Origin of the sequence: Pseudomonas sp. (assembly GCF_033723075.1) — a bacterium.
GTDB lineage: Bacteria > Pseudomonadota > Gammaproteobacteria > Pseudomonadales > Pseudomonadaceae > Aquipseudomonas.
On sequence record NZ_JAWVXU010000007.1, the window covers coordinates 114,799 to 172,469 of the forward strand.

Here is a 57,671-nt window from a genome sequence, read left to right on the forward strand (position 1 = left end):
AACCGGCAGTGCACACCTGGCCCTGGTTGTAGAAGATGCCGTCGGCCGCGCCTTTGGCTGCACGCACGATGTCCGCATCCGGCAGGATGATGTTCGGCGACTTGCCGCCCAGCTCCAGCGAGACCTTCTTCATGTTGCCGGTCGCCGCCTGGGCAATCAGGCGGCCGACCTGGGTCGAGCCGGTGAAGGCGATCTTGTCCACATCAGCATGCTGCGCCAGTGGTGCTCCAGTACGAATACCGAAACCCGTGAGCAGGTTGACCACACCCGCCGGGAAGCCGGCTGCCTCGATCAGCTGCACCAGACGCACAGCCACCAGCGGTGTCTGCTCGGCGGGCTTGAGCACTGCGGTGCAGCCGGTGGCCAGCGCCGGACCGAGTTTCCAAACGCACATGGTCAGCGGGAAGTTCCATGGCACGATCAGCGCGCACACCCCCACCGGCTCACGCAGGGTGTAATTGAGCATCGGCGCGCCGCTGGCCGGGGATACCGGCAGGGTGCTGCCCTCGATCTTGGTTGGCCAGCCAGCGAAGTAACGCACGATATTGGCAGCGCTCGCGGCCTCCCCCCTGGCGGTAGCAATCGGCTTGCCGTTCTCAAGGGTGATCAGCTGCGCCAGCTCCTCGGCATGGGCATCGATCAGTTCGCCCAGGCGAAATAACAGCAGGCTCCGACGCGCTGGCGACACATGCCGCCACGGCCCCTCGAATGCAGCACGCGCGGCGGCCACCGCTGCGTCGACATCCGCGACGTCGCCTTCGGCGACCTCGCACAGCACAGCCTCGGTAGCCGGATTCTCTACGGCAAAACGACGACCGCTCGCGGCCTCCTGCCAGCTTCCGCCAATAAAGAGTCGGCCTGGGTTAGCCAGGAATTCACGCACTGCAGGCAAAAGTTCGATATCGCTCATAATCTTGTCCTCACAGCTCCATTTCGATCAGGCAGGGACCGGCCGACGCCTTGGCATCGGCCAGCGCGCGCTGCAGTTCGGCATTGCTGCGCACCGTGCTTGCCGGTACGCCATAACCCTTGGCCAGAGCCTTCCAGTCCACCCGCGGGCGGTCCAGTTCGGTAAGGCTGAGCGCTTGCGGCCCGAACTCGGTCACGCCAAAACGACGCAGCTCGTTCTGCAGGATCGCGTAGCGGTGGTTGGCGGCGATCAGGATCACCACCGGCAACTGCTCGCGGGCGATGCTCCACAACGTCTGGATGGTGTATTGCGCACTGCCGTCGGACTGCAGACAGAACACTCGGTTACCGCGCTCGGCCAGGGCCGCGCCGAAACCGACCGGTATGCCCTGGCCGATAGCACCGCCGGTATTGGTCAGCACACGGTGGCGAGCGGCATTGGCCGATGCCGTGAAGAATGGGTAACCGCAGGTTCCCCCTTCGATCGACACGATGCAGTCCTCAGGCAGAGCCGCGGCAAGAACCCGACCGACCGACTGAGGCGTCAGCTGTTCTTGCCCTGGCGGCAACTCGACACCGATAGGGCTGGCCACGAATGCCGGTGCGTCCAGGGCATTGGCCAGGGCGACCAAGGCACCGGTTACATCGTCACCGACGTCAGCCAGCCAGAGCAGACGATCGAGCTCGGCCAGGCGAGAGGGAATGCCCTCATAGCCGAAATAGCTGATCGGCTCCGGGACGCCGGCGCAAACTACGGCGTCGTACTGGTTAAGGATTTCGATGGCCACTTCGGGGAAGTACGGCAGGCGATCCAGGTCCGGCAGACCACCGCCACGATGACTCAGGCGCGGGAAGGTCTCGGCGAACAAACGCACGCCCGGTAGACCGGCCAGGCGCCCCGCCGCTTCAAGGCCGGCGGCAGACAGGCCATCATCGCCGACGATGAACACCAAGCGCTTGCCGGCACGCAGACTACGCGCAACCGCCTCGACCTTGTCGCTGGCAAAACGGCGAACCGGTGGGCGCAAGGCAGAAAAATTCAAACCCGCAGCGACCTCACTCGCTTGTAGATCCATCGGCAAAATCAGGCTGGCGATCTGACCACGTGGTTGCCAGGCAGCCTGCAGGGCGCTCTGCAGGTCTTCGCCGATAAGTTCTGCCGAACGCGACGTACGCACCCAACCGGACACCGTTCCTGCCAATGCGGTGATGTCACTGGCCAGCGGCGGATCGTAGTTCACATGCCAGGAGGCATGGTCGCCGATAACGTTGACGATTGGTGTATTCGCCCGGCGGGCGTTGTGCAGGTTGGCAATGCCATTGGCGAAGCCCGGCCCCAGATGGGTCAGGGTCATCGCCGGGCGGCCAGCGATACGGCCATAGCCATCCGCCGCCCCGGTACACACCCCCTCGAAAAGCGACAACACCGGCTTCAGCGCGGGTTCGGCAGCCATCGCCGCCACCAGCGGGATCTCGGTGGTTCCAGGGTTGGCGAAGCAGTACTCGACGCCGCTGGCGGCGGCAGCCTTGATGAGTAATTCGGCACCATTCATTCGTAGGCCTCACAGTTGTTGCGTTTCTGTTGTGAGATTTATTTCATTTAACAGAACACAGAACAACTTTTTTTTAACAAAAGGCTCAAAATACGAGACAAATGAGATTTTTTAGGGTGAAATAACCACCTGAAAACAACTCGCCAATATTACTAAGCAATAGAGCAATAGGCCCGCAGGGACCACGCAGCAACAGGAGCGCCATGAGTAGCTTGAGCAAGACATTGGGTGTGCTGGACCTCTTCGGTCCCAAGCAACTGCAGATAGATCCGGAGACCATCGCCGCACGCATGGGCCTGTCCAGGGCCACGGTCTATCGCTATGTGAAGGATCTTTGTGAAGCCGGCTTGCTCACCCGTGTGGGGGCCGGCAGCTACGCGCTGGGGGCGCGCATCATTGAGCTGGACTGGATGATGCGACAGTACGACCCCATTCTGACCGCCGGCCGCCAATTGATGCGCACACTCTCGGCCGAAACCGGGTTGGCTGTGTTCGTCAGCGTTTTCTACGACGGACGCATCATCAACACCTACATCACCAAGCCCAACGACACCTATCACTTCGCCTTCGGCCGCGGCCAGCCGCTGCCACTGTTCCGTGGCGCCCAGTCCAAGGTGCTGGTCGCCCACCAGAAGGGCCGCCACCTGCAGAAGCTGTTTGAGGAAACGATATCCAAGGACCCCGCCAATCCGTGCAGCGCGTACAGCTGGTCAGAGTTCGCCAGGGTAGCCAAGAAGATCCGCAAGGATGGCTATTGCATCACTCACGACGAGCTGAACCTGGGGCTGACCGGCATCGCTGCACCGATCATCAGCCTCGAAGACAAGGAAGTGGTCGCCAGCCTGTCTGCCGTGGGCAGCACTGACACCTTCAAGCTGCTGCGCCAGGAAACGGTGATAGATATGACCATCGAGACCACACGGCGGATTGCCGCCAATATGCAGGTACAGCGCACAGACAGTCCGTCCTGACTACACGCCTCGCACAGCCCGGCTGATTGGCGCTGCAAAGCGGCTGACGCTGCAATGCCACCAATGCCAGGTCTATACGGAAAACCGCCCATCAAGGGCGGCTTAATACATAGCGCGAGCCGATACCGAGTTTAGAACGGCACGATAACCACCAACTGGCTGTAGACGTTGGTGCCATTACCGCCGACCTGGTTGCCACCGTTGCTGGCATCCTTCTTCGGTTGGTAGAGGCCGATCAGCGGGCTGATGATGAGGTTGTCGTTCACTACCCACTCGGCAAACACATCCAGCTCACGAGCATCCAGGTTTAACGCATCACGCTGCTGCAGGGTGTTGAAGTCAAAGTACAGCGCCCCGAGAGTCAGGTTCGGCAGAGGGTTAACCTTGAATCCCAGGTGGTGGATGGCGGTATTACTGTTGAACGGCCCAGCATAGTTACCCGCAACCTCCCCCTGGAACCAGGTGCCGTAACCCGTGCTCAGCCCGGTGAACAGAGGATCCCAGCTCTCGGAGTAGCGGGTGTAGCGATAGGTCAGGTTCGGCGACCAGGCTAGGTCGGCGAAGGTGTAGCCCGCCTCCGCGTACCAGGCCGTCTCGGAGCCGGTGTCCAGGTCCTGCCAGGCATACTCGAAGGCGAAGTTGGCATTCTCGATGCCGGCATCACCCTCACCGCGCAAACTATAAACATCAAGGTCCTCACGCAGTGTCTGGGCGGGGCTGGCCCACTCCTCGGCGACATCGATCCCATGGACCCAGGTCAGCCCCAGGGTACCCGCCTTGCCTGTGTAATCCAGGGTGCCGGCGGCCAGTTCGGTCTCGGCCTGGGCGCGGTTGTCAGACTTGAGCCAGACGGCACTGCCGTGCAGGCCCTCTTCTCCACCGATACGGACCACTGCGGTGCGGTCGAAGGCATGCCGTGCGGCTAGATAGTAGGCTCCACCACGATTCAAGGCACCGTCTGCCGGCCCCTTGCCCAAGTTCAGGCCATCGTCGTTGATGAGGAAACCCCGGCCGAGTTTGACAACCTGACGCCCGAAGGAAAGGTCCACACCATCCTGACCTAGCACCGGGAACATATCGGCAGAACGCCAGCCCAGATAGGCATCCTCGATCTTGGTGGTGCGTTCGGAGCCGTCACTGTTGCCACCGGCGTCGCCATCGCCCCAGGTGCCGGAGCTGACCCAGTTGAGTGCACCGTAGGCGGTGCCGGAACCGGCGAGCCCCTGATCACCACTTACACCGTATTTGATGAAACCTTCGCGCCAGGAAGAACCACCCGCTGTACCGTCGTAGTTCTTGCGGCTATTCATCAAGCCGTAAACGGCCAGGATGTCAGCATTCAAATGGGTATCGTCATCAGCGTACAACTCGTAAGCCTGAGCCTGGCTGGCCATGCCTACCGCGATAGCCAGGGCGAGTCCGCCACGTAAAGCTCCGGTGAATTTTCGATGATTCATGTCAAGGCTCCTATTCTGCCCTTTGGGCTTTTTATTGTTGCTGTTGTGTCAGAGCACCCACCCACGCAACACCCCAGCGCAGGCGGGTTAGGCAAGCTAGCGATAAGCGCTAATAGCAGTCTCCAAAGCGCAAACAATTAACCCGGCCTCATCAGACGTGAGGGTCAAGGGAGGAGAAAGAATGATCTTGTTGCCGACCGCGCGAACCAGAACACCCTCAAGCCGCGCCACGTCGGCGATGCGCGCCGCATGCCCGGCAGCCGGGTCCAGCGGTTGACGGGTGCGCTTGTCTGCGACCAGGTCAATGGCAATCATCAACCCCTTACCACGGACCTCACCGACAACATCAAAACGCTCACTGAGCGGTTTGAGCTGCTGGAGCAACTGCGCCCCCACCCGACCCGCATTGCCCGGCAGATCTTCAGCCTCGACGATATCGAGCACGGCCAATGCGGCGGCACAGGCAACCGGATGACCGCTGTAGGTGTAGCCATGCATGATCACATTGCTGAAGCCGGGGCCACTCTCGATGGCATCGGCTATACGTGCATTGAACACGGTGGCACCGAGCGGGATATAACCGGCTGAAATGCCCTTGGCCAAACACAGGATGTCCGGCGCCACGCCCCAGCCGCGACTGCCCAGGATGCAGCCAGTACGGCCGAAACCAGTGACCACCTCGTCGGCGATCAGCAGAATCCCATAACGGTCGCAAATCTCGCGCAAACGCGGCCAGTAGTGCTCGGGCGGCACGATCACCCCGCCAGCCCCTTGCACCGGCTCGGCAATGAATGCGGCGATGGTGTCCGGCCCCAGCAAGGCGATCTGGTCTTCCAGTTGGCGGATGCAATGCTCGGTCAGTTGCTCGGGGTCACGGCAATCCCACGGATTGCGGTACAGCCAGGGGGTATCGAGCAGATGACAGCCGGCCAGCAATGGGCCGTGGTTGTAGTGATACACACCGTTGCCGCCCACCGACGTACCGCCCACGTGCACGCCGTGATAACCGTTACGCAGCGAGAGGAAGCGGGTACGACCGGGCTGACCGGAAGCGATCCAGTATTGCCGGGCCATCTTCAGCGCGGTCTCTACCGCATCGGAGCCGCCGGAATTGAAGAGCACGCGCGACATCTGCTCATGGGCGAACATCGAGGTGAGGCGCTCGGCCAGGTCGAACACCCGTGGGTGAGCGATGCCGTCGAAGGTCTGGTAATAGGCCAGCTCATCGAGCTGCGCCGCGATGGCGGCTTTGACCGTGGGGCGGTTGTGCCCGACATTGACGTTCCATAGCCCGCCCACGCCATCGAGCATGCGGTTGCCGTCGATATCGGTGATGTAGTTGCCATCGCCACGGGCAATGATCAGGGTCTTGGCCCGATTTTCCGAGGCCGATGAACTCATTGGGTGCCAGAATTTCTTCTGCGCGGTCTTGTATTTCTCGTACATGATTTCGTTCCTCAGACAGTTTCGCGCTTGCGGACGTACAACAACTGTTGGCCGGTACACTCCAGCAGCCCCTCCAAACCGAACTCGACACCAAAGCCGGACATCTTGCTGCCGCCGAACGGTGTATTCGGCTGGATCTGCGCATGGCAGTTGACCCAGGCCACACCACTTTCCAGACGGCTGGCGAAGGCCTGCGCCTGCTCCGGATCCAGCCCCCATACCGATCCGCCCAAGCCCATTTCACTGGCATTGGCACGGCGCAGGGCATCCTCCTCATCGCGGTAGGCGATCAGTGGCAACACCGGGCCGAACTGTTCTTCGTCCACAAGGCGATGGCCGTCGCTGATACCGGTGACTATGGTCGGCGGGTAGAAGAAGCCCGGGCGATCCAGGCGTGCACCACCGCACAGCACTTGGCCACCCTGGGCACGGGCGTCATCGACCAGCTCGGCCACCAATTCGAGTTGGTCGCGGTTCTGCACCGGGCCGAAGTTCACGTCAGCCTCGAGGCCATCACCGATCACCTGACGCCCGGCGATTTCAACCAACGCATCAGCGAAGGCCTGGTACTGGGATTCGTGTACGTAAAGACGCTTCAGCGCCGCACAGGTCTGTCCCATGTTGAGAAAGGCGGCCTGGAAAATGTCCTCCGCGACGGTCTCGACCGGTGTGCCCGGGAGCACGATGGCGGCGTCGTTGCCTCCCAGTTCCAGGGTCAGGCGCTTGAGGTTGCCGGCCGCTGCCTGCATGACCCGCTGACCAGTGGCGGTCGAACCGGTAAACACGATCTTGTGAATACCCGAATGACTGGATATCGCGCCGCCTAGGCCTCGCTCGCCGGTGACTATGTTGATCACCCCACGTGGCACATGACGGGCAATGATCTCGACCAGGCGCAGGGTGCTGAGCGGTGTCAGGCTGGACGGCTTGCTGATCACGCAATTTCCTGCGCGCAGGGCTGGCATGATGTGCCAAATGGCGATCATGAATGGCCAGTTCCATGGCGTGATCGAAGCCACCACACCCAACGGCTTACGGTGCAGCTCGATGCGATGTGCCAGGGTGTCCTCGACCAGCTCCACCGGGATATCCAGGTCGGCGGCATAGCGTGTCCAGGCCACCCCACCCATCACCTCGGAAAATGCCAGCGCAAGTGGCTTGCCCTGCTCTGCCACGATCAGTCTCGCCAAGCCGTCGGCGTCCCGTTCGATATCATCGGCGATAAGCTGCAAGCACTCTCGCCGGTATGCGTGGGTACTGTGCTGCCACCCCTTGAAAGCGGCCTGGGCGGCATTCACCGCTTGATCCAGCTGATCGAGAGAGCAAGACGTGCACTGCGCGAAAGCAACCTCCGTAGCCGGGTTGATCACGTCGAAGTGACCGTCCTCGCCCACTACTCGGGCACCGTCGATGAGCATTCGATAGTCGTACATAGGAACCTTCCATTCGCACGCCGGCGGGCAATACCCACGCGGCGGCTACTTGGTTTTTTCGGGATGGATGATGAGCGCCCAGGTGGACTCAGAGCTTGTGGCTACCCAGTGCCTTGAAGCGCTCGGGGGAAGCTCTGCGCAGACGCGCTGCCAGCATTACACCGACGACCAGGGCCGCCGGAATGACCGCACAGAGCCCATAGGACAGGGTCTTGCTCGAGCCCGTCAGCACGTCGAAGTGAACCACCGCGATGGCCAGCACGAAGAGCAGCGCGAGACAGGAAAATGCCGGCATGATGGTGCTACGAATCAGGTTCAGCTTCAGCTCGGGGTGCTTTCGGAAGTAGACCAGCACGGCCGCCGAAGTCAGCGCCATGAGCAGGAGCAAACACAAGGTGGCCAGGCTGGAGAACCAGGCAAAGAGCTGCAGGATGGGATCAGCCCCCATGGCAGCAAAGATCAGAACCACCACGGCGGCGATCAGGCTCTGCAACGCCGAGCCCATGTGCGGGCTCTGATGAATCCGGTGGGTCGTGCCCAGCAGACTGTGCAGCAGGCCATCGCGACCAATGGCAAAGAAGTAGCGTGCCGCCGAATTGTGGAAGGCAAGCAAACCAGCATAGATACTGACCAGGAACAGCACCCGAATAACCTGGGTCAACTCGGGCCCAACAAAATGATCGGACATGCCGTAGATGAAGGTGGTCGGATCCTCAAGCGACTGAATGGCCGGCACGATCTTGTCGGCCCCGACACCAATCACCATCGCCCAGACCGACAGTGCGTAGAACCCGCCGATCAGCAGTACCGAGGCATAAGTGGCTATCGGAATGGCGCGTTTGGGATTCTTCGCCTCCTCGCCATAGATGGTAGTGGCCTCGAAGCCGATAAACGCGGCGAAACAGAACAGCAGACCAATCGACGGCGTGCCGCTGAAAACATGCTCCGGCTTAAAGGAGTCAAGATTGATGCCCGCATCGCCGCCGCTCGTCAGGATGGCGACATCCAGCAAGAGAATGGCCAAATATTCGGCGATCACGATGAAGGACAGCACCCGCGCAGACAAGTCGATCTTGCGGTAGCCGAGCACGGCGATACTGACCATCGCCAACAGCGAGTAGACCCACCACGGCATGTCCAAACCGAACACGCTGTTCATGGTGCCTTCGGCTACGGCACCGAACATACCGTACAGGCCGACCTGCAGGATGTTGTAGCCGACCATGGCAAGCACCCCGGACGCGCCGCCGGCCAAGCCGCCAAGCCCACGCGCCGAGAATGCATAAAAGCCACCAGCATTGGTCACATGCCGGGCCATGGTGGTGTAGCCCACCGAGAAGGACAGCAGCACCAGCAAGGCAAGCACTAGTAGCGCGGGCATGCCGGCACCATTGCCAAGCATGATGCCGATGGGGAAGCCGCCAGCGAGAACGCTCAACGGACTCGCGGCGGAGACTACGAAGAAGATGATGAAACCGACGCCTAGGGCGCCGCGCCGCAACTCTGTCGAGCTCGCGACCGGAGGGGTATATACGCTCATTTTCTTGACCTTGTTATATGAGTCAGTCAATGGAAGACCGGAGAGCGGCACCGCGCCACTCTTGCCGACCAAAGAGTTTGTTGTTGTAGAGCTACTAACGAAATCGATGCTAGGCCTACCCCGGATAGTCCGCTATCCCAAATCGGCAGCATCGAAGTTCACGCTCCAATATGTATCAGGCCCATGGCTCCCTCCCCTCGCGAACCTGCCGATTTGGGATATCGCTCCTGCGCGCGGCACACCTATCATCGACCAAGGACGCCCACTCACAAGCGGCCGCCCTACCTCGCCGTGAAGAACAACAAGAAGATCTGAGGCCAGAAAAAATGATCAGAGGAAGCATTGCCGCCCTCGTCACACCGATGTCCCATACGGGTCAGGTGGACTACGACAGCCTGGAACGGCTGGTGGCGTTCCGCTTAGGCGAAAGCACCGACGCCCTTGTCGTGGCCAGTCGGTGCGCCGCTGCGCTCAGCGGTGACGAGGACAGCGCACGCGGACTCGATGCCCGCCTGCAAGCACTTAACGCCGCCTTGTTCATCGAGCCCAACCCTGTTCCGGTCAAGTGGGCCCTGCAGCAGATGAGCCTGATCGCCAAGGGAATCCGCTGGCCCATGACCTGGCTCTCCCCACGTCATGAAGAATCTCTACGCGCCGCTCTGCAAGCCCGCCTCGCAGCCCCTGCATCCTGAGGCCGTTACGCCCTGCCACTCCGCGCCGTACCCCCACAGGAGATCACGCCCCATGCCCTTCGACCGCCTTAGTATTCAGTGGCGAATCAGCCTGCTGAGCGGATTTTGTCTGTTGGCCGTTGTTGTCGTCCTGCTTGGCGCCACCCTGTATCAGACCCACCAGAATGCCGAACTGCTCAAGCGCGAAGGCGCCCGAATGCTCGGGGAATCGGCCCAGGCACGCCTGGAAGAGAGTGCAGCAGCCCAGGGCCTGCGCGTCGAACGCTTCTTCGACGAAGCAAGGCTATATGGCGAGGGGTTCGCCAATCAGGTGCTGCAACTGCGCGAACAGTCCAGCGAAGGACTGATTTCCGCCGAGCAACTGCGCCACAAGATCGTGACCAAGACCCAGAATGCACTACGCGAGAAACCGCAGATGCTCGGCATCTATGTGGTACTGCTGCCGGATGCCCTGGACGGCCAGGACTCACGCTTCGTCAACCAGCCTGGCGCGGCGGGCAACGAGACCGGACGCTTTGCCCTCTATTGGTCGCAAAGCGAACCGGGACAGCTGGCTCAGGCGGTACTGACCGAAGCGAATATCACCAGCAACCATGCCCCACCCGACAGAGAGCCAGAAAACGCCTGGTACGTCTGCCCGATGGAGAACGCTGCCCCCTGTGTGGTCGAGCCTTATGCAGTCGAGGTGGAAGGCCACAATACGTTGATGAGCAGCATCTCCCTGCCCTTAATCGAAGACGGCAAAATCCTCGGGGTAATAGGCATCGACATCAGCCTGACGAGTCTGCAGAAGCTGACTGAAACCCTTGGCGCCGACCTGTATCAGGGACAAGGCGAGATCAGCATTGTTTCTGCCAGCGGGCTGCTCGCCGGGCATAGCGCCAGTCCCGACGAGCTGGGAAAACCCTTTGCAACCGCTGACGACTCCGCCAGCGAACTCGAAGTGCTTCAGCCCCTGTACCCCTCTACCGAGGGCAGACCCTGGGAATTGCGCATCCGAGTTCCGCACAGCGTGCTCCAGGCGCCGGCACTGGATCTACAGGCGCAACTGGACCAGAGGAATAGCCAGGCCACCTGGCAGAACCTCAGCCTGGGCATCTTCGCCAGCACTCTCGGCTTGTTGCTGATCCGACTCACCGCGGTCGGTATCACTCGCCCGCTACTCAGGGTGGCAGAGGTGCTGGACGCGATCGTCGATGGTGATGGCGACCTCACCCAGCGCATCCCCAACGTCCGCAACGATGAACTCGGCAGGCTCGCCAACGGCTTCAATCGCTTTCTCGAAAAACTGCAACCCATAGTCGGAGAAATCCAGAAGGCCACGCTTCATACCCGCGACACCGCCGACCGCGGCGCCATGATCGCCAAGGAAATCGATGCAGGCATGCATCGGCAACATCGGGAAGTGGATCAAGCCGCCACGGCACTCCAGCAGATCAGCGCCAACGCACAGGCAGTGGCACAAAGCTCATCGCGAGCCGCCGAATCGGCAACGGCAGCCGAACAGGCCAGCCAGAGGGGCCTCGGCGTGTTCGATAAAACCACGGAGTGCATCGCACGGCTGGACCATGGCGTGGAGTTAAACCTGAAGGATATTCAGGCGCTTGCAGAGAGCAGCAAGCAGATCGGTCAGGTGCTCGATGTGATCTGCGCCATCGCGGAACAGACCAACCTGCTGGCCCTCAATGCGGCCATCGAAGCAGCCCGGGCAGGCGAGCAAGGCCGCGGTTTTGCGGTGGTCGCGGATGAAGTCCGGCACCTGGCCAGCCACACACAGAACTCAGTCGGGAAAATCCGCGAGGTCGTGGAAACGCTTCAGCGCCTCACCCACAACGTAGTGGAAAGCATGCAGCTAAGCCGAAACCAGGCGCGGCAAAGCGTCGAACTGGTCGCCGAGACGCACACCGCCTTGCGCACCATCGGTGACGCGGTAGCAGTGATTGATCAGATGAACCGGCAGATCGCCAGCGCCGCAGAGGAACAATGCGCGGTGGTGGAGGAAATCACTCGACGCGTAAGCGGGATTCGCAATATCAGCGAAGCGCTGACAACCCGGATAGAAGAGTCATCGCAAATGGGCCAATCGCTGAATGACATGGCCAGCCATCAGCAGCGCCTGGTGGAGCACTTCCGGACCTGAAGTGCAAACCCCGTAGCGGCCCCGGCATATTAAGGAATCGTCCCATGAAGTATCTGCTCTGCATCCTCGCCCTGCTCACCTGCGGCGGATCCCAGGCCGAGGATGTGCTGCGTTTCTACAGTTGGAAGGACTATTTTGATCCGGGGGTACTCGAGGACTTTCAGAGGGCGAGCGGCATCCGCGTGGATTACCACGCCTTCACCACCAGCGACGAACTGATCCTGGCGATGAAAAACGGTGACGCCTACGACGTAGTCGTTCCCTCGCACTTCATGCTCAGGCAGCTGATTGCCGAGGGGAAACTGGCGCCGATCGACACTCGCCGCCTGTCCAACCATGCGAGCCTGGACCCGTGGCTGCTCTCTACGCTCGCGGGTATCCCGTCGGCCAACCAGCATGCTGTTCCCTACCTGTGGGGATCGATCGGCATGGTCGTCAATTCGCAACTGGCTCAAACCGCCTACGGCGAGGCCCTTCCCAACAGCTGGGGCCTGTTGTTCGACGCCAGCAAGGCAGCACGCCTGGCAAGTTGCGGCCTGAGCATGCCGGACGCGCCCGAGGAGTCGACCTCGCTGCTGCTCAATTACCAAGGTCGTCGCCTGTCCAGCGCCAGCAGCCGACAAATAGGCCGCAGCTTGCAGGCGCTTGAGGTACTAGCCCCGCGACTACGGGCCCTCGACAACTGGGAGCACATTGACGAACTGGCCGAAGGAAGGTTGTGCCTGGCCATGAGCTGGAGCGGACATGCCATGCACGCCATGGAAAGAAACCCGATGCTGACCTATCGGATTCCACAAGAAGGAGCGGCGATCTACATCGACACCCTGGCGATACCGAGCAACGCACCGAATCCAGAGCGCGCCTACGGCTTCATCGACTTCCTGATCGCACCGGAAAACGCCATCCGCAACGCGCGCGTGACCAAGTTCTACGCTCCGCTGGCAAGCTCTTCGGCCGAGATGCTGAGCTTCGCCAAGGACAACCCCATGCAGGTCCTGAGTACCGAGCAACGGCGCCGGAGCTACCTGCTGGAAAGCCTGAAACCTGAACAAAAGCAGGCACTCGATCAGTCCTGGGAACAATTCAAGGCCGCTCGCCGCTGAACCTCGTCACAACAGCTTCCTCACGTCCCTCGAACCGACACTCGAGGGACAGCATTCATCTTTCGGAGAACCTGATGCAACTTACCGACCTGAACCTGCTGCGCGATCAGGCCTACATCGATGGCCAGTGGATCGAAGCCGACGACAATGCCCGTTTCGCTGTGACCAATCCAGCCAATGGCGAACTGATCGCCCATGTCGTCTCGCTCGGCAAGGACGAGACCGCCCGCGCCATCGATGCCGCCGAGGCGGCCTGGCCGGCCTGGCGCGGCAAGACCGCCAAGGAGCGTAGCGCCATCCTGCGCAACTGGTTCGAGCTGATCATGGCCAACCAGGAAGACCTGGCCCGCCTGCTCAGCTGGGAACAGGGCAAACCGCTGGCCGAGAGCCGCGGCGAGATCGCCTACGGCGCCAGCTTTATCGAGTGGTTCGCCGAGGAGGCCAAGCGCACCTACGGCGACGTGATCCCCCACGACAAGCAGGGCCGCCGCCTGGTGGTGATCAAGCAGCCGATCGGCGTGGTCGCGGCCATCACCCCGTGGAACTTCCCCAACGCCATGATCACCCGCAAGGTCGGCCCGGCCCTGGCCGCCGGTTGCACCGTAGTGCTCAAGCCGGCCTCGGAAACGCCCTTGTCTGCCCTGGCATTGGCCGTACTCGGCGAGCGCGCGGGCATCCCCGCCGGAGTATTCAACGTGGTGCCGGGCAACAACTCGCGCGCCATCGGCGGCGAACTGACCGGCAACCCCAAGGTACGCAAGCTGTCCTTCACCGGCTCCACCGGCATCGGCAAGCTACTGATGGCGCAGTGCGCCGAGAGCATCAAGAAGGTCAGCCTGGAACTGGGCGGCAACGCCCCCTTCATTGTCTTCGACGACGCCGACCTGGACGCCGCGGTGCAAGGCGCAATCGGCTCGAAATTCCGCAACAGCGGACAGACTTGCGTCTGCACCAATCGCTTCCTGGTGCAGAACGGCGTCTACGACGAATTCACGCGCCGCCTGGTCGCTGCCGTCGAAGCGCTCAAGGTAGCCCCGGCCACTGAAGATGGCGCGCAACAGGGTCCGCTGATCAATGCCAAGGCCGTGGAGAAGATCCAGCAACACATCGCCGATGCGCTGAACAAAGGCGCGCGCTTGCTCAGCGGCGGCAAACCCCATGCGCTCGGCGGCAGCTTCTTCGAGCCAACCGTGCTGGGCGATGTTCGCGCCGATATGCTGGTGGCCCGCGACGAGACCTTCGGCCCGCTGGCGCCGATCTTTCGCTTCGAGACTGAAGCCCAAGCCATCGCCATGGCCAACGACACCGAATTCGGCCTTGCCTCCTATCTCTACACGCAGAATCTCGGCCGCGCCTGGCGCGTCAGCGAGGCGCTGGAATACGGCATGGTCGGCGTCAACGAGGGCCTGATCTCCACCGAGGTGGCCCCCTTCGGCGGCATCAAGCAATCCGGTCTCGGCCGGGAAGGCTCGCACTACGGCATCGACGACTACATCGAGCAAAAGTACATGTGCCTGAGTATCGTCTGAAATGAGCGGAACAGAAAATCCACGTATTTTGCCAAAATAAGGAAGTTTTCTTCAGTGATTCCCTAAGCACACTACTGGGTGCCGGCAGGCCTTCTTTGCACAGACTCAAGTGGGAAATTCGACGCTGCCGGCCAAACATGTCAGTTGGCGAGTTGTCACCTCAAAAAGGTAAGCGCAAGCCAGCCTGTTTGCTTGGCGCACCAAACTCAAAGCAGGAGCCGCGGTAGTGCCCTGAGACAAGAAAACGCCAATAACTGGCCAGCTGAAGCCAAGAAAAAACTGCTGCGGTTCTCGTGCCGTGCTTAACCCTACTGAATGCGCGAGTACAGATCAATGACGCAACAGTTTGCGCAGCGGGATCCCATCTTTCAGCACAGGCGACTTGATGACGATGTAACTGAAGTACTTGGAAATGCCAATGTTCTTGTCCAACAGGCCTTCCATCACCGCCTGATAATGCTGGATGCTGCTAGTCATAAAGCGCACCAGGTAATCGTAGCCGCCGCTGATCAAGTGGCACTCGAGCACCTCATCGACCAAGCGGATATTGGACTCGAATTTGGCGAAGTCTTCGCGTTTGTGGTCGTGGAGGGTGATCTCGGTGAATACCGTCACCGAGTCGGTGATCTTGGCCAGATTGAGATGGGCCTTATAGCCGGAAATATACCCGGCCGATTCGAGCCGCTTGACCCGCTGCAGGCAGGGACTGGCCGATAGGCCGACCGCATCGGCCAGTTTGACGTTGGTGATGCGACCGTCTTTTTGCAGCTCGACCAAGATATTGATGTCGATTCGGTCCAGCTTGACTAAACCTTCCATGCGTACCTCTCGATCGCTATTCGTAGGCAGTCTTTTAGCAAACTCAGCGCCGCAAAGACAGCTGATGCTGAGCAACCAGATCGGCCATGCTGTTGATGCAATAGTCCGCCGGACACTGCTGAGTATAGTGGCCATGGCCACGATTTATCAGGCACAACCCCGCCGATGCGGGTGACTCGGCGGGGTACCTCGACACCTGCAGAATATCCTCGGCCTTGAGCTCGTTAGCGAGCAACCAGGCGCGGTCCTCCAATGGCTTGCTGGCAGGGGAAAGCAAATCCTCGGGCATGATTCCCAAGCGCTCGCAGAGCGCCTCACGATCCTCGGCATCACGGTCCCCATGCACCAGCAGCCGATAGAACTTGCGCAGATACAGCATGGCGCCGGGCGCGTCTTCGAACAGCGACCAGTTGCGTACCGAACGGGCGAACGTCATCCCCTCCTCCCAACTGACCTTGAGCCCCAAGCGCTCGGCCAACTGACGATGGGCGAAGCACAGTAAGCCGCTGAAACCCAGCTCGGAGAAACGCGGATAGAGCGCACGCACCGCCTCATTGAATTCGCTCAGTACCTCTTCCCGCCCCAGCATGCCGGGGCGGTTTTCCAGCAACGGCTGCAAGGCCGTCCAGACGCCGGTATCCCGATCGACCAGGACTTCATCACAGTCGATCAGCAGCGCTCGATAATCAGTCAGGTCCATGGTGTGTAGCCTCCTCTGATGCACTTCATCGATCCATGCTCCAAAACCTCCTCGGTCGGAGCGAACAGTGCGCGCCGACCGAGGACTTAGCTCAACTCAACACACGTGCCAGGGCTGCCTCGAGAATTTCCAGGGCTTCGTCGATCTGCGTGTCGTCGGTGACCAGAGGCGCGAGGAAACGCAGCACGTTGCGGTACACACCACATTTGATCACCAGCAGACCGCCGTTGCGGGCCTCATCGATCAGCTGCTGATTCAGCTCTGGATCCGGGCTGCGGTTCGCGTCGTCCTTGACCAACTCGATCGCCAGCATAAGGCCGGTGCCGCGTACATCACCGATCTGCTGCGGGTGGCGCGCTTGCAGGCGCATCAGGCCCTGGCGCAGACGTTCGCCCAGCTTGTCGCCGCGCGCCAGCAACTGTTCCTGCTCGTAGGTGTCGATCACCGCCAACGCCGCCGCGCACGCTAGCGCGTTACCGCCGTAGGTACCGCCGAGGCCGCCGGGGGCTGGTGAGTCCATGATTTCCGCACGGCCGACCACGCCCGAAATCGGCATGCCGGCGGCCAGGCTCTTGGCCACGGTAACCAGATCCGGCTGAATCCCGGCATGCTGGAAACCGAACCAGGTGCCGGTGCGGCCGAAGCCAGTCTGCACTTCATCGAGAATCAGCACGATGCCATGGCGCGTGGTCAACTCGCGTAGCGCCTGAAGGAATTCCGCCGGTGCCGAGAGGAAACCGCCGTCGCCCTGTACCGGCTCGATGATGATCGCGGCGACGCGATCTGGCGAGACCTGGGTGGCAAACAACTCGTTGAGGGCCTGCAGCGCCATCTCGCTGGTGAAACCACGATAGGCATTCGGATACGGCGTGTGGAACACCTCGGGCGCCATGCCGAAGTTCTGCTTATAGGGCTGGCTCATGCCGGTCAGGGTCGTACCGAGCAAGGTACGGCCATGGAAACCGCCACGAAAGGAGATGACCGCCGGGCGCTTAGTATGGGCGCGGGCAATCTTCACCGCATTCTCCACAGCCTCTGCACCCGAGGTGAACAGTGCCGCCTTATGCGCAATGCCACTGGAGCCAGCGACCAACTCGCACAAGCGTTGTACCAGATCGAGATAGGGCTGATAGGCCACCACCTGGAAGCAGGCGTGGGTGACCTTCTGCATCTGCGCCTGTACCGCCGCGACCACCTTCGGATGATTGTGACCGATGTTCATCACACCGATACCGCCGACGAAGTCCAGGTAACGTCTGCCGTCGACATCCCACAGTTCGGCGCCCTGGGCCCGATCGGCGACCAGCGGATGGGCAGTGACCAAGCCACGTGGCACGAACTGATCACGCTGCTGGAGCAGATAAGGGGTTTCTTCGACTTTGCTGTTCATGGCATCTCCCATAAGTGAGCCCGGCAACCGGGAGGCGGCTGCGATGTGCTTCAGGTTAAGCCTTCGACACAACGCTCTACGCCGAACTTGGCCCCTGAGAAATTCGGATCGACTGTTTTCACCCCGGCAAACGGCAGAATCCTTCAAGCCATGGAATCTGCCGGGATCCACCCTATACAACCCGGCGCCATCCCTTTGCCCCGGCCCTTTCGACAGATCCTGCTCTGCCATTCGGGCATGCTGGCTATCTTCGTTTATAGGAGGAAATGCCCATGGCCCTGCTCTACAAAGCCGACCCGGTGCGCGGCGAACAGTGGCAAGCACTGTTCGCCAAACAGGCCCCGGATATCGAATGGCGCGCCTGGCCAGACATCGGCGATCCGCGGGAGATTCGCTACCTGGCGGCCTGGCAGGCGCCGGACGATCTCGAGACGCTGCTGCCAAACCTGCAGGTGCTATTCGCCCTGTCGGCAGGCGTCGACCAGCTCGACCTCGGCCGCTTGCCGACGAGCTTGCCGGTGGTCCGTTTGCTCGACCCGGGCATCACCCAGGGCATGTGCGAATACGCCAGTTTCGCCGTGCTCGGCCTGCACCGGGACATGCTGCGCTACCGTCAGCAGCAGGCCGACCGGCACTGGCAAGCACACCGCCTGGTTCCCGCACAGCAACGCCGGGTCGGGGTCATGGGCCTCGGCCTACAGGCCCAGCAGATACTCGCCAGCTTGCAGCCCTATGGCTTTGCCCTGTCGGGCTGGGCGCGCAGCCAACACCGCATACCCGGGGTCGATTGTTTTGCCGGCGCCGAGCAACTGCCGGCTTTCCTCGGCCAGTGCGACATCCTGCTGTGCGTCCTGCCGCTGACCGAGCAGACCCAAGGGATTCTCGACCGTCAGCTGTTTCAGCAGCTGCCCCGCGGCGCCGCCCTGGTCAATATGGGTCGTGGCGGCCACCTGGTGGAAGAGGACCTGCTCAGCGCCCTGGCCAGCGGCCAGCTCAGCGCCGCGGTGCTCGACGTGCTGCAACAAGAACCTGCCGCGCCGGACCATCCTTTCTGGCACCACCCGCAGATTCTGCTGACGCCGCATATCGCCGCGATGACCCAACCGGAAAGCGCATTTGGTGTGCTGCTGGAAAATATCCGCCGGCATCAACGCGGCGAAGCCATGCTCGGTCAGATCGATCACAAGCAGGGTTACTAGCCGGCTCTTCGCATTCGGCGTGTAGGGGGCGCCGTGCGCAACCACTGACAAGCGGGTGCCTGGTGCGCGCAGCGCACCCTACGAGCTGAGACAGCCTGCTATATCCCCTCGGTCTGGGAGACCAAGGGATTCATCAGATCGTAGCGCTTTGCCAGGCGGACGATGCTACCTTCACGCTCCAGATCGGCCAGGATGGCGTCGAGGCGTTTCATAAAGTCCTTCTTGTAAGGATAAGCAGCCGCGTTGACCCGGGTATAACCGAGATGCCCCTCCTCACCGGAGAGCCAGGGCCCTTCGACTACCCAATCGAGACTACTGCCCCTGAAGACGCCGTCGCGCTGCATCCGCTCCAGTTCCCAGAGGACGGAGCGGCGATCATTGATATAGGCATCCAATCTCCCCCTATAAAGCATGGCCAGGCTGGTGCGGTTGTCCTTGACATAGAGCTGGTGCAGCTCGCCTCTGGCCAGCATGAGCTGGTAGTTCTGGTCGACGATATTGATAAAGCCCCTGTTCTGGCCAATACGCAGGCCGCCATATGCGTGCGGAAATCGCTCGTCCGGGAGTGTTCGAGCTAACTCGGCGCGCATGAAGACCACCAGCTTCTCCTGCAAAATTGGCCGCGAGTAGTCCATCCATGGCCGCTCGCCGGGCCGGAAATACGGCGGATAGAGAGCGAAGGCTCGGCCCTTGGCCAACTCTGCCAGCCCGCGAGCCCAGGGCACGGGGCGAATATGCACGCGATACTCCGGCATGCGGGCAAAAGCTGCGCGCAGGATATCGTGGTAAAGGCCCCTGGCTTGATCTCCCTCGGCATAGCTGTATGGCGGGTAGCCGGCGTCGCAGAGGATGGTCACTTCGATAGGCGGGCTAGCCCAGCTCATGACAGGCAAGGCGCAAGCCAATAACCCGACCAGAAATATACGCATACGCAACCGTCCTGCATGACGCGGTTAAAATCGACTGCCAGCAGACTCGGCTCGGGGCAGCATCAAGCCCTTGGCCGATCGAGGCGCAAAAAAAAGCCCGCAGTGTGAGCGGGCTAAAAGGGTGACACACCAACAACTCAGGTAGGCGCTCAGAGCGCTGCGGCGATCGCCTTGCCGACATCCTGGGTCGAGCCCTGACCGCCGAGGTCGGGCGTTATCGGCCCTTCGGCGATGATCTGCTCGATGGCCTTGAGAATGCCGTTGTGAGCGGCGCGGTAGCGTTCATCGCCATTGCCGAGGAAATCCAGCATCAGGGCACCGGACCAGATCATCGCGATCGGGTTGGCGATATTGCGCCCGTAGATATCCGGGGCCGAACCGTGCACCGGCTCGAACAGCGACGGGAAGCGCCGCTCCGGGTCCAGGTTGGCAGAAGGGGCGATGCCGATGGTGCCGGCGCAGGCCGGGCCCAGATCGGAAAGGATGTCGCCGAACAGGTTCGACGCCACCACCACATCGAAGCGGTCCGGCTGCAACACGAAGCGCGCACAGAGAATATCGATGTGCTGCTTGTCCCAGGTGATCTCCGGGTACTGCTCGGCCATCAGCGCGGTGCGCTCGTCCCAGTACGGCATGCTAATCGAGATGCCGTTGGACTTGGTCGCCGCAGTCAGACGCTTGCGCGGGCGGGTCTGTGCCAGGTCGAAGGCGTACTTGAGAATCCGGTCCACGCCACGACGGGTAAACACCGATTCCTGCAATACGAACTCATGCTCGCTGCCTTCGAACATCTTGCCGCCCACCGAGGAGTATTCGCCCTCGGTATTTTCGCGGATCACCACGAAATCGATATCGCCAGGTTCGCGTCCGGCCAGCGGGCAGGGCACGCCGGGGAACAAGCGCACCGGGCGGATATTCACGTACTGATCGAAGTCTCGGCGGAACTTGAGCAGCGAGCCCCACAGGGAAATATGATCCGGCACCTTGTCCGGCCAGCCGACGGCGCCGAAGTAGATGGCATCGAAGCCTTTCAGCTGCTCGAACCAATCGGCGGGCATCATCTGCCCGTGTTCCAGGTAGTAATCGCAGTGCGCCCAATCGAGCACTTCGATGCTCAGGTCCAGATCCCACTTGCGCGCTGCCTGCTCCAGCACCCGCAGCCCTTCGGGCATTATTTCCTTGCCGATGCCGTCGCCGGCGATCGCGGCGATTCTGAATGTCTTGCTCATGTCGTTACCTTGTCGGATTCGCGTCAATCAAGCCTGTTCTAAAACCGTCGCCCTACAGCCCGCCGATATGGAAGGCCTTGACTTCCAGGTACTCGTCCAGGCCGTACTTGGAGCCCTCGCGGCCCAGGCCGGACTGTTTCATACCGCCGAACGGCGCGACCTCCATGGAGATGAGCCCGGTATTGAGGCCGACCATGCCGAACTCCAATGCCTCGGCGAAACGCCAAGAGCGGCGCAGATCCTGGGTGAAGAAGTATGCGGCCAAGCCATAGGGTGTGGCATTGGCCAGGGCCAGAGCTTCGGCCTCGTCGGTAAAGCGCATCAGCGGTGCCACCGGGCCGAAGGTTTCCTCGTTGGCCAACAGCATGCCGGCATGCGCCTCGCCGAGCACCGTCGGCTGAACGAACTGGCTGTCCCCTTCAGGGATGCCGCCACAGAGCAAACGCCCACCGTTACTCAAGGCATCGTCGATATGCCGGGCGACCTTGCTCACCGCCGCCGCATTGATCAGCGGGCCGATGGTCACGCCCTCCTCCAGGCCATTACCGATCTTGAGCTTGCCCACCTCTTCCACCAGGCGCTGAGAGAAGCGCTCGTAGATACCGTCCTGCACCAGGATCCGATTGGCGCAGACGCAGGTCTGTCCGGCGTTGCGGAACTTGCTCTGCATGACCCCGGCCACTGCCTGTTCCAAGTCGGCGTCGTCGAACACGATGAAGGGCGCATTGCCGCCCAACTCGAGGCTGAGGCGCTTGATCTGATCGGCGCTCTGGCGCATCAGCAAGCTGCCCACAGCGGTCGAGCCGGTGAAGGAAATCTTGCGCACCGTCGGGTTGTCGGTCAGTTCCTCGCCGATCCCAGCTGGCATGCCGGTGACTACGTTGAACACCCCGGCAGGAATCCCGACCCGCTCGGCCAGCACGGCCAGTGCCAACGCCGACAGCGGCGTCAGGTCCGAAGGCTTGACGATCACCGGGCAGCCGGCCGCCAGGGCCGGCGCGCACTTGCGGGTGATCATCGCATTGGGGAAGTTCCACGGGGTGATAGCGGCGCAAACCCCGACCGGTTGCTTCAGGGTCAGCAGGCGGCGGTCGCCACTGGGCGCCGGAATGGTTTCGCCGTAAATCCGTCGGGCCTCCTCGGCGAACCATTTGACGAAGCTGGCGCCGTAGCGGATTTCACCCTTGGCTTCGTTGAGTGGCTTGCCCTGCTCGCAGGTCATGATCAAGGCCAGGTCGTCGAGGTTATCGAGCATGGCCTGATACCAACGCTCCAGCAGCGCCGCACGTTCTGCCGCAGGCCGCGCTCGCCAGGCCGGCCAGGCGCGTTCGGCGGCGTCGATGGCGCGACGGGTTTCGCCGCCTTGCAGAGCCGGAACCCGGGCCAGGCACTCGCCGTTAGCCGGGTCGACGACATCCAGAGTGGCTGCGTTATCGGCAGCGATCCATTGCCCATCGATGTAGGCGAGTTCTGCCAGCAGGCTGGGGTCTTTCAAACGATTCTTGAGCATGGTCGAGTCCTGTTCCGAGACAGCTTCCAGTCTATGCAGAGGCTACAGACGAGGATGCTGAAAGCGCTCGCCCAGCAGCGTTGGATGCTGAATATCGCCCGGCGACGGCAGGCTCTACTGGGTGTGTGAATTGTTGGCGGGAGTGCAGCTCCGGGAGGGGCTTCTGGTGGCGCGACACGGATAGGATGCAGCTTCCGTAGGTTGGGTTAGCGGCGCTGCACTGGGCGCACAAACACCACCGCTACCGAACGCCGCGTAACCCAACAAGACTTCTGCGCCGTGTCGTTCCGGCATGCGATCTGTTGGGTTATGCGGCGGCCGACGACGATGTCGCTGCTTGAACCGCAATAATCGCCGCTAACCCAACCTACGGGGCTGCGTCCAAGGTCAATCGCGGCTAAAGCCCCCACATCAATACTGCGCTCAGACGTTGAAGTGCTTGATCATCCCACTCAGCTCGCTGGCCAGGCCGGCGAGTTCCAGGCTGGAGGTACGGGTCTGATTGGCCCCGGCCGTGGTCTGGATGGACACATCGCGGATATTCAGCAAATTACTGTCCACCTCGCGGGCTACGTAGGATTGCTCTTCGGTGGCGCTGGCAATGCTCAGGTTGCGTTCGTTGATCTGGCCGATCGCCTCGACGATGGCAGTCAATGCAGTGCCCGCCGCACGCGCCAGTTCCAGGGTGTCCTGGGTTTTCTCATTGCTGCTATGCATGGAACGCAGAGCGCCCTGGCTGCCTTGCTGCACCGAGCCGATGATGGTCTCGATCTGCTTGGTCGACTCCTGGGTTCTTTGCGCCAAGGCCCGCACCTCGTCCGCCACCACGGCGAAGCCGCGGCCGCTTTCGCCCGCCCGGGCGGCCTCGATCGCGGCGTTCAAGGCCAACAGATTGGTCTGCTCGGCAATCCCGCGAATCACATCCAGCACCGAGCCGATACCACCTATCTGGCCCGCCAGGGCTTGCAGGGCATCGGCGGTATGCGCCATGTCGCCGGTCAGCGACTCGATCGCGCCTACGGTGCGGGTGACGCTGCCCTGGCCCTGACGGGCACAACGGTCGGCAGCCTGGGACACCTCCGAGGCCGAGGCGGCATTGCGCGCCACCTCTTCGATCGCAGTGGTCAGTTCGGTGACGGCAGTCACGGCCTGATCGAGTTCCCCGCTCTGTCGCTGCAAACCGCGGCTGGTGTCCTCGGTCACCGTGCTCAAGGCCTGGGAAGTCGAGTTGAGCTGCTCGGCGGAATTCACCACATGGGTGACGGTGCCGCGCAGGTCCGCTTGCATGCGCTGCAGTGCCTGCAGCAGACGCGCCGCTTCATCCATACCGGCGGTATCGAGCGCCTGCGTCAGGTCGCCCTTGGCGATGCGCTCGGCCGCAGCCATGGCCATGGACAACTGTTTCAGCAAGCGCAGGACGATCAGCGTCGCCAGCGTGCCGCCGACCAGCAGCAGCGCCAGCAGGCCGGCGGACATCAGCAGCAGATGCTGCCGGTGCCGGTCACGACGCTCGCCCAGCCGCTCCTCGAGCAGCGCCGATGCCGAGTCGCCAAGCGCATGCATGGCGCCGATCGGCCGATCATAAGCGGCCAGGTAGTCCGCAACCGGGTACGCCACCTTCAAGCCGGCACCGCCGCCGGAAAAATCCATCTCGATGACCGCGACCAGTTGTTGATCGGTCAATGCCAGGGCCTGCCGGATCTGCTGGCGCAGCGCCGCCAGCGGTTCCTCCAGCATGGCGGCGATCGCCGGGTCGGCGGCAGCGACCTTGGCAAAGGCCCGGTCCATCCTGTCGAAGCTGGCGAGCGCCTGGGCGGTCAACCCCATCAAGGCCCCCTGTTGCTCCGGCAGAATTCGCCCCTGCACCAGATACAGGGCACCGAAGCCGCTCAATTGGCCGAACAGCTCGGCGGTGTGCGGCATCTCGATCAGCGCCGCGTTCATCAGCGAATAGGTTTCCAGAAGCGGATCCAGGGACAGTTCGAAATGATCGAGCAAGGCGTCCTCGATCAGCAGGCTGGACGCAATCAGTTGCGTATGCCGCTGCATGCTCGGCCTGGCCTTGATGGAGCCCTGGTCGATCTCTTCGGACAGGGCGTGCCATTGCTCGCGCACCTGCTGCCAAGAGCTCAATAGATCCGCGTCGACCTCGGCCGCGCGCAGTGTCTGCTCGCTCGCCTCGAAGCTACGCTGCAACTCGGCCTGTTTGGCCAGGCGGGCCTGCTGCAGACTGCTGTCACCGCCGAGAATGGTGGTGGCCATACCGCGATGCTGCTGGGTCAGCGCGACCAGGTGCAACAGCGCCTGCACCGGCGCGATACCATGCAATTCGCGCTCGGCCTGACGTCCACTGCTCAGCGCACCCAGCACATAGAGGATGGTCGGCACGACGATCAGGGTGAGGGCCAATACACCGAGCAAGACGAACTTGCCGGAGAAGGAAAGACGTTCGAGGGCTTTCATGGAAGGACTCCCAGCGTGTTGTCAGGACGCGCGAGGAGGCTCGGTAGTCCCGCTTTTGGTTATTGTTTTCGACTAAGGCAGCGGCCTTCGCAGACTCACTCGCCCCTTTCTCGGGCGAGAAATCATCAGTGGGTTTATGACGGAAGGTGCGGACGCGAGCCGGCCCTGCCATATCCGAGAGAGGCGGATTCGGCAGGGCCGGACGAGAGGCTGGGGTAACAGGCAGGCCATCGAGAACGCGCGCCCTGCGACGCGGCTGGGTCCCCGGAGCTAAAACCTTGCCTTTGGCGACTTCCTCGACGCATAGCCGATGATCGTTGTCTATCGAGATCCACTGGAGCCTGCCTTTTCTAGCTACGGTTGCACCGTGTATGAGTGAGTATGACTATTTTTGCTCGTGCGGATTTACCGAAACTTGGTGCTCGGACAGCAGGAAACTTTGTAAACGACGTCCTTATTGGCACATCAGGCTGCGCCTGTTACGCACAGTTCTCCCGCCCCGGTAGCTGCGTATTCGCGCAGTCGAGGTCTTTGACAGTCGTAGGACTTCGGGGGAGTGCGTGGAACAGACGCTCTTCCTCATCGATGCAGCGCACTGCGTGGGATTCCGGACGCGTTTACCGCCTGCGGTGGCGGAAGAAAAACTTAACCCACTGTCCGGGATAGGTTGAGCATTACAATCTTGAAGCGGGGAGCATGATAAAGAGTCAGGCTCGAACTTCCTGGCAATCGATATTGTCGATGAAAAGTCGATGAAAAACAGGGGGGCACCGCTCGCAGATGACTCGTCCCCTGAGGCATGTGCAGCCTGACGGCGGGGATATCCCGCCGCCTGGTTTACCCAATTGCGCACCACCTCCAGGCGGTGCGGCTCGCCTCGCGTAGAACACCTCGAGTGCAGCGAAACATGCCCTGCCAGGCGCCCTCAGGGTACCGAATAACGATGACGAGCCACTATCCCGTCACTTCCGGTTCAACCGCTTCTCGATCAGCTCGTCGACTACGCTCGGATCTGCCAGGGTCGAGGTGTCGCCGAGGCTGCCGTAGTCGTCTTCGGCGATCTTGCGTAGGATGCGGCGCATGATCTTGCCGGAGCGGGTCTTCGGCATGCCCGGGGCGAACTGGATCAGGTCCGGCGAAGCGATCGGGCCGATTTCGCCGCGTACCCAGTTGCGCAGTGCCTTTCGCAGCTCGTCGGATTGCTCGAAGCCTGCCTGCAGGGTGACATAGACGTAGATGCCCTGCCCCTTGATGTGATGCGGATAGCCCACCACCGCTGCTTCCGCGACCACCGGGTGCGCCACCAGTGCCGATTCGATCTCGGCGGTCCCCATGCGGTGGCCGGATACGTTAATGACATCATCGACCCGGCCGGTGATCCAATAGAAGCCGTCCTCGTCGCGGCGCGCTCCGTCGCCGGTGGTGTAGTAGCCCTTGAAGGTCGAGAAGTAGGCCTGCACGAAGCGTTCGTGGTCGCCCCAGATAGAGCGGCTCTGGCCGGGCCAGGAGTCCTTGAGCACCAGGTTGCCGCCGACGGCCCCCTCGAGTTCTTTGCCTTCGTTATCCACCAGTGCCGGCTGGATACCAAAAAACGGGCGAGTCGCCGAGCCTGGCTTGGCACCGGTCGCGCCCGGCAGTGGCACGATCATGATGCCGCCGGTTTCGGTCTGCCACCAGGTGTCGACGATCGGGCAGCGGCCCTGGCCAACGACGCGGTGATACCATTCCCAGGCTTCCGGGTTGATCGGTTCGCCGACCGAGCCCAGCAGCTTGAGGCTGGAAAGGTCGGAATCGCCCAGCACGTCTTCGCCCTGCTGCATCAGCGCGCGAACGGCGGTCGGGGCGGTGTAGAACTGGGTGACCTTGTGCTTCTCGATCACACGGCCAAAACGGCTGTTGTCCGGATAGCTCGGCACGCCCTCGAACATCAGGGTGGTGGCGCCGTTAGCCAGCGGGCCGTAGACGATGTAGCTGTGGCCGGTGACCCAGCCGACGTCCGCGGTGCACCAGTAGATATCGCCTTCGTGGTAGTCGAAGACGTACTCATGGGTCATCGACGCATAGACCAGGTAACCGCCGGTGGTGTGTTTGAGGCCCTTGGGCGCGCCGGTGGAGCCGGAGGTGTAGAGGATGAACAGCGGCGCTTCCGCCTCCATCTCGGCGGCCGGGCAGTCGGTGGACGCGGCGGCAACCGCCTCCTCGTACCAGAAGTCGCGACCAGACTCCCAGGCCACGTCCTTGTCGACGCGCTTGACGACGATCACCGTCTCGGCGCAGGCCGCGGCACCCGGGTGCTTCAGCGCCTTGTCGACGTTCTCCTTCAGCGGCACCACCTTGCCGCCGCGCAGCGAGTAGTTGGAGGTAATCACCAGCTTGGAGTTGGCGCCCTCGATACGCGCCGCCAGCGCTTCCGGCGAGAAGCCGCCGAAGACGATGGAGTGCACGGCACCGATACGGGCACAGGCCAGCATTGCCACCGCCGCTTCCGGAATCATCGGCAGGTAGAGGGTGACCACGTCGCCCTTCTCGACGCCCTGCGCCTTAAGGGCGTTGGCGAAGCGGCAGACGCGCTCGTACAGGTCGCGGTAGGTGATCGTCTCCGATTCGCAGGGATCGTCGCCTTCCCAAATGATGGCGACCTGGTCGCCGCGTGTCTCCAGGTGGCGGTCCAGGCAGTTGTAGGACGCGTTGAGGGTGCCGTCCTCGAACCAGCGGATATCGACGTTATGGCGATCGAAGGAGGTATGCTTAACCTTGGTGTAGGGGGTGAACCAATCCAGGCGCTTGCCGTGCTCCCCCCAGAAGGTATCCGGCTCCTTGACCGATTGCTCGTACATCGTCTGGTACTTGCCATTGTCGATATGCGCCTTGGCGGCGAATTCCGGATCGACCGGATAAATTTTCACTTCACTCATCAATAATTTCCATGAATTACTTGCACTTGTTTCAACCGCCCGTTACCACAGGCGGCTATCGGCTGCTGCTAAAGAGTTCACTGACCCGAGGTTTGCATACAACGTGCGCTGTACTGACGTCGCGCCATCTCACAGAGGCGCTTGAAGTGCCTCGCCAGGCAGGACACCGAAGCAGCGCAATTGGCCGAGCAGCTCGACGCTTTGCGGCAGAGCAGTGCGGCGGCGGTCAGTTGCGAATGCCGTTGCATGCTCTGCCTAGCTTCGATGGCGCCCTGGCCTGTTTCATGCCTCCCCCGGGCGAGAAATCGTCGGTGGTTTGATGACGCTAGGTAGGACGCGAGACGGCCCTCCCCCTATTCGGAAGATCGAATTAAGGAAGGCCGGACGAGAACGCGGCTGTTACAGCTTCAACGAACCGAGCAGCCCATCGAGAAAGCGCTCCCCGGCATCCATCTGGCTCAGCTCGACGAACTCGTCGGGCTTGTGCGCCTGGTCGATGGAGCCCGGCCCGCAGACCACCACCGGTACATTCAGGCGCTGGTTGAACAAGCCGCCCTCGGTGCCGAAGGACACCTTGCCGATGCCGGTACCCGCCGGGGCGAAGTTCTTCAACAAGCGCACGGCTTCCACGCTGGGGTGGGTATCGAGGCCGGGGTAGACGTTCAGGGTCTCGATCTCGATGGCGGCGACGCTGGACAAGCGCTTGGCCTCGCGCATGATCGTCTCGGCCTGTTCGCGCATCTGCTCGAGGAACTGATCGAGGTCGTCGGCGGGCAGATTGCGCACTTCGAAGTCCAGGCTGCACAGGTTCGGCACTATGTTTAGGGCCTTGCCGCCTTCGATCCGCCCGACATGCACGGTGCTATAGGGAACGTCGTAATCCGCATCCTGCGCACCTTGCTGTTGCAGGTGCCGCTGCCCCTCGCGCAGCGCGGCGATAAAGTCGCAGGCCACGTGAATGGCATTGACCGACCGCGGCGCCAGGGAGGAGTGGGCCTCCTGGCCCCGGCAGTGGGCACGGTAGGAACCCTTGCCCTTGTGCCCGAGGACGAACTGCATCTCGGTCGGTTCGCCGACGATGCAGAGGAACGGGCGCACCGGCGCCAGGTGCAGCACATCGAGCAGACGGCGCACGCCGACGCAACCGATTTCCTCGTCATGCGACAGCGCCAGCTGCAACGGGCGGCTCAACGAGGCGTCGGCGGCATTGAGCATCGCGTCGATCGCCAGGGCGATAAAGCCTTTCATGTCGCAGCTGCCGCGGCCATATAGTCGCCCGTCCCGCAGCGTCGCTTGGAACGCCGGCACCGTCCAGGCCTGGCCGGCGGCGGGCACCACGTCGGTGTGCCCGGACAGCAGGATCCCCGGCACCTCGCGCGGGCCGGTGCTGGCGAACAGGTTGGCCTTGCGCCCGCTCTCGTCCTTGACGATCAAGGATTCGATGCCCTTGCTCAGCAGCAGCTCGCGGACATATTCGATGAGCGCCAGGTTGGAGTCGGCGGAAACCGTTTCGAAGGCGATCAGGCGCTTGAGAATCTCTAGTACACGGGGTTTCACGACGCCTTGCTCCGCTGCAGGGATGAAGTGGCGAACCGGCGGATATGAAAGGGTTCGATGGCGGTGCTGGTACTGCCGGTACTTATCAGTTCGGCCATCACGTCCCCTACTCCCGGACCCAGCTGGAAACCATGGCCGCTGAAGCCGAAGGCGTAATACAGGCCATCGACCGTACCGCTGGGGCCCATCACTGGCAGGGAATCCGGCAGGTAGCTCTCGATGCCGCTCCAGGTGCGGATGATGTTCAGGTTGGCCATATGCGGCACCAGCCGGCGCATCTGCTGCAGCTGCATGAAGATGCTTGGCGGATCGAAATGGGCGCGGCGGTTGAGCATGTCCGGCTTGCTGTGCTTACCACCGCCGATGATGATGTTGCCGCGCGGGATCTGGCGGAAATACAGCCCTTCCTCGGGGATCTTGGTGTACACGCCGATCACAGTCTTCAGCACATAGGGCACCGGCTCGGTGACCGACATCTGCGGGCCCTTGGAGATCAGCGGTACTGGCTCGCCGAACTGTGCGGAGAGTTTCTCGCCCCAGGCGCCGGCCGTGATCAGCAGCTGCTCGGCGCGGTACTCGCGGCCGTCGCTGGTGCTCACCCGGAACTGCCCGCCGACCTTCTGTACGCTAGTCACCTCGCAGCGCTCCTCGACGATCGCCCCGGCGCGCCGCGCGGCGCGGGCGAAGGCCGGTGCGGCGAGGCGCGGGTTGGCATGGCCGTCGTGCGGCGCATAGGAGCCGCCCTTGACCTCCGGGCCGAAGAACGGGAAGCGCTGGTGCAGCTCGCGGCCGTTGAAGATGCGCAGGTCCAGCTCGCGCGCCTCGGGCGCCGCGGCGTAGGCCTCCAGCTCGGCGATCTCGTCCTCGCGGTAGCACACGCGCATATGGCCGGTGGCGATGAACTCCATATCGTCGTCGATCAGTTGCGGCAGGCGCTTCCACAGCGCGAAGGAGCGGTTGGCCAGCGCCAGCTGGCCGAGGATACGGCCCTGGCGGCGCACGTTACCGAAGTTCACCCCGCTGGCATACTGGCCGATCATGTCCCGCTCGAGGAGCACCACCGAACGCCCGCGCTGACGCAGGAAGAATGCCGAAGCCGCGCCCATCAGGCCGCCGCCAATGATCAGTACATCGGTCCGCTCAATGCTCACGGTGCCATCTCCTCGGCCTGCTTAAGTTCCTCGGTCAACATCGACAGCGGCTTGACCGGTGCCTGGCCGCGTTGGCGGCCGACCCGTTCGACAGCGACGCCAGCCGCCGCGGCGATCACCTCGGCGCCGGCCTGGGAGCAGTAGCGACCCTGGCAGCGGCCCATGCCGACCCGGCTGAAGGCCTTGGCGCGATTGACCTCGCAGGCGCCCTTCTCGCGCACCACGGAGCGCAGCTCGCCGGCCGTGATCATTTCGCAGCGGCAGACGATCGCCTCGTCCGCTAAGGCCTTGGCCTGCGCCGCCGGCCAGGGAAAGGCCTGGCACAGGCCGTGACTGAATTCATCCATCACCGCCAGGACGCGACGCTGCAAGGCAAGCGCTTCGCCGTGCACCGGTTGTTGCAGATCCTGTAACAGGGCCAGCGCTACCAGGCGTCCGGCATGCTCCGCCGCATCGGCTCCACGGATCCGTGCGCCATCGCCGGCGGCGTACACACCGCGGACCGAAGTGCGCCCTTCTCCATCGGTATCCAGCACCCACTGCTGCGACACCTCTTGGAACCGCAAACGACAACCGGCCAAGTCGGCCAGCTGGGTTTCCGGGCGCAGGTGATAGCCCAGCGCGACTGCATCGCAATCGAACTGCAGGTTGTCACCGTGGCTGGTGCGCACACGCACCGCGCTGACGCCGCTGGCCGCATCGCCCAGCACCTGCTGGGGCTCGACCCCCAGGTGCACCGGGATTCGCGCCAGGTAGAGCTGCGCCAGCAGTTTCATCCCGGTGAACAGCAGCCTGGGGCGGGCAAGTAGTTTGGGCAACGCCGCAATGCGCCTGCGCAACGGCGAGGTGTCGAGCACCGCGGCCACCGTGGCGCCGGCCTTGAGGTACTGGCTGGCGACCAGATACAGCAGCGGCCCGCTGCCCAGGAACACCACCCGGCGACCGATCGACACCGCCTGCGCCTTCAGCGCTATCTGCGCCCCGCCCAGGCTGTAACAGCCAGCCAGTTGCCAACCCTCGACCGGCATCAGCCGATCGGTGGCGCCGGTGCAGAGGATCAGCGCGTCGTAGTCCAGGGTCGAATGCTTGCCCTGGCTGACGCAGCATAGCTGGCCCGGCGTCAGGCTCCACACCAGGGTGTCGGGCCGGTAATCGATCTGCTCGCGCAGGCGGTCGAAACTCTGGTGCAGCGCCCTGGCCTTGTCCGCCTCGCTGCCGTACAGGGTGGCGTAGTCGCGGGTGAAACCCTCGGGCTGGCGACGATAGATCTGGCCGCCATCACGGCGGTTCTCATCCAGCAGAATCGGCCTGATTCCCGCCGCCACCAGGGTCTCGGCGCAGCGGGTGCCCGCTGGACCGGCACCGACTATCACCACCCGTAAACCGTCCTTCTGCAGTTTCTTCAACCGCGCAGTGGCCATATCGCCTCCGGTTGCTTGGTAACGATATCCAGCCCCTCGCAGACTTCGTTGGCACAAGCGCGCAGACGCTCGCCGCTACGGGTCCAGACCCAGCAGTCCTGACAGGCGCCCATCAGACAGAATCCTGCACGGCGGCCTGGATCGAATTCCGATTGGCGCAGCGCCGACACCCGGGTCAATAACGCAACCATCAGTGTGTCGCCCTGCAATGCCTCGATGGGCTCGCCATCGACCAGCAGCCTGACCGTTGGCCGCTCACGCTCAGCCAAGCGTACGAAACGCGCGTTCATGCGCAGCTACCCACTAGTTTTATGCTGTTCACACCGCCCTGCGCCTTGAGCAGATCGGCACCCGTGTGATGACACAGAACCTCACTACCGCCGGCGATATTGTGGCGCGGTGGCGCGCTGCGATTGCACACCCCTTCGATACGCACCGGGCAACGATCGAGGAACGGACAGAGATGCGCGCCGCTGGCCGGCTCGCCGATCGACGGCAGCCCGCCTTTAGCGGCCCCACAGTTTTCCAGCCAGCCCTGGCGCAGCTCCGGCACCGAATTGGTCAACAGGTTGGTGTAGGGATGGAACGGCGCCTGGACGAACGCCTGCTGATCGCCGGCCTCGACCTTGTGCCCGCTGTACATCACCACTATGTCGTCGCACAGCGCACGTACGGTGGATATGTCATGGCTGATGAACAGGTAGGAAACCCCCAGTTCGCGGCGCAGGTCGCGCAACAGCTCGAGAATCGCCGCGCCCACCACCGTATCCAGCGCTGAGGTCACTTCGTCACAGAGGATCAGATCCGGCTCCGCCGCCAGCGCCCGCGCCAGGTTGACGCGCTGCTTCTGACCACCGGACAACTCGCCGGGCCGGCGTTGCGCAAGGCTGGCCGGCAACTGCACCAACTCCAGCAACTCGGCCACCCGACGCTGCTGCTGCGCACCCTTCATGCCGTGATAGAAACGCAGCGGGCGGCCGAGGATCTGTTCGATGCTGTGCTTTGGGTTCAGCGCCGTATCGGCGTTCTGGAAGACGAACTGAACGCGCCGGAACTGCTCGCGGGTACGCCCGGCCAGCGTCCTGCTGAGCGGCTGGCCGTCCAGCAGGATACGTCCGGCCGATGTTGGTGCCAGGCCGGCGATGGCCTGCGCCAGGGTGGTTTTTCCCGACCCCGACTCGCCGATCACGCCGACTGCCGCGCCGCGCCGGATCTTCAGATCGACATCCTGCAGCACCTTCTTGGTGCCGTAGCAAATCTCCAGACCGTGGATGTCGAGCAGCACATCCTCTTCCGCCGCAGCTGCCTCTTGATCGCCCGCGCCCTGCCGCGCCGCCGGCCTTATCGCGGCCAGCAGGCTGCGGGTATAGGGATGTTCCGGCGCTGCCAGGATCTGTTCGGTAGGGTTGTTTTCCTGGATCTGGCCGTCGCGCAGCACGACGATGCGGTCGGCCATCTGCGCCACCACCGCCAGGTCGTGGGAGACGTAAATCGCCGTGGTGCCACGTTCACGGACCACCTTTTTGAAAGCCCGCAGCACTTCGATCTGGGTCGTGACATCCAACGCCGTGGTCGGCTCATCCAGAATCACCAGTGCCGGATCGGTGATCAGCGCCATCGCCGCCATCAGCCGCTGCAACTGCCCACCCGAGACCTGGTGCGGATAGCGCGCGCCGATACGTTCAGGCTCCGGCAGCGCCAGCTCGCGGAACAGTTCGACAGCCTTGGTCTGCGCCTGCTTGCGCGACAGAACGCCGTGGATCAGTGCGCTTTCGATCACCTGTTCCATGATGCTCTTGGACGGATTGAATGCCGCGGCCGCGCTCTGCGCGATATACGCCACGGTGCGCCCGCGCAGCTTTGCCAGCTCGGCATCCGACAGTTTCAGCACGTCGACATCGCCGACCCGTACCGAGCCACCGACGATACGGCAACCCGAGCGGGCATACCCCATCAGCGACAGCGCTATGGTGCTCTTGCCGGAACCGGACTCGCCGATCAGCGCCAGTACTTCGCCTTTGTTCAGGCTGAAATCGGCGCCGTGCACGATCGGCACATCGATACCCTCTTCGTTACGGGCGGCTACGCGCAGGCCGCTTACCTTGACGATTTCGTTCATCTCACTTCTCCGTCTCGCGCTTGGATCGCCCGCCGAAGCTGTCGATGAGCAGGTTGACCCCCATGGTCAGGGTGGCGATGGCGACCGCCGGTGCCAGCACGGCCGGGGCACCCGCCCAAAGGCCCTCGATGTTTTCTCGCACCAGCGAGCCCCAGTCGGCGTCCGGCGGCTGCACGCCCAGTCCAAGGAAACTCATCGCGCTGAGCAGCAGCACCACGTAGACGAAGCGCAGGCCAAAATCGGTAAGCACCGGGCGCAGCATGTTCGGCAGCACTTCGATGAAGATGATGTAGGGCATGGCTTCGCCGCGGGTACGCGCAACCCGGACGAAGTCCATGGTCATGACGTTCACCGCGACCGCACGCGCGATGCGGAATGAGCCCGGCATATAGGCGAATGCGGCCATCAGCAACAACAGCGGCACCGAGGAGCCAAACGACGCCACCATGAGCAGGGCAAAAATCTTGTTCGGGATCGCGATCAGCGCATCCTGGGTACGGCTTATGAGTGCATCGATCCAGCCACCGGAAGCGGCCGCCACCAGCGCCAGAACCACGCCAGCCGTGCAGGCAAGCGCTGTTGCCACCAACGCCACGCCGATGGTGTAGGGCGCGCCGTGCAATAAGCGGCTGAGGATATCCCGCCCCAGGTAGTCCGTACCCAAGGGAAACTGCAGGCTGAGCGGGCCGAAGTAACCGTCGCTGACCATGGCGTTGGCATCGTAGGGCGCGAATAACGGCCCGGCGAAGGCCATCACAGCCCAGAAGGTTACGATCAGCAGACCGATGACACCGCTGAAAGACAGCGAGAGCCGGCGCCGGCCTGTTCGCACCGGCTCGTTCGGTCCATCCTGCTTCAGCACGTTATCCTTGCCGCTCCCGAGGCTCGTTTTAGGTGAAATACTGTTCAGTTTCATTTGCGCAGCCTCGGGTTGGATAGAATTGCACAGAGGTCAGCCAGCAGCACCAGCACCAGAAAACCCAGGCTAAACAACATCACGCACGCCTGTATCAGCGGCATGTCACGAGTGACCACACCGTTTACCATCAGTGTCGCGACGCCCGGATAGTTGAAGATCGACTCGACTATGACTACGCCGCCCAGCAGGTACGACAGGCTCAGCGCCACGGCGTTGGCGATCGGCCCGATCGCATTGGGCAGCGCATGACGAAGCACCACCCGTATCGGTCGTGCCCCCTTGAGTATCGCCATTTCGACATAGGAGGCGCTGAGCTGATCGATCACCGCGGCCCGCGTCATGCGCGCCATCTGCGCCGTCAGTACGCAGCACAGCGTCAGCACCGGCAACGCGTAGACGCGAATCAGTTCGCCGAGCGAATCGACCTCAACGGTGCGCGACAGCGCCGACAGCCAACCCAGATTGACCGCGAAGATCAGTACCGCAATGGTGGCAATCAGGAACTCCGGCACGGAGACGGCGAACACCGCCAGCATGTTGCTGTAACGGTCAAAGATTGAGCCGCGGTACATCGCTGACAGAATACCTATGGTCAGCGCCAGCGGCACCGAGACCAGCGTGGTGACCGCTGCCAGGCGCAGGGTATTGGGCAGCCGACTGGCGATCATGTCGTCGACCGGCATGCCGTTGACCAGGGAAATGCCGGGATTGCCGGTGATCAGCCCGCCCAGCCAGTTCAAATAACGCAGGTGCACGGGTAGATCCAGGCCCAACTGCGCGCGCAGCGCCGCCAGCGCTTCCGGAGTTGCTTCTTGGCCTAGCTGTTCCTGGACCGCGTCACCCGGTAGCAGGCTGGTGAGGAAAAACACCACGAGCGACACAATAAGCAGCGTAAGCACGCCTACAGCCAACCGACCCACAACCAGGCGTGCAATAGTGCTGTTCATAACTAAACCCTTTTCTTTATGACGCCGCCTGCAATGCCCGGCAGACGGCGCCTTGGTTATCGAACTATCGTTGCACCAATCGCTCAGGCATCCAGCCAGACGTGCTCGGCGAACATGTAGCCCATCAAACCACCGAGCGGATGAGGGGTAAGACCTTTCAACTTGGCATTGTGGCCATCGAGGCTGCTGTTGAACTGCGGGATACCGATACCGCAGTGTTCATGCACCAGCACCTGCATATCGGCATACATCTGCTTACGTTTGGCGTCGTCGGTCTCACCGCGCGCGGCAACCAGCAACTGGTCGAACTGTTCGTTCTTCCAGCCCGATTCGTTCATGCCCGCGTCGGATTTGAAGAACAGGCTGAACATCAAGTCGGCGGTCGGACGCGCACCGATCGCGCCGAAGCCCAGCGGATGCTTCATCCAGTGATTGGACCAGTAGCCATCCGCCGGCACCCGTTTGATATCGAGCTTGAGTCCGATCTGCTGCCCCGAGAGCTGCAGCAACTGAGCGATGTCCAGCGAGCCGGTAGCTGCTTCGGACGCTACGATAGGCAGGGAACGTCCAGCCATGCCGGACTTCTGCAGGTGGAACTTGGCCTTCTCCGGGTCGTACTCACGCTGTGGCAGACCGGCGAAATAGTAACGACTGCCAGGGGCGATCGGCTGGTCGTTGGCGATCTTGCCGTAGCCACGGAAGGCAGCCCGGTTGATCTGTTTGCGATCGAGCAGATGCTTCATCGCCAGGACGAAATCCGGGTTCTGCACCGGACCCAGATCATCGCGCATCACCAGGTTGGTGTAGCCACCGGTCGGGGTCTCCATCAACGCTACGTTGGCACTGTCCTGGATGCGCGAAACCGAACGCGGATTGACCGGGTTGATCAGGTCCACGTCACCGGCGAGCAGGGCACTGATGCGAGCGCTCTCGTCCGGAATGGAGAAGAACTCGATTTCGTCGAGGTAGGGCAGGCCCGGCTTCCAATAGCTGGCGTTGCGCGCGGCAATCGAGCGCACACCCGGCTGGAATTCCGCACACTTGAACGGCCCGGTGCCGTTGGCGATGGCGAAATCGGTAGTGCCGTCACGCACGATAAGGAAGTGCGTAGTAGCAAGGACGGCTGGCAGGTCGGCGTTCGGGCTGGCCAAGCGGATCTGCAGCTCGTGCGGCCCAGTGGCCTTCACCTCATCGAGCTGCTGCGCGATGGTCAGCACCTTGGAGCCAACCTCCGGCACCTTGTGACGGGTCAGCGAATAGACAACGTCGGCCGAGGTGAATGGCTTGCCATCGTGGAACACGACGTCCTTGCGCAGCTTGATGGTCCAAGAGATCGCATCAGCTGTATCGAACGACTCCGCCAGGGCCATGCGCGGCGCCAGTTGCTCGTCCAGCGTGGTCAAGCCGTTATAAAACATGTTGTGGCGACAGTAGTCGGTGTAGTTCGCGCCCTTCGCCGGATCCAGCGTATCGGCGGTGGAGCTGGTCGCACTGGCAACCTTGATGCGGCCGCCCCGCTTGCCTTTACCCGTGCTTGCGGAGGTTGCGGCGAACACTTGGCCGGCCGAGCCGAACAGGCTGCCCGCACCCGCGACGGCCACCCCGGCTAACCCCAACATGCGCAGTGCATCACGGCGCGACATACCCCGGTTGAGCCCCTCGAAAACCCGCAGGCTTTCTTCGCCTGTGATCAGCTGGGAGTCGACTTTGTTTTTATTGTCAGTCATATCGTTTCTTCCTTTCGAAATTGATAAGGCTCGGGTGCCCGCGCATTGGCGAAGCGTTCTTGCAACGTGAAGCAACTGCATACATTTAGTGTAGGTAGTCCTGCAGCCGGTAATACGCACCCACCATCGGCAGGAACCAGGGCTTACCGAAGTGCCCGGGAATCGCCGGCCAGCTCAATTCCCGCCAGGGGTTGGCTTCGACTTTGCCGTCCATGACCTCGGCCATGACCTGGCCCATGTGCACCGACATCTGCACGCCATGGCCGCTGTAACCCATGGAGTGGTACACCCCGCCATGCTGGCCGGCGCGCGGCAAGCGGTCGGAGGTCATGTCCACCAAGCCGCCCCAGCAGTAATCGACCTTGACATGGGCCAACTGCGGGAACATCTGCACCATCGCCGCCTGCAGCACCTTGCCGCTCTTGGCGTCCGAATTCGCGCCAGACATGGCGAAGCGCGCACGGCCGCCGAACAGCAGGCGATTGTCCGGGGTCAGCCGGAAGTAATTACCGATAATGCGGCTGGTGACGTAGGAACGACGGGCCGGCAGCAAGCGCTCGACCAAGGCCTGGGGAAGCACCTCGGTGGCGATGATGAAACTGCCCACCGGCACGATCCGTCGCCGGTACCAACCCATGTCACCGTGCTGACAAGCACCGGTTGCCAGCAGAATCTGCCTGGCCTGCAGCGAGCCCTTGGCGGTGTTGATCCGATAACCGCCGGCATTGGCTTGCCAATCGCTGACCGGGGTGTGCTGGTAGATCAGCGCGCCGTGCCGAGCGGCCGCGTGGGCCAAGCCGACACCGAAACGGCCGATATGCATCTGCACGCCGTTGCGCTGCAACAGGCCGCCATGGAATTGGGCCGAGTCGACTTCGGCGCGGGTTTCTTCTGCGGACAACAGCTCGACGTCGGCGTCGACCTCCCGGCGAATCAATTCGCAGGTCCGCGCCAACCCCTCGTAGTGCAGGGGCTTGGCCGCCAGCTTGAGCTTGCCGTTGCGCTTGAAGTCACAGGCGATCTGCTCCTGCTCCACCAGCGCGACCACCGTCTGCACCGCACTCTCGTAGGCCCGATAATAGGCCCGCGCCCGCTCCGCACCCAGGCTGGCGCTGAGGGCGGCGTAGTCCTGGGCAACGCCGGTGCTGCAATGCCCACCGTTGCGCCCGGAGGCTTCGCCGATCACCTGCCCGCCTTCCAGCACCACCACCTTGGCCCCCTTCATGGCCAATGCGCGGGCCGCCGACAAACCGGTAAGACCGCCGCCGACAATGGCGACATCCACCCGCTCCGGCAGCGCACCGTTTTGCGCGCCGGTAAACGCCGGTGCGGTATCGAGCCAGTAGGATTCACTGTGCATATCCAACCCCTTAATGCCGTGAAGAGCGACCGTTGCCGATCAGAGACCGACCAAGCCGGCCAAGCCGCCGATGTCGGAGATCTGCCGGTAGCTGTAGCAGGTGTTGCCTGGCTGTTCGTGGCCACGAGCGACGAAGGCCTTGTTCTTGATCTTCATGTCGTCGGCCGGCATCAGGTCGTAACGGAAGCTCGAAGACACATGGAGGATGTCTTCAGGACCGCAGCCGAGGTTGTCGAGCATGAATTCGAAGGCTTGCAGACGCGGCTTGTAGGCCTGCGCTTGTTGAGCGGTGAAGACCTTATGAAAAGGCGCGCCGAGCTTGTCGACGTTGGACATGATCTGCTCGTCCATCGCGTTGGAGAAAATCACCAGGGGGATCTTGTCGGCGATCTTCGACAGACCGGCCGGCACGTCGGCATGCGGCCCCCAGGTCGGCACGGCGTCATAGTAGAGCTGGCCTTCGCCACGGTACTCGACGCCCCAGCGCTTGCAGACGCGCGCCAAAGCAGTCTTGAGGATCTCGTCGTAAGGCTTCCAGTCGCCCATCACTTGATCCAGTCGATAGGCCGAGAAATCCTTGACGAACTGATCCATCTGCTCAGGGGCAATGCGATCGGCGAACAGTTCGCGCGTCAACGGTCCCATCTGAAAGTTGGTCAGCGTGCCGTAGCAGTCGAAGGTGATGTACTTGGGTCGAAGAAAGCTCATTAGGACAGTCCTGAAAGTTCGTTGATGAACATGGTGTCGCCTGCATGGCCCCTACTCTCAGGAGCGACGATGCGTCGCATCACCACGGCTTTATTACAGCACCATGAAACCAGCAGATGACGTCAAAAGCGCGCGCCACCCGGTACAAACCACCGTTTTACGGGTCGGCCTCAGCAGAGGCTGCGGATCGCTCCAAAACCGGGCGAATCCCCTATTCATGCACCTTAGCGGGCTATCGAAACGCCCGCCCGACCACCCCACTCGCCTGGCGCCGCAGAACCTACGCCGGCCCCAACGAAAACGGGCGCGCCCTGAGGACGCGCCCGCTCATGCTGCCGCGAGGCTTGAAGCCGGCGGCACCGGCCAGTGTTTTCAACCGGTGATATCGATCAGCACACTCTTGTGACGCAAGTTGGCCTCGAAGGCTTCGCTGCCCAGATCCTTACCGATACCCGAGCGCTTATAGCCCCCGGTCGGCAGGATGTGATCGTTGCTACGCCCGTAGCGGTTGACCCACACCGTGCCGACTTCCAGGCCGCGAATCAGGCGCAGCGCGCGGTTGAGGTCGGCGGTGTGCACCCCGGCAGCCAGGCCATAGGTAGGGTGCTCGGCAAGGCGTAGAGCCTGCTCTTCATCCTCGAAGGTCTGCACTGTCAGCACCGGGCCGAAGATCTCCTCGAGCACCGCAGGGTTGCGACTGTCCGGCGCGCTCAGCAGTGTCGGCTGATAGTAGGCGCCGCCAAGCCCCTCGATCGGGCCACCGCCTTCCAGCACTTCGGCGCCAGCCTGGCGCGAACGCTGGACGATGCCGTCGATCCGCTCGGCCTGCTGACGGGAGATGATCGGCGACAGGCTGGTCTGCGCCGACCAGGTATGGCCGGGGCGCAGCTCGCGGAAGTAGCCCTGCAGGCATTCGACGAAGGGCTCGAGAATCGAACGTTCGATAATCAGCCGCGACCCGGACACGCAGACCTGCCCGGCATTGCCGGTGATACCCATGGCGACGCTGCGGGCGGTTTTCTGCAGGTCCGGGACGTCGGCGAACACCAACTGCGGGCTCTTGCCGCCGAGCTCGAGGGTCACCGGCTTCGGCCCGAACTGGGCGCAGGTGGACATGATGCTCGCGCCGGTGGCGGTGGAGCCGGTGAAGGTCAGCTTGCTGATCCGCGGATGACGGCACAGGGCGTCGCCAGTGAGCCGGCCGTCGCCCTGCACCACATTGAAGATGCCCGCCGGGATCCCCGCCTGCACCGCCAGTTCGGCGTAGCGCAGGATGGAGAACGGGGTCAGCTCCGAGGGTTTGAGCACCACCGCGTTGCCGGCCGCCAGGGCCGGCGCGACCTTCCAGTTGGCCATGCTCAGCGGAAAGTTCCACGGTGCGATGGCGCCGACCACCCCGTAGGGTTCGGCGATCTGCATGCCCAGGCGGTCATGCTGGGTCGCCGCCACCTGGCCGCCGTGCTTGTCGGCGAGCTCGGCGAAGAAGCGCAGAACCTCGGCCACGTAGGGGATGTCCCAGGCCAGCACGTCTCTATGCGGACGGGTCGAGCCGATCGCTTCGAGCGGCGCAAGGGTCGCCGCGTCCGCCTCGATCAAGTCGGCCCAACGGCGCATGGCGCGGGTGCGCTCGCGCGGCGGGCGGGTCGCCCAGTCACTCTGGCGAAATGCCTGCCAGGCGTTCTCCACCGCTTCGTCGACCAGCGCCACATCGGCGATCGGCAGTTGGGCGTAGTACTGGCCATCCGAGGGTCGCACCACTTCCAGCCCCGGCAGGGCATCGCGGTATCTCCCGCCGATAAAATGGGCACTGCGCACCTTGACGATGCTAGGGTCGAAGCTGTTCATAAAGGACTCCAGAAAGGGGCGTGGCACCGGCTCGGTGCATTGCGTAGCCAGGCCTCTATCCTAGGAAATATCCCCCGATATTTGCTGCGGACTTACCGCCTCGCTCAAGCATTAGCTACGGTCTTTCGGGCTTTCCCTTATGTAATCGACTGAAGTACTCCAGACTTCTGGTCACCGCCTCTAGCAGCGGCGATATGGCCAGAGACTTCTGCCCCCCCGGAAAGATTTACTCGACAACTGCGTAGATCTCGGCCAGATCGCACAGGTCCCAGTTGCCGCCGGTCAGTACCACGCAGACCTTCTCATCCGGCCTGACCTTGACCACGCCCGCCAGCAGTGCGCCGATGCCGATCGCGGCGGCGGGCTCGGCGATCAGTTTCGCGTCCTTGGCCAGGGCGCGCATGCCTTGGATGATGTGCTCGTCCTCGACCAGGACGATCTCGTCGACGTAGCGCTCGATGATCGGATAGGGATTCTGCCCCGGCACACTTATCCTCAAGCCGTCGGCAATGGTGTTCTTCAAGGGCAGCGTGGTGCGCTGCTTGTTCAACCGGCTGTGATAGTACTTGGGCGTCAACGCCGGCTCCGCACCGACAACTCGCACCGATGGCCGGATTTCCTTGATAGCGGTGGCGATGCCGGAAATCAGGCCGCCGCCGCCCATGGGGATGATGACCGTATCGACATCCGGCAGGTCTTCGAGGATCTCGCAACCGATAGTGCCCTGACCGGCCATCACCAGCGGGTCCTCGAAGGCATGGACGGGCACATACCCGTTTTCCTCGGCGATTTCATACACCCTTTTCCAGCGGGCAGCGGTGTCGCCATCGAAGAGAATCACCTCCGCCCCGAGGGCTTGCGTATTGGCGATCTTGATCTTCGGGGTGGTCACCGGAAGCACCAGAATGGCTTTCACGCCGAGCATGCGGGCGGCGTAGGCGAGCCCCTGGGCGTGATTACCGGAAGAGGTGGCTATGATGCCGTTGGCAATCTCTTCCCTGGGCAGCGAGAGCGTCTTGTTCAGCGCGCCACGAATCTTGAACGCCCCGGTGATTTGCAGGGTTTCAGGCTTCAGATAGAGCTGACAACCGGCGGCTTTCTCTAGCTTCTCCGCGCGCAGTAGCGGTGTATGTTTGATATGGGGTTTCAGCCGCTCTTGGGCTTCTCGAATGTCCTGAATGGTCGGATGGTCGCGCATGTAATTTCCTTTCTCCGTACTGCCGAAAAATCAGAACTCAAAGGAACGAAAATAAGGTTCCGACGTTGTTTTCCAGCGCATTGCGATAGATTTTTTCGGCAGTGGTGTTGTCCTGTATGGCCATGCCGGTGGAGTCGAAGATGGTGATTTCTTCATCGTTCTCCCGACCGGGCTTGGTGCCGAGCAGTACCTCGCCGATCTCGCCGTGGATATCGTCCAGGCCGATGATCTTCTCGTTCAGTGGATGCCAGGTTTCCCCTTTATCGATGCACTGCGAGATCGAGTCGTTGACGATCTTGGCGTGCCTGAATATTTCCGGATCAAGCTCCTGCTTGCCTTTCATATCCGTGCCGATGGCGACGATGTGGGTGCCGGGTTTCACCCAGCTCGCTTCCACCAGCGGGCCTTTGCCACGGGTGGTGGTGATCAGGATGTCGGCCTGCTCGACCGCCTCTTTCTTCGAATCGGCGAGGACCACGGGAATACCGAACTCGCCTTCGATATCCATCTTGAAGCGGGCGAGCGTCTCCGGGTTTCGACTCCAGGCATGGATCTCTTCGATCTGCATCACCAGGCTGACGGCGCGAATCTGCATCCGCGCCTGGTTGCCGGTACCTATGCAGGTGATCTTCTTGGCGTCCTTTCTCGCCAGCGCCTTGACCGAGACTGCTCCCGACGCTCCCGTGCGGAGACCGGTGAGCAGACTGCCGTCCATGACGCAGATCAGCGCGCAGCTCCTGGCATCGAACAGCAGAACGCTACCCATGCCGTTGGGCACGCCATGTGCGCTCGGGTTATCGAGGAAGCCTCCGGAAGAGGCTTTCATCGAGATGATTTCATTGGTCTTGCAGTAACCGACCTTGAAGTCGATTTCTCCGCGCGGCGCGGGAAGGTGTATCCCAATATAGTCAGGCTGAACCACCTGCCCACTGCTGAAAGCCTTGTATGCCTCTTCCACCGTACCTATGACTTCCTTCATGGATATCAATCTGCCGACTTCTTCTTTAGTAAGCAGCAGTGTTTTCATCTACACGACCTCACTGTTCTCTGATCAGGGCATCTGTGGTTAGCCAGGATTTACCCAAGCATCGTCAAGGCGGGATTGCTCGCCATGTTCGGCGCGAGCCCCACGGGAATGCATTGCCGGCTTGCTGCGATTAGTATGCCGCCGAGCGCTCAGCAGAAAATTCCGGATACCCTGGGAATACGCAACTTCCGACTATTTTCATCGCCATCGGCGAAAGCAAACGCTCCGGCCCTGCAACCAGGATCGAGCTGAGTACTCATCGGTCGGGGTGAAGGGCCTGAAGAGCCCAATGAGGGTGGCAACGGGCATGTTCGTTGCCCGCACGCGTCACCTTCCTCCAAGCAGGAAGTACATACGGAAAGCGAGCAGCAGGTGATGGGCGGAACAGTCAGCGCTCAAGCTACAGGACCTGGCGCGCCGATCACTCCGCCCGCCGCAGCATAAACTTCCGAGCCCACCCTCGAAAACGCCCGATTCTGCGATTGCGCACTACCAATACGACAGCCCTCTGCGGGTCGTGATGCCTAATATAGGATCAGCGCAACGGCATGGGCGATTGGCGTGATGCCTGCCGTAGCCTGGTCTGCCGCTCCGAATCGACCAACAGGGCAGCAGACCCCGGATCTCAGTTTCGATCGTTCCGATCTTGTGCGTGCCGATCACCTTATCAGCGCGCACTGGCACAGCATTGAGGCCGCTTTGCAGCACTGTCTGCATTGCTCGCTGCAAAGGCGTAAAACAATAGATTTCAGGCCAGGAGAATAGAATGCCGGCTCCCTTGATCACCATACAGTCCACCCCGGAGCTGCCAAAAAGCGCCGATGCCGTCGTCATCGGCGGCGGTATTATCGGCGTATGCGCCGCCTATTACATGGCCCGTCAGGGTATGAGTGTTGCTTTGATCGAGAAGGGCCGTATAGGCGCCGAGCAATCCAGCCGCAACTGGGGCTGGTGCCGCCAGCAGAACCGCGACGCGCGCGAACTGCCCTTGTCGACCAAGAGTCTCGCGCTCTGGGAGGAGATCACCGCCGACCTCGATGAGGACCTCGGTTTCCGCCGTTGCGGATTGCTCTATCTGTCGGATAATCAGGCCGAGTTGGACGGCTGGGCGAAATGGCGCGACTTCGCGATCACCCAGGGCGTCACGACCCATATGCTGAGCGGCGCCGAAGCCACGCAACGCGGCGAGGCGACCGGCAAGCCCTGGTTGGGAGGGGTGTTTTCGCCGTCCGACGGCATCGCCGATCCGGCACGGGCGGCGCCACTGATCGCCAAGGGCGTGCTCAAACATGGCGGCTCGCTGCACCAGTTCTGCGCCGCCCGCGGTATCGAGACCGAGGCTGGCCGGGTATCGGGGGTCATTACCGAAAAGGGTGTAATCAAGACCCAACAGGTGGTGATGGCCGGCGGTGCCTGGGCCTCCTCCTTCTGTGCACAGCTCGGCATTCGCTTTCCGCAAGCGTCGGTGCGTTCTAGCATCCTATCGGTCATGCCGGGGGCCCAGGGGCTTCCCGATGCACTTCACACAAGTGAGGTAAGCGTCACCCGGCGCGGGGATGGCGGCTATACCCTGGCCATTTCCGGACGGGCCAATGTGGATCCGACGCCGCAGCAACTTCGCTTCTCATCGTATTTTCTGCCAATGTTCGCCAAACGCTGGCGAGTGCTCTCACCGGGTGACCTGCAAGGTTGGCAGTACGGACACGAGACGTGCCGCAAATGGGCGCTCGACCGACCTACACCGATGGAACGCGTGCGCATCCTCGACCCGCGCCCGTCTGAGGCAATCCTGCAGGATACCCTTGCCCGTGCGCGCCGCCTGTTGCCCGCCCTGGGCAGCGTGCCCGTTCAGGCAGGTTGGGCAGGCTATATCGACACCACCCCAGACGGTGTGCCGGTCATCGACGAAGCGCAAAACCTGCCCGGCTTCATTCTGGCTGCCGGCTTTTCCGGCCACGGCTTCGGCATCGGCCCCGGCGCCGGGCGCCTGATTGCCGAACTGGCGACGGGCAAGACGCCGTTCGTGGACCACACCCAGTACAGCCTTGCCCGGCTGAACAAAGGGGCTTGGGGCAAGGTCTCGGATTTCTGACAGTCTTCCCTCGCTGTTTTGGCGGGAGCCTTGCTCTCGCCTTTTTCCTATTCAGTTTAGCTATTGAACAGCGCACCACTCGCAGAAAAGTCGACAGCTCTAACGAGCGACCGCCTATCAGGCTTTCATAGGCGAGCCTATCAAGCGCGAGCTCCGGCGCGGTGGACACATTGCCGCTCCACGGACGGGATCGCTGAGATCGCCTCCGCGAGACACAGTATTCGCGTATTGATGTCGAACTGGCGTGCCCTACCCTGCCACGCTTCCCATTCGGCGAGCTGGTTGGCATTGAAGGTCGCTCCGAATGGAACGTTGCCGATGATCTCGCTGAAGGCCGCCTCAGGCGCATCCTGCCGGACTGGGAGATCCCGCCCGCCGATGTCGTCGCCATGCTTGGCCCCCGCCACGGGCGAAGCGCGCGAACCACCGCTTTCCTGGCGATGCTCAGGGAAGCGCTGACGCCACCGCCTTGGCGAGCAGAGAAGACCAGCTAACGGACATGCCCGTCGTCCTCATCCGGCCGACGCACTCGCTTCAATACAGCGTCGCCCCAATTTGCGCTGCATGCCAATCCGTTACGACCTCTACATGACCCACTTCGGCGTGCCGACCTGCCCCTTATGGCCCGCTCTATCGAGGGTAACGATAGCGACGGCAGCAAGGCCGATCCGGATCCGAACCCTGCCTGCCTCGGCGGGGCCGATACCGACGAAAAACTCGGCTTGATATCGATTCGGGCTTAGCGCTTTTCGAATACCCGCCATGCCTTTCCGGCTCATGACTTTCGCCTCCGGGAAAAAAACAGCCAAGCAGTTACTGCTGATAGCGAGCCCCGTCCAAGTAAAAAATACGGCCTATAGAACCGCTACTTGGGGAATCTACCGAATTGTCTTCAGCCTCTTGCCAGGCCCTGGCACCAGTGGGATACAGACGCCGCGCCTTGGGCGAGCCCTGCCCGGCTGCGCCAGTTCTGCAGCGGTTCTTCTGAACGGCTACGCGAATAATAAAACCTATGGAGTAGACCATGAACGTCGTGAAACCCAGCTTTCTAGCCTTGGCGGTCACCGCCGCCGCCTCGCAACTGGCCGTAGCCGGCCAGCAGCAAACCAATGGCTTTATCGAAGACAGCAGCCTGAAGCTGCTCAACCGCAATTTCTATATGAACCGCGACTTCCATGATGGCGGCAGCAACAGTCAGGGCAGCAACGGCGCCAAGCCGTCCAGTGAGCGCAACGGCTATCGCGAGGCGTGGGCACACGGCGCCATGCTCAACTTCGCCTCCGGTTTCACCCAGGGCATCGTCGGCTTCGGCGCCGATGCCTTCGCCTATGGCGGGGTCAAGCTGGATACTGGCCGCGGCCGGGTCGGCAACGGCCTGCTGCCGATCAGCAACAACGGGACTGCCGATGCCGAAGTGCCGGACTCCTTCGGCGAGATCGGCGGCGCGGTGAAGATGCGCATCTCCTCCACCGAGCTGAAATACGGCGAACAGCGCCCGACCGCCCCGGTATTCGCCATGGGTGACAACCGCCTGCTGCCTGAAGTGGCCACCGGCTTCCAGCTGTCGAGCAGAGAGTTCGACAAGCTGTTCCTCGAGGCCGGCCACTTCACCGCGTACAACGGTAGAAACTCGACCAACTCGGATGACAAGCTGATCTCCAGCTACGCCGAAGTCGAGGCCGACAGCGTCGATTTCATCGGCGGCTCCTACAAGGTCAACGACAACCTCAGCCTGATGGCCTACGCCAGCGAGGCCGAAGAGGTCTGGCGCCAGTACTTCGGCTATGCCTCCTACACCATCCCGCTGGCCGACAAGCAGTCACTGAGCTTCGGCCTGGCCGCCTACAAGACCAGCGACGAAGGTGAGGCTCGCGCCGGCCAGATCGACACCACCAGCTGGTCGGCCAAGGCCGCCTACGCCTTCGGCCCACACAAGCTCAGCCTGGCCTACCAGAAGATCGATGGCGACGAGACCTTCGACTTCTACGGTGTCGACTCGATCTGGCTGGCCAACTCGGTGCAGTACGCCGAATTCAACCGCCCCAACGAGCGCTCCATGCAGGTCCGCTACGACATCGACATGGCTAGCTTCGGTGTGCCGGGTCTGACCCTCATGACCCGCTACATCAAAGGCGACCAGATCGATTTCACCAAGGCCGATCCTACTGGCGCCTATTTCCGCGCCGGAGTCGACGACGAGAAGCGTTGGGAGCGCGACGTGGAAGCCAAGTATGTGGTCCAGTCGGGCTCGGCCAAAGATCTCTCCTTGCGCCTGCGCCAGGCCACCTACCGCTCCAGCTCGTTCGACAAAGGCACCGATGAGGTGCGTCTGATCATCGAGTATCCGCTGAGCATTCTGTAACGGCAGTTCCCGATTGGCTTTTATCGTGGGCCGGTCGGGGATTTTCTTGAAGGCCCTAGATCCGCTCCCTTAGCCTTGAGGCGCCCATCCGGGCGCCTTTTTTAGTTTTATACCGCAATAGGTAGGGTGCGCCGTGCGCACCAAGAGTCTGCAGCCAGCGCTGGTGCGCACGGCGCACCCTACGAGGTCAGACCCTTCACACTTAAGCGCCCAAGCCTGAACGCAGCACAGTATTGGTACATAGCCAATGCAAAGTCCCTATCAAGCGCACCCTTGGAGCAAGAATCGATCGGTGCAAAACCTTCGATGTAGGCCTCCCCTCAGAAAAACAGCCAAGCATTTACTGCTGATAGTGGCTCTCGTCCAAGTAAAAAATATGGCCCATGGAGCTACCACTTGGGGAATCTGCCGAATTGCCTTCAGCCCCTTGTCAGGCTGCGCAGCAGGTGGGATACAGACCCATAACCGCTGAGAATTTTCCGCCGCACACAGCTAACAACGGAGTCCTGCCATGTCCGTCGCTCAACGCCCTTCCCTCCTTTATCGCCCCATGACCGCCGAGGATGTAGCGGCGGCCCATGCCTTGTCCGTGCTGTTGAAGTGGCCCCATCGCCTGGAGGATTGGGCCATGCTGCAACGCGTCGCTGAGGGCTTCGTCGTAGAGGACAACGGCCGCATGATCGGTACCGCATTCGCTTGCCCACAGGGCGCTTACGCCACCATCGGCCTGGTGATCGTCAGCGACGAGTACCAGGGCCAAGGCATTGGCCGCAAGCTGATGGAACTGGCACTCGAGGCCTGCACGCCGCGCACCGCCATACTCAACGCCACACTGGCGGGTGTCCCGCTGTACGCCAGCCAAGGCTTCGTCGAGTTCGGTCAGATCCACCAGCATCAGGGCCAGGCACAAGCCGCCGAGACCCCTGCCCTACCCGCCGGTGAACAGTGCCGGCCCTTGACCGCAGCCGATCGGGTTCGCCAGCTCGAGCTGGCCAATGCCGGTAGCGGGCTGGACCGCGAAAGCGTACTCAGCGACCTGTTCGATGTCGTCGAACAGGCGGTCGGTATCGAGCGCGACGGCCAGCTACGCGCCTTCGCGATGCTGCGTCCGTTCGGCCGTGGCCGCTGTATCGGCCCGGTCATCGCGGAAAATCCCGAACAGGCGAAACACCTGATAGGCGTGTTGTTGGCACAAGTGCCGGAGGCTTTCGTACGCATCGATATTCCGGCCGACAGCGGCCTCTCCGATTGGCTCGAAGCAGCTGGCCTGAAACAGGTCGACAGGGTCGCGCAAATGGCCCGCGGAACGCCGCCGCGCGCTGTCGGCGGCGTCAGCCAATTCGCCCTGGTGACTCAGGCCATTGGCTGACCAGCCCTTGCTACGGGCATTTACACCCCTTACCAATAACAGTTCCTGGAGATACCCCTGATGTCACAACCCACCATCCTGCTGCTGGTACGCGCCGATGGCAGCCGTGCGCCTACGCCCATGACCCCGGCTTCTTTGAGCCCTGCCGACCCGTTCGGCACGGTGCGGGAAATCGCTTATCTCGGGCCAGACGGCATGGCTGCGGGCGTCGTGCAGGCGAGCGGATCATTCACCATCGCTGACTACCCTCAGCTCGAAATGATCGTGGTGCACAGCGGGCACCTCACCCTGCAAACCGAAGACTGCACCCTCGAACTGGGCCGCGGAGCCAGCGCGGTGATCGGCCGTGGCACGGCTCTGCAGATCCAGGCGCAGGCAGATACGCTCTGGGCTTTTTGTGCTCAAGTCACAGACGAGCAGAACCCGGGGCTCACCCCGCTCGATCCGCTCGCCCACCTGTCGCCCTCGACACCGCCCGATGCGCAGATCCTGATCAGCGCCGGGCCCCAATGCCGCTCGAAGAATAGCTACAAGGACAGCGCCAACGTGCTCATCGGCGTCTGGGACTCGACGCCTTACACGCGCCATGGGCGGCCACACAAAGTCAACGAGTTGATGCACCTGATCGAAGGCAGCGTCACCCTGCATTCGCCAGAAGGCGAAAGCCTGCAGCTCAACGCCGGCGATAGCGTATTCGTACCGCTCGGCGCGGAATGCGCCTGGGAAAGTCACGTCTACGTACGCAAGTTCTACGTCTGCAAATAAACTTGGGGAGGGTTTGGCACCCGCCCTGCGGCCCAGGCCAGCACGGTACGTACTGCTGCTGGCCCACCCGTCTCACCAACCGATCGACCCCCTCATCACGGAGTACACATCATGGGCATAGGCGGCATCAGTATCTGGCAACTCGTGATCATCCTGCTGATCGTGGTCATGCTGTTCGGCACCAAGCGCCTCAAGGGCCTGGGCTCCGACCTCGGCGATGCGATCAAGGGCTTCAAGAAATCCATGGGCAACGATGATGACAAGCCTGCGGTGGACGAGCACAAGGGCCAGACCATCGATGCCCAGGCGCGCAAGGTCGAAGAACCGAGCAACAAATACTAAAGGCCCGGCGCCATGTTCGATATTGGCTTTGCAGAACTGCTGCTGGTCGGCATCGTTGCCCTGCTGGTGCTCGGCCCCGAGCGCCTACCCGGTGCCGTGCGCACCGCCGGGTTGTGGATCGGCCGGCTCAAGCGCAGCTTCAGCGCGATCAAGGCCGAGGTCGAACGCGAGATCGGTGCCGACGAGATCCGCCGCCAGCTGCATAACGAGCAGATCCTCGACCTGGAGCGCGAGATGAAGGCGATGAAGCAGGACATCCTCGCGCCCAGGCCGACCTCGGACACCGGAAACAGCGCCGAAGCCACGCCCATTGCAGCGGGAACAACCAGCCAGGACAAGACCGCGCAACCATGAACCGACTGCCGGACAGCGCCCAGGAAATGCCCCTGGTCTCACACCTGACCGAACTGCGCACGCGCCTGCTGCGCATTGTGGGTGCCGTTCTCCTGCTGTTTGCCGGGCTGTTCTACTTCTCCCAGGAGATCTACGCGCTGGTCGCCGCGCCCCTGCGCGCCTACCTGCCGGAAGGCGCAACCATGATAGCCACCGGCGTCGCCTCGCCCTTCCTCACCCCGTTCAAGCTGACCCTGATGGTCGCCCTGTTTCTCTCGATGCCGATCATCCTGCATCAAGTCTGGGGCTTCATTGCACCGGGCCTGTACAAGCACGAGAAGCGCATCGCCGTGCCGCTGCTGATCTCCAGCATCCTGCTGTTCTACGGCGGCATGGCCTTCGCCTACTTCGTGGTCTTTCCAATCATGTTCGGCTTCTTCGCCAGCGTGACCCCGGAAGGCGTGGCGATGATGACCGACATCGGCCAGTACCTGGACTTCGTCCTCACCCTGTTCTTCGCCTTCGGCGTGGCCTTCGAGATCCCGGTGGCGACCTTCCTACTGATCTGGGTCGGCATGGTCGATGTCGCCACCCTGCGCAAGAGCCGGCCCTACGTGATCGTCGGCTGCTTCGCCGTGGGCATGGTGCTGACGCCACCGGACGTGTTCTCGCAGACCCTGCTGGCCGTGCCGATGTGGTTGTTGTTCGAGGCTGGAGTGTTCTTCGGCAGTCTGGTCAAGAAGCGCGACGCGCAGCCGCGCGAGGCCACTGAGCCGGAATCTGAAGATCAGCCGCCCGAGCCATAACAGTGAGACGAGCTGGCAGAGCCCGTCCTTGCCATCTCAACCTGACCGACCCGAACACTGGATTCAATTTCACCTGATCGAGATGGCACATCGTCCTGTGCACCAGAAGGTGCCGAAGGACCTAATGACGGAGATGCAGACGCTGTTTTGGCTGTGTTCATGACAGGCCATTAGCACGGGAGAGGTCTGGCGCGGACGTGGTCCTATGCTCGCGTGGTAGACGCCTCAAGTATTTCGCCTTCGTCCTCGAAGGTTCGGCGGATGATGCCCAGCACGCAGGGCACGATCATGGAACCACCCAGGGCGAGCAGAACCCGAGCGCCGATCAGCATCGCGGGGGTCGGCGCGAAGGCCGCCAGCAGCGAGGCGAAACCGAATACGATCAACCCCGTAAGCAGAATGCGCCGGTTACCGACGCGGGCGGCCAGGGTCAGCGATGGCACGGCGATGTGCAGGATGGTCATGCCGATCACCACCGGCAGGAAAGCCAGCATGACGGCAAGCAGAATCAGCCAGCGCCGCGGAACAACGAGAAGCATGGGCATGAGGACTCAATGATCGTGTGCGGTTCGTGGCGCCGCTGGCGGTTCTAGTCAGGCGTGCCGACGGCGGCAATCGCCCCGGCGCTTCGGGCCTGCAGGCCACCACCGAGCGCTTTGTACAGCGCCACCGTGTTGACGATGTCTTCGCGTCTCAGCTCCAGCAGCGCCTGCCGGGCGGCGTACAGCTGGCGCTGGGCATCCAGTAGCTCCAGCCGGCCGTCGAATCCGGCCTGATAACGCAGGCTGGAAAGCGCCAGGCGGCGCTCCGCCGTACTCACCGCACGCAACTGCGCCTCGATCTGACGGTCGTACGTGGCCGTTCCCGCCAAGGCATCTGCCACCTCACGGAAAGCCGTCTGGATGGCGCGTTCGTACTGGGCAATCGCCTCGAACTTGCGCACCTCGGCCAGTCGCTGCTCGGCGCGCAGGCGCCCGCCCTGGAACAGCGGCTGGGAAATCTGTGGTGCGAAGCGCCAGACCTGCCCAGAAGGGTCGAACAGCCCGCCCAGCGATGTGCTGGCATAGCCGAACGATGCCGTGAGCGAAATCTGCGGGAAGAACGCTGCGCGCGCAGCACCGATATCGGCATTTGCCGCGATCAGCATCTGCTCGGCTTGCCGAAGATCGGGGCGCGTCAGCAGCAGATCCGCCGGCAACCCTGCCGGCAGACGAGCGACGACGGGCTGCCGTTCCAGCGGCAGCGCTGGCGGCAGGTCGCCGGGCAGGTCATCCCCGACCAGCAACTGCAACGCATTGCCGGCCTGTGCCTGTGCTCGTCGGCGAGCTTGCAGGTCGGCCTCTGCAAGCGCCACCTGGCCCTCGGCTTGAGCCACATCCAGATCGCTGTTCTGCTCGGCCTGCTTGAGCAGGCGAGCCAGCGCCAGGGATTGGCGCCAGTCCGTCAGCGTCCGTTCGGCCAGTTGCCGTTGTTCATCGGCCAGCTGCTGCGCGAAATAGGCCTCGGCTACAGCACCGACCAGTGCTATCTGCGCAGCCTCACGGCCATGCTCGCTGGCGAGGTAGCGTGCCAGCGCCGCATCGGAAAGCGCACGCACGCGCCCGAACAGGTCCAGCTCGAAGGCGCTGACGCCGACATTCAGCCCCACCTGCTGGCTCACCTCGCGGCTCGATCGAGCGGCGGAGTCCGTCGCCAAGGCTCGCTCCCGAGTCTGCGTCGCGTCGAGCGCCACCGACGGCAGGCGTCCAGCCTGCTGGATACGCGACATCGCCTGAGCCGCTTGCACATTCAGCGTGGCCAGACGCAGGTCGCGGTTGTTCTGCAAGGCAAGCGCTATCAGTTGCTGCAAACGTGGATCGCCGAACATCGTGCGCCAGCCCAGTTCACTGACGGGCGCTATCGGCTCACCCGCCGCTGCCGGGATGGCCTGCATCGGGAAGCTCGACGGCACGGGTGGTACCGGGCGTTGCAGCGAGGGTGTCAGCGAGCAGGCGGTCAGGCACCCGATCAGGAACAAAGGGACGAACAGTCGCATCTTTCAATTTTCCTGGGTCTTGGGCGAGGTGCCATTCGAGCGTTTCGCACGCCATGCTTCGAGGCGTTCCTGAGTACCGATCACGAACACGAAGAACACCGGCACGAAGAACACTGCCAGCAGCGTGCCGCTGAGCATGCCGCCGAACACGCCGGTGCCGATGGCATGCTGCGTTTCTGCACTGGCGCCCGAGGCGAGCATCAGCGGCACCACGCCGAGGGTGAAGGCCAGCGAGGTCATCAGGATCGGGCGCAGGCGCAGCCGCGCGGCCGTCACGGCAGCATCGATCAGGGTCTTGCCCTCGGCATGCAGCTGACGGGCGAACTCCACGATCAGGATGGCGTTCTTCGCCGACAGGCCGATGATGGTGATCATGCCGACCTTGAAGAACACATCATTGGGCAGGCCGCGCAGCATGACGGCCGCTACGGCGCCGAGCAGCCCCAGCGGCACCACCAGCATAACCGACAGCGGAATCGACCAGCTTTCGTACAGGGCCGCCAGAACCAGGAATACCACCAGCGCGGACAGCAGCATCAGCAGCGGGGCCTGCGCCGCCGACTGACGTTCCTGCAGCGACTGTCCGGTCCAGGCCACGGCGAAGCCTTGCGGCAACTGCGCCATCAGCCGCTCCATCTCCGCCATCGCAGCGCCACTGGAAACACCCGGCGCGGCACCACCGGCGATACGCACCGCCGGAAAGCCCTGAAAGCGCATCATCTGCTGGGGCGATTCGGTCCATACCGGGGTCACCACCTCGCGCAGCGGTACCATGCCTCCGGCGGCGTTGCGCACACGCAGGCCGAGCACATCGTCGAGCTGCATGCGCGCCGGTGCATCGGCCTGCAGGATGACCTGCTGCATGCGCCCGGCATTGGGAAAGTCATTGACGTAGAGCGATCCCATGGCCGCCGACAGCGTGCTGCTGACTGCGGCAAAAGACAGGCCCATGGCCTCGGTTTTCTGCCGATCGATCTCCAGGCGGATGCTTTCTCCGGGCGGCAGGCCATCGGGATAGACAGCGCTGACGACCTTGCTCTGCGCGGCCAACTCCAGCAGCTGCGCCTGCGCCGCCAGCAGTGCGGCTTCGCCGCGACTGGCACGGTCTTGCAGGAACAGGGTAAAGCCGGAAGAGGTTCCCAGCTCGTCGATAGCCGGCGGCATCATGGTCATCACCGTACCCTCGACCGTGTCGGCCATGGCTTGCTGGGCCAGCGCCGTCTCCTCGCTCGCCGTTGCACCGTTGCGCTGATCCCAGTCCTTGAGCATGGTGAAGGCCATGGCCGCATTGGGCCCAGACCCCGAGAAGCTGAACCCCTGGACCACCAGGTTCGCGTCAAGCGCCGGGCGGGACGCCACATGCGCCTCGAAGGCCTTGACCACATCGAGCGTACGCTCGCTGGTGGCACCGGTCGGCAACTGGATGGAGGTCATGAAGTAGCCCTGATCCTCTTCGGGCAGAAACGACGACGGCAGTTGTGCAGTTGCGAATGCCAGCACAACGCAGATCACCGCGAAGATCGCCATCATCCGCCCGCTGCGCCCGACCAGACGCGCCACCCGCGCGGCATAAGCGCCGGTCAGGCGCTCGAAGATACGATTGAATGCACCGAAGAAGCCGCGCTTGTCATGGTGGTCGGGGCTGACCGGGCGCAGCAGCGTGGCGCACAGCGCAGGCGTCAGGGTCAGCGCCAGGAAGGCCGAGAGCAGGATCGAGACGGCCATCGACAGGGTGAACTGCTGATAGATCACACCGACCGAACCGCTGCCGAAGGCCATGGGAATGAATACGGCCGTAAGCACCAGGGTGATGCCGATCACCGCGCCGGTGATTTCCTTCATCGCCCTGGACGTGGCTTCCCGAGGCGAAAGCCCCTGGGTCGCCATCAGCCGTTCGACGTTCTCCACCACCACGATGGCGTCGTCGACGATGATGCCGATTGCCAGCACCATACCGAACATGGTCAACGAATTGATCGAGAACCCGGCCAGCAGCATCACCGCGAAAGTACCCAGCAGCGCGATGGGGGCGACGATGGCCGGGATCAGGGTGTAGCGCATGTTCTGCAGGAACAGGTACATCACCAGAAATACCAGCACCATGGCTTCGAGCAGGGTGTAAATCACCTTTTCGATAGAGACCTTGACGAACGGCGCGGTGTCGAACGGGACCGAGTACGCCATGCCCGTCGGCATACTGGGAGCCAGTTCGGCCAGTCGATCACGCACGGCCTGGGCGGTGCGCACCGCGTTGGCACCGGGCGAGAGCTGGATGGCGGCACTGGTCGCCGCCACGCCGTTCTCGCGGTTGGAGAAGGCATAGGACTGCGCGCCCAGCTCGACCCGCGCCACGTCACCGACCACCACCTTCGAGCCATCGGCAGCGGCGCGCAACACAATGGCCGCGAACTGTTCCGGCGTCGACAGTTGCCCTTCGACGGTCAGCGGCACGGTCAGGCGCTGGCCCGGCAACGCCGGCTCGTCGCCGACACGGCCCGGTGCAATCTGCGCGTTCTGCTGCTCGATGGCCTGGGCCAGTTCGTTCATGCTCAGGCCATAGCCGGTGAGCTTGGCCGGATCGACCCAGATGCGCATCGCCTGTTCGGCACCGAACAGCTGCACACGGCCAACGCCTTCGATACGGCGCAGTTCCTGAACGATATTGCGCGACAGGTAGTCGTTCAGGGCCACCTCGTCATGCTGGCCGTTGGGCGAGGTCATGCCGACCATCATCAGGAAGCCGGACGCGGCGGACTCCACCTGCAGGCCGTTCTGCCGTACAGCCTGCGGCAGGCGTGATTCGACTGCCTTGATGCGGTTCTGCACGTCGACCTGGGCCAGATCGGGATCGGTACCAGGCTTGAAGGTAGCGGTGATCTGGGCCGTCCCCGAGGTGTCGACCGAGGACTCGAAATACAGCAGGTGCTTGACCCCCGACAGCTCGCGCTCGACCAGGCTCACCACCGAGTCGTTGAGGGTCTGCGGGGTGGCACCCGGATAGGTGGCGTAGAGGCTCACCGAAGGCGGCGCCACCGAGGGGTAACGGGCAATCGGCAACTGTGGAATGGCGATGACGCCGAACAGTACGATGAACAGGGCAATTACCCAGGCGAATACCGGTCGGTTGATGAAAAACTGGGGCATGCTTGGTTCTCCGACCTCAGCGCGCAGCTGCGCTCAGGCGTTCGGTGGTGGTAGTGGGTTGCCAGGTGCGCGCAGCGACCTGCGCGTCTTCTGTCAGGCGCTCGCTGCCCTCGATCACGACCTGCTGCCCAACGCTGAGCCCGGATGCGATGCGGTAGCGACGACCCACCAGCTCCCCCACCTCAATGGCGACCCGCTTCGCGAGCTTGTGCTCATCCACCACCCACACGCTCGCCTGCCCACCCGTGCGGATGACGGCCTGCTGGGGCACGGCCAGCGCCGCCGGGTAATGCGCGCGCGGGATGCGCGCCTGGACATACATACCCGGCAACAGGTGGCGCTGGGGGTTATCGACCAGAATGCGCAGCAGCACATCGCCGGTGCCGGCATCTACATCGATGCCGGAGAACAGAATGCGACCGCTCATCCCGGAGGGCTTTCCGTCGCCGTTGAGGATGTCCACGGCCAGCCCCGGCCCGGATGGCTGGACCTGATGACCCAAAGCCTGACGCAGCGG

The 57,671-nt window shown here is 62.6% G+C and carries 42 protein-coding genes and 4 pseudogenes (2 of these 46 only partly in view); 15 read left to right on the plus strand and 31 right to left on the minus strand.

The genetic code is table 11. The annotated features are described in order from the left end of the window. Together R3355_RS10535 and R3355_RS10540 are read right to left on the minus strand one after the other, a co-directional pair. Positions 1 to 910, minus strand: partial view of an aldehyde dehydrogenase family protein gene (locus R3355_RS10535; protein WP_318961143.1) — the 5' portion only. 581 nt of this gene lie to the left of the window's left edge; the window shows 910 of its 1,491 coding nt (coding positions 1–910); its start codon is at positions 908 to 910; its stop codon lies off the left edge, out of view. A 10-nt stretch (positions 911 to 920) separates the two neighbouring features. Further along, positions 921 to 2,462, minus strand: a complete 1,542-nt coding sequence (locus tag R3355_RS10540) for an acetolactate synthase large subunit (protein ID WP_318961144.1) — start codon at positions 2,460 to 2,462, stop codon at positions 921 to 923. Positions 2,463 to 2,665: 203 nt separating this feature from the next. Between R3355_RS10540 and R3355_RS10545 the strand changes: the two genes are divergently transcribed. Then, positions 2,666 to 3,433, plus strand: a complete 768-nt coding sequence (locus tag R3355_RS10545) for an IclR family transcriptional regulator (RefSeq protein ID WP_318961145.1) — start codon at positions 2,666 to 2,668, stop codon at positions 3,431 to 3,433. Positions 3,434 to 3,564: 131 nt separating this feature from the next. Here the strand turns inward: R3355_RS10545 and R3355_RS10550 are convergent, their stop codons facing one another. The 4 genes from R3355_RS10550 to R3355_RS10565 all read right to left on the minus strand — a co-directional run bounded on the left by R3355_RS10550 (position 3,565) and on the right by R3355_RS10565 (position 9,309). Continuing rightward, the gene (locus tag R3355_RS10550; RefSeq protein ID WP_413243498.1) at positions 3,565 to 4,890 is read right to left on the minus strand and encodes an alginate export family protein; all 1,326 of its coding nucleotides are present in this window, start codon (positions 4,888 to 4,890) and stop codon (positions 3,565 to 3,567) included. Positions 4,891 to 4,986: 96 nt separating this feature from the next. Then, positions 4,987 to 6,336 (minus strand): aminotransferase class III-fold pyridoxal phosphate-dependent enzyme, encoded by a 1,350-nt coding sequence (locus R3355_RS10555; protein ID WP_318961146.1) that lies wholly within the window; start codon positions 6,334 to 6,336, stop codon positions 4,987 to 4,989. Positions 6,337 to 6,347: 11 nt separating this feature from the next. Next, entirely contained in the window at positions 6,348 to 7,769 is a 1,422-nt protein-coding gene (locus tag R3355_RS10560; RefSeq protein WP_318961147.1) for an aldehyde dehydrogenase family protein, read from the minus strand. Between the two features lie 88 nt (positions 7,770 to 7,857). Beyond that, positions 7,858 to 9,309, minus strand: a complete 1,452-nt coding sequence (locus R3355_RS10565) for an APC family permease (RefSeq protein WP_318961148.1) — start codon at positions 9,307 to 9,309, stop codon at positions 7,858 to 7,860. A gap of 326 nt (positions 9,310 to 9,635) precedes the next feature. Here R3355_RS10565 and R3355_RS10570 point away from each other — a divergent pair, with 326 nt between their 5' ends. From R3355_RS10570 to R3355_RS24345, 6 genes and pseudogenes are all read left to right on the plus strand, one after another. After that, positions 9,636 to 10,001: a dihydrodipicolinate synthase family protein gene (locus R3355_RS10570; protein WP_318961149.1), complete on the plus strand. Its 366-nt coding sequence runs from the start codon at positions 9,636 to 9,638 to the stop codon at positions 9,999 to 10,001. A 196-nt stretch (positions 10,002 to 10,197) separates the two neighbouring features. Further along, positions 10,198 to 11,283, plus strand: a pseudogene (locus tag R3355_RS24335) (HAMP domain-containing protein); the annotation flags it as partial. 342 nt (positions 11,284 to 11,625) lie between these two features. Next, positions 11,626 to 12,141: pseudogene (locus tag R3355_RS24340) on the plus strand (methyl-accepting chemotaxis protein); the annotation flags it as partial. 44 nt (positions 12,142 to 12,185) lie between these two features. Further along, positions 12,186 to 13,244 (plus strand): extracellular solute-binding protein, encoded by a 1,059-nt coding sequence (locus R3355_RS10580; RefSeq protein WP_318961151.1) that lies wholly within the window; start codon positions 12,186 to 12,188, stop codon positions 13,242 to 13,244. 74 nt (positions 13,245 to 13,318) lie between these two features. Further along, complete coding sequence (locus tag R3355_RS10585) at positions 13,319 to 14,773, plus strand: NAD-dependent succinate-semialdehyde dehydrogenase (protein WP_318961152.1); 1,455 nt, start codon at positions 13,319 to 13,321, stop codon at positions 14,771 to 14,773. 74 nt (positions 14,774 to 14,847) lie between these two features. After that, positions 14,848 to 15,046, plus strand: a pseudogene (locus tag R3355_RS24345) (hypothetical protein); the annotation flags it as partial. Positions 15,047 to 15,103: 57 nt separating this feature from the next. On the opposite strand, the gene R3355_RS10590 reads toward R3355_RS24345, so the two are convergent. From R3355_RS10590 to gabT, 3 genes are all read right to left on the minus strand, one after another. Continuing rightward, the gene (locus R3355_RS10590) at positions 15,104 to 15,592 is read right to left on the minus strand and encodes an Lrp/AsnC family transcriptional regulator (protein ID WP_172149405.1); all 489 of its coding nucleotides are present in this window, start codon (positions 15,590 to 15,592) and stop codon (positions 15,104 to 15,106) included. Between the two features lie 43 nt (positions 15,593 to 15,635). Continuing rightward, positions 15,636 to 16,292, minus strand: a complete 657-nt coding sequence (locus tag R3355_RS10595; RefSeq protein ID WP_318945968.1) for a 2-haloalkanoic acid dehalogenase — start codon at positions 16,290 to 16,292, stop codon at positions 15,636 to 15,638. Between the two features lie 91 nt (positions 16,293 to 16,383). Further along, entirely contained in the window at positions 16,384 to 17,682 is a 1,299-nt protein-coding gene (gene gabT, locus R3355_RS10600) for a 4-aminobutyrate--2-oxoglutarate transaminase (RefSeq protein ID WP_318961153.1), read from the minus strand. A gap of 272 nt (positions 17,683 to 17,954) precedes the next feature. Between gabT and R3355_RS10605 the strand changes: the two genes are divergently transcribed. Beyond that, entirely contained in the window at positions 17,955 to 18,881 is a 927-nt protein-coding gene (locus tag R3355_RS10605; protein WP_318961154.1) for a glyoxylate/hydroxypyruvate reductase A, read from the plus strand. A 98-nt stretch (positions 18,882 to 18,979) separates the two neighbouring features. Here R3355_RS10605 and R3355_RS10610 read toward each other — a convergent pair whose 3' ends face one another. The 18 genes from R3355_RS10610 to R3355_RS10695 all read right to left on the minus strand — a co-directional run bounded on the left by R3355_RS10610 (position 18,980) and on the right by R3355_RS10695 (position 43,906). Continuing rightward, positions 18,980 to 19,810 (minus strand): substrate-binding periplasmic protein, encoded by an 831-nt coding sequence (locus R3355_RS10610; RefSeq protein ID WP_318961155.1) that lies wholly within the window; start codon positions 19,808 to 19,810, stop codon positions 18,980 to 18,982. A gap of 149 nt (positions 19,811 to 19,959) precedes the next feature. Next, on the minus strand, positions 19,960 to 21,039 hold the full coding sequence (locus R3355_RS10615) for a tartrate dehydrogenase (protein WP_318961156.1): 1,080 nt from the start codon (positions 21,037 to 21,039) through the stop codon (positions 19,960 to 19,962). 52 nt (positions 21,040 to 21,091) lie between these two features. Then, positions 21,092 to 22,549, minus strand: coding sequence for an NAD-dependent succinate-semialdehyde dehydrogenase (locus R3355_RS10620; RefSeq protein WP_318961157.1), 1,458 nt, complete (start codon positions 22,547 to 22,549; stop codon positions 21,092 to 21,094). 423 nt (positions 22,550 to 22,972) lie between these two features. Continuing rightward, positions 22,973 to 25,012 (minus strand): methyl-accepting chemotaxis protein, encoded by a 2,040-nt coding sequence (locus tag R3355_RS10625; RefSeq protein ID WP_318961158.1) that lies wholly within the window; start codon positions 25,010 to 25,012, stop codon positions 22,973 to 22,975. Positions 25,013 to 25,974: 962 nt separating this feature from the next. After that, positions 25,975 to 27,927: an acetate--CoA ligase gene (gene acs / locus R3355_RS10630; RefSeq protein ID WP_318961159.1), complete on the minus strand. Its 1,953-nt coding sequence runs from the start codon at positions 27,925 to 27,927 to the stop codon at positions 25,975 to 25,977. A gap of 399 nt (positions 27,928 to 28,326) precedes the next feature. Continuing rightward, positions 28,327 to 29,484 carry an acetylornithine deacetylase gene (gene argE / locus R3355_RS10635; RefSeq protein ID WP_318961160.1) on the minus strand — a complete coding sequence of 386 codons (1,158 nt, stop codon included), beginning with the start codon at positions 29,482 to 29,484 and terminating at the stop codon, positions 28,327 to 28,329. Then, the gene (locus R3355_RS10640; RefSeq protein WP_318961161.1) at positions 29,481 to 30,635 is read right to left on the minus strand and encodes an FAD-binding oxidoreductase; all 1,155 of its coding nucleotides are present in this window, start codon (positions 30,633 to 30,635) and stop codon (positions 29,481 to 29,483) included. The genes argE and R3355_RS10640 overlap by 4 nt, the downstream gene beginning before the upstream one ends. After that, positions 30,632 to 32,056 carry an NAD(P)/FAD-dependent oxidoreductase gene (locus tag R3355_RS10645; RefSeq protein WP_318961162.1) on the minus strand — a complete coding sequence of 475 codons (1,425 nt, stop codon included), beginning with the start codon at positions 32,054 to 32,056 and terminating at the stop codon, positions 30,632 to 30,634. Before R3355_RS10645 ends, R3355_RS10640 begins: the two co-directional genes overlap by 4 nt. Then, positions 32,038 to 32,346: a (2Fe-2S)-binding protein gene (locus tag R3355_RS10650; protein WP_318961163.1), complete on the minus strand. Its 309-nt coding sequence runs from the start codon at positions 32,344 to 32,346 to the stop codon at positions 32,038 to 32,040. The genes R3355_RS10645 and R3355_RS10650 overlap by 19 nt, the downstream gene beginning before the upstream one ends. After that, positions 32,343 to 34,175 (minus strand): ABC transporter ATP-binding protein, encoded by a 1,833-nt coding sequence (locus R3355_RS10655; protein ID WP_318961164.1) that lies wholly within the window; start codon positions 34,173 to 34,175, stop codon positions 32,343 to 32,345. The genes R3355_RS10650 and R3355_RS10655 overlap by 4 nt, the downstream gene beginning before the upstream one ends. A 1-nt stretch (position 34,176) precedes the next feature. Beyond that, a complete protein-coding gene (locus R3355_RS10660) occupies positions 34,177 to 35,091 on the minus strand; it encodes an ABC transporter permease (RefSeq protein WP_318961165.1) in 915 nt (304 codons plus the stop codon). Next, the gene (locus R3355_RS10665) at positions 35,088 to 36,041 is read right to left on the minus strand and encodes an ABC transporter permease (protein WP_318961166.1); all 954 of its coding nucleotides are present in this window, start codon (positions 36,039 to 36,041) and stop codon (positions 35,088 to 35,090) included. The genes R3355_RS10660 and R3355_RS10665 overlap by 4 nt, the downstream gene beginning before the upstream one ends. Before the next feature lie 83 nt (positions 36,042 to 36,124). Next, a complete protein-coding gene (locus R3355_RS10670) occupies positions 36,125 to 37,768 on the minus strand; it encodes an ABC transporter substrate-binding protein (protein WP_318961167.1) in 1,644 nt (547 codons plus the stop codon). A gap of 85 nt (positions 37,769 to 37,853) precedes the next feature. Further along, positions 37,854 to 39,128: an FAD-binding oxidoreductase gene (locus R3355_RS10675; protein WP_318961168.1), complete on the minus strand. Its 1,275-nt coding sequence runs from the start codon at positions 39,126 to 39,128 to the stop codon at positions 37,854 to 37,856. Between the two features lie 39 nt (positions 39,129 to 39,167). Further along, positions 39,168 to 39,836: a haloacid dehalogenase type II gene (locus tag R3355_RS10680; protein WP_318961169.1), complete on the minus strand. Its 669-nt coding sequence runs from the start codon at positions 39,834 to 39,836 to the stop codon at positions 39,168 to 39,170. A 372-nt stretch (positions 39,837 to 40,208) separates the two neighbouring features. Beyond that, positions 40,209 to 41,681 (minus strand): aldehyde dehydrogenase family protein, encoded by a 1,473-nt coding sequence (locus R3355_RS10685; protein WP_318961170.1) that lies wholly within the window; start codon positions 41,679 to 41,681, stop codon positions 40,209 to 40,211. Positions 41,682 to 41,907: 226 nt separating this feature from the next. Further along, positions 41,908 to 42,879 (minus strand): threonine/serine dehydratase, encoded by a 972-nt coding sequence (locus R3355_RS10690; RefSeq protein ID WP_318961171.1) that lies wholly within the window; start codon positions 42,877 to 42,879, stop codon positions 41,908 to 41,910. A gap of 37 nt (positions 42,880 to 42,916) precedes the next feature. Beyond that, the gene (locus R3355_RS10695; protein WP_318961172.1) at positions 42,917 to 43,906 is read right to left on the minus strand and encodes an ornithine cyclodeaminase family protein; all 990 of its coding nucleotides are present in this window, start codon (positions 43,904 to 43,906) and stop codon (positions 42,917 to 42,919) included. Positions 43,907 to 44,672: 766 nt separating this feature from the next. On the opposite strand from R3355_RS10695, the gene R3355_RS10700 reads away from it, so the two are divergent. The 7 genes from R3355_RS10700 to tatC all read left to right on the plus strand — a co-directional run bounded on the left by R3355_RS10700 (position 44,673) and on the right by tatC (position 51,975). Next, the gene (locus R3355_RS10700) at positions 44,673 to 45,998 is read left to right on the plus strand and encodes an FAD-binding oxidoreductase (protein ID WP_318961173.1); all 1,326 of its coding nucleotides are present in this window, start codon (positions 44,673 to 44,675) and stop codon (positions 45,996 to 45,998) included. Between the two features lie 1,024 nt (positions 45,999 to 47,022). Further along, the gene (locus R3355_RS10705; protein ID WP_318961174.1) at positions 47,023 to 48,360 is read left to right on the plus strand and encodes an OprD family porin; all 1,338 of its coding nucleotides are present in this window, start codon (positions 47,023 to 47,025) and stop codon (positions 48,358 to 48,360) included. 511 nt (positions 48,361 to 48,871) lie between these two features. Then, on the plus strand, positions 48,872 to 49,729 hold the full coding sequence (locus R3355_RS10710) for a GNAT family N-acetyltransferase (protein ID WP_318961175.1): 858 nt from the start codon (positions 48,872 to 48,874) through the stop codon (positions 49,727 to 49,729). Between the two features lie 60 nt (positions 49,730 to 49,789). Next, complete coding sequence (locus R3355_RS10715; RefSeq protein ID WP_318961176.1) at positions 49,790 to 50,494, plus strand: cupin domain-containing protein; 705 nt, start codon at positions 49,790 to 49,792, stop codon at positions 50,492 to 50,494. 111 nt (positions 50,495 to 50,605) lie between these two features. Beyond that, complete coding sequence (gene tatA, locus R3355_RS10720; protein WP_318961177.1) at positions 50,606 to 50,836, plus strand: twin-arginine translocase TatA/TatE family subunit; 231 nt, start codon at positions 50,606 to 50,608, stop codon at positions 50,834 to 50,836. 12 nt (positions 50,837 to 50,848) lie between these two features. Then, complete coding sequence (gene tatB, locus R3355_RS10725; RefSeq protein ID WP_318961178.1) at positions 50,849 to 51,190, plus strand: Sec-independent protein translocase protein TatB; 342 nt, start codon at positions 50,849 to 50,851, stop codon at positions 51,188 to 51,190. After that, positions 51,187 to 51,975, plus strand: a complete 789-nt coding sequence (gene tatC, locus R3355_RS10730) for a twin-arginine translocase subunit TatC (RefSeq protein WP_318961179.1) — start codon at positions 51,187 to 51,189, stop codon at positions 51,973 to 51,975. Before tatB ends, tatC begins: the two co-directional genes overlap by 4 nt. A 233-nt stretch (positions 51,976 to 52,208) precedes the next feature. On the opposite strand, the pseudogene R3355_RS10735 reads toward tatC, so the two are convergent. The 4 genes and pseudogenes from R3355_RS10735 to R3355_RS10750 form a co-directional block, all read right to left on the minus strand. Then, positions 52,209 to 52,514 (minus strand): annotated as a pseudogene (locus R3355_RS10735) (MFS transporter); the annotation flags it as partial. Positions 52,515 to 52,564: 50 nt separating this feature from the next. Continuing rightward, a complete protein-coding gene (locus R3355_RS10740; protein WP_318961180.1) occupies positions 52,565 to 54,010 on the minus strand; it encodes an efflux transporter outer membrane subunit in 1,446 nt (481 codons plus the stop codon). Between the two features lie 3 nt (positions 54,011 to 54,013). Continuing rightward, positions 54,014 to 57,154 (minus strand): multidrug efflux RND transporter permease subunit, encoded by a 3,141-nt coding sequence (locus R3355_RS10745; RefSeq protein ID WP_318961181.1) that lies wholly within the window; start codon positions 57,152 to 57,154, stop codon positions 54,014 to 54,016. A 16-nt stretch (positions 57,155 to 57,170) separates the two neighbouring features. Continuing rightward, a protein-coding gene (locus tag R3355_RS10750) for an efflux RND transporter periplasmic adaptor subunit (RefSeq protein WP_318961182.1) crosses the window boundary here: on the minus strand, positions 57,171 to 57,671 show its end. The gene runs 546 nt beyond the window's last position; only the last 501 of its 1,047 coding nucleotides appear in the window; the start codon falls outside the window, past its right edge; the stop codon is at positions 57,171 to 57,173.

Coding starts and splice junctions, on each gene's coding strand:
- R3355_RS10685 (WP_318961170.1), bottom strand. CDS start 41,681: ATGAACAGCTTCGACCCTAGCATCGTCAAGGTGCGCAGTGCCCATTTT.
- R3355_RS10615 (WP_318961156.1), bottom strand. CDS start 21,039: ATGAGCAAGACATTCAGAATCGCCGCGATCGCCGGCGACGGCATCGGC.
- R3355_RS10580 (WP_318961151.1), top strand. CDS start 12,186: ATGAAGTATCTGCTCTGCATCCTCGCCCTGCTCACCTGCGGCGGATCC.
- R3355_RS10550 (WP_413243498.1), bottom strand. CDS start 4,890: ATGAATCATCGAAAATTCACCGGAGCTTTACGTGGCGGACTCGCCCTG.
- R3355_RS10605 (WP_318961154.1), top strand. CDS start 17,955: ATGGCCCTGCTCTACAAAGCCGACCCGGTGCGCGGCGAACAGTGGCAA.
- R3355_RS10590 (WP_172149405.1), bottom strand. CDS start 15,592: ATGGAAGGTTTAGTCAAGCTGGACCGAATCGACATCAATATCTTGGTC.
- R3355_RS10585 (WP_318961152.1), top strand. CDS start 13,319: ATGCAACTTACCGACCTGAACCTGCTGCGCGATCAGGCCTACATCGAT.
- tatB (WP_318961178.1), top strand. CDS start 50,849: ATGTTCGATATTGGCTTTGCAGAACTGCTGCTGGTCGGCATCGTTGCC.
- R3355_RS10695 (WP_318961172.1), bottom strand. CDS start 43,906: ATGAAAACACTGCTGCTTACTAAAGAAGAAGTCGGCAGATTGATATCC.
- R3355_RS10610 (WP_318961155.1), bottom strand. CDS start 19,810: ATGCGTATATTTCTGGTCGGGTTATTGGCTTGCGCCTTGCCTGTCATG.
- R3355_RS10620 (WP_318961157.1), bottom strand. CDS start 22,549: ATGCTCAAGAATCGTTTGAAAGACCCCAGCCTGCTGGCAGAACTCGCC.
- R3355_RS10560 (WP_318961147.1), bottom strand. CDS start 7,769: ATGTACGACTATCGAATGCTCATCGACGGTGCCCGAGTAGTGGGCGAG.
- R3355_RS10625 (WP_318961158.1), bottom strand. CDS start 25,012: ATGAAAGCCCTCGAACGTCTTTCCTTCTCCGGCAAGTTCGTCTTGCTC.
- R3355_RS10710 (WP_318961175.1), top strand. CDS start 48,872: ATGTCCGTCGCTCAACGCCCTTCCCTCCTTTATCGCCCCATGACCGCC.
- R3355_RS10555 (WP_318961146.1), bottom strand. CDS start 6,336: ATGTACGAGAAATACAAGACCGCGCAGAAGAAATTCTGGCACCCAATG.
- R3355_RS10665 (WP_318961166.1), bottom strand. CDS start 36,041: ATGAACAGCACTATTGCACGCCTGGTTGTGGGTCGGTTGGCTGTAGGC.
- R3355_RS10595 (WP_318945968.1), bottom strand. CDS start 16,292: ATGGACCTGACTGATTATCGAGCGCTGCTGATCGACTGTGATGAAGTC.
- R3355_RS10675 (WP_318961168.1), bottom strand. CDS start 39,128: ATGCACAGTGAATCCTACTGGCTCGATACCGCACCGGCGTTTACCGGC.
- R3355_RS10700 (WP_318961173.1), top strand. CDS start 44,673: ATGCCGGCTCCCTTGATCACCATACAGTCCACCCCGGAGCTGCCAAAA.
- R3355_RS10645 (WP_318961162.1), bottom strand. CDS start 32,056: ATGGCCACTGCGCGGTTGAAGAAACTGCAGAAGGACGGTTTACGGGTG.
- R3355_RS10545 (WP_318961145.1), top strand. CDS start 2,666: ATGAGTAGCTTGAGCAAGACATTGGGTGTGCTGGACCTCTTCGGTCCC.
- R3355_RS10660 (WP_318961165.1), bottom strand. CDS start 35,091: ATGAAACTGAACAGTATTTCACCTAAAACGAGCCTCGGGAGCGGCAAG.
- acs (WP_318961159.1), bottom strand. CDS start 27,927: ATGAGTGAAGTGAAAATTTATCCGGTCGATCCGGAATTCGCCGCCAAG.
- R3355_RS10705 (WP_318961174.1), top strand. CDS start 47,023: ATGAACGTCGTGAAACCCAGCTTTCTAGCCTTGGCGGTCACCGCCGCC.
- R3355_RS10745 (WP_318961181.1), bottom strand. CDS start 57,154: ATGCCCCAGTTTTTCATCAACCGACCGGTATTCGCCTGGGTAATTGCC.
- R3355_RS10680 (WP_318961169.1), bottom strand. CDS start 39,836: ATGAGCTTTCTTCGACCCAAGTACATCACCTTCGACTGCTACGGCACG.
- R3355_RS10670 (WP_318961167.1), bottom strand. CDS start 37,768: ATGACTGACAATAAAAACAAAGTCGACTCCCAGCTGATCACAGGCGAA.
- R3355_RS10655 (WP_318961164.1), bottom strand. CDS start 34,175: ATGAACGAAATCGTCAAGGTAAGCGGCCTGCGCGTAGCCGCCCGTAAC.
- R3355_RS10690 (WP_318961171.1), bottom strand. CDS start 42,879: ATGCGCGACCATCCGACCATTCAGGACATTCGAGAAGCCCAAGAGCGG.
- R3355_RS10715 (WP_318961176.1), top strand. CDS start 49,790: ATGTCACAACCCACCATCCTGCTGCTGGTACGCGCCGATGGCAGCCGT.
- R3355_RS10740 (WP_318961180.1), bottom strand. CDS start 54,010: ATGCGACTGTTCGTCCCTTTGTTCCTGATCGGGTGCCTGACCGCCTGC.
- R3355_RS10650 (WP_318961163.1), bottom strand. CDS start 32,346: ATGAACGCGCGTTTCGTACGCTTGGCTGAGCGTGAGCGGCCAACGGTC.
- R3355_RS10565 (WP_318961148.1), bottom strand. CDS start 9,309: ATGAGCGTATATACCCCTCCGGTCGCGAGCTCGACAGAGTTGCGGCGC.
- gabT (WP_318961153.1), bottom strand. CDS start 17,682: ATGAACAGCAAAGTCGAAGAAACCCCTTATCTGCTCCAGCAGCGTGAT.
- R3355_RS10540 (WP_318961144.1), bottom strand. CDS start 2,462: ATGAATGGTGCCGAATTACTCATCAAGGCTGCCGCCGCCAGCGGCGTC.
- R3355_RS10570 (WP_318961149.1), top strand. CDS start 9,636: ATGATCAGAGGAAGCATTGCCGCCCTCGTCACACCGATGTCCCATACG.
- tatA (WP_318961177.1), top strand. CDS start 50,606: ATGGGCATAGGCGGCATCAGTATCTGGCAACTCGTGATCATCCTGCTG.
- tatC (WP_318961179.1), top strand. CDS start 51,187: ATGAACCGACTGCCGGACAGCGCCCAGGAAATGCCCCTGGTCTCACAC.